The sequence below is a fragment of the Nonomuraea sp. LPB2021202275-12-8 genome, from assembly GCF_037044575.1.
GTDB lineage: Bacteria > Actinomycetota > Actinomycetes > Streptosporangiales > Streptosporangiaceae > Nonomuraea.
Map to the genome: position 1 here is coordinate 111,634 of NZ_JBAHWD010000017.1, position 55,247 is coordinate 166,880.

57 protein-coding genes and 3 pseudogenes (1 of these 60 running past the window's edge) are annotated in these 55,247 nt (G+C 69.3%); 32 read left to right on the forward strand and 28 right to left on the reverse strand.

Translation table 11 applies throughout. The features are described 5' to 3' along the window. Positions 1-222: 222 nt before the first annotated feature. The 3 genes from V5E28_RS28130 to V5E28_RS28140 all read left to right on the forward strand — a co-directional run bounded on the left by V5E28_RS28130 (position 223) and on the right by V5E28_RS28140 (position 2,387). Positions 223-519 (forward strand): hypothetical protein, encoded by a 297-nt coding sequence (locus V5E28_RS28130; protein WP_336210938.1) that lies wholly within the window; start codon positions 223-225, stop codon positions 517-519. A 328-nt stretch (positions 520-847) separates the two neighbouring features. Beyond that, a complete protein-coding gene (locus tag V5E28_RS28135) occupies positions 848-1,351 on the forward strand; it encodes a SigE family RNA polymerase sigma factor (protein ID WP_336210940.1) in 504 nt (167 codons plus the stop codon). Positions 1,352-1,355: 4 nt separating this feature from the next. Further along, positions 1,356-2,387, forward strand: a complete 1,032-nt coding sequence (locus V5E28_RS28140; protein ID WP_336210942.1) for a hypothetical protein — start codon at positions 1,356-1,358, stop codon at positions 2,385-2,387. Positions 2,388-2,390: 3 nt separating this feature from the next. Here V5E28_RS28140 and V5E28_RS28145 read toward each other — a convergent pair whose 3' ends face one another. Further along, positions 2,391-2,924, reverse strand: a complete 534-nt coding sequence (locus V5E28_RS28145) for a hypothetical protein (RefSeq protein WP_336210944.1) — start codon at positions 2,922-2,924, stop codon at positions 2,391-2,393. Between the two features lie 89 nt (positions 2,925-3,013). Between V5E28_RS28145 and V5E28_RS28150 the strand changes: the two genes are divergently transcribed. The 5 genes from V5E28_RS28150 (at position 3,014) to V5E28_RS28170 (ending at position 9,353) form a co-directional block, all read left to right on the forward strand. Next, a complete protein-coding gene (locus tag V5E28_RS28150; protein ID WP_336210946.1) occupies positions 3,014-4,336 on the forward strand; it encodes an alpha/beta hydrolase family protein in 1,323 nt (440 codons plus the stop codon). Positions 4,337-4,391: 55 nt separating this feature from the next. Further along, a complete protein-coding gene (locus tag V5E28_RS28155) occupies positions 4,392-4,892 on the forward strand; it encodes a CHAT domain-containing protein (RefSeq protein WP_336210947.1) in 501 nt (166 codons plus the stop codon). A 127-nt stretch (positions 4,893-5,019) separates the two neighbouring features. Further along, a complete protein-coding gene (locus V5E28_RS28160; protein ID WP_336210950.1) occupies positions 5,020-6,831 on the forward strand; it encodes an ABC transporter ATP-binding protein in 1,812 nt (603 codons plus the stop codon). Beyond that, positions 6,831-8,654: an ABC transporter ATP-binding protein gene (locus V5E28_RS28165; protein WP_336210952.1), complete on the forward strand. Its 1,824-nt coding sequence runs from the start codon at positions 6,831-6,833 to the stop codon at positions 8,652-8,654. The genes V5E28_RS28160 and V5E28_RS28165 overlap by 1 nt, the downstream gene beginning before the upstream one ends. 108 nt (positions 8,655-8,762) lie before the next feature. Next, positions 8,763-9,353: a hypothetical protein gene (locus V5E28_RS28170; protein ID WP_336210954.1), complete on the forward strand. Its 591-nt coding sequence runs from the start codon at positions 8,763-8,765 to the stop codon at positions 9,351-9,353. A gap of 4 nt (positions 9,354-9,357) precedes the next feature. Here the strand turns inward: V5E28_RS28170 and V5E28_RS28175 are convergent, their stop codons facing one another. From V5E28_RS28175 to V5E28_RS28190, 4 genes are all read right to left on the reverse strand, one after another. Beyond that, positions 9,358-9,621, reverse strand: coding sequence for a GH12 family glycosyl hydrolase domain-containing protein (locus V5E28_RS28175; protein WP_336210958.1), 264 nt, complete (start codon positions 9,619-9,621; stop codon positions 9,358-9,360). Between the two features lie 171 nt (positions 9,622-9,792). Continuing rightward, positions 9,793-10,155 (reverse strand): hypothetical protein, encoded by a 363-nt coding sequence (locus V5E28_RS28180; protein ID WP_336210961.1) that lies wholly within the window; start codon positions 10,153-10,155, stop codon positions 9,793-9,795. 12 nt (positions 10,156-10,167) lie between these two features. Then, positions 10,168-11,073, reverse strand: a complete 906-nt coding sequence (locus tag V5E28_RS28185) for a WXG100-like domain-containing protein (protein ID WP_336210964.1) — start codon at positions 11,071-11,073, stop codon at positions 10,168-10,170. Next, on the reverse strand, positions 11,070-11,471 hold the full coding sequence (locus V5E28_RS28190) for a YbaB/EbfC family nucleoid-associated protein (protein ID WP_336210966.1): 402 nt from the start codon (positions 11,469-11,471) through the stop codon (positions 11,070-11,072). Before V5E28_RS28190 ends, V5E28_RS28185 begins: the two co-directional genes overlap by 4 nt. Positions 11,472-11,610: 139 nt before the next feature. Between V5E28_RS28190 and V5E28_RS28195 the strand changes: the two genes are divergently transcribed. Next, the gene (locus V5E28_RS28195) at positions 11,611-12,951 is read left to right on the forward strand and encodes an MFS transporter (RefSeq protein ID WP_336210970.1); all 1,341 of its coding nucleotides are present in this window, start codon (positions 11,611-11,613) and stop codon (positions 12,949-12,951) included. Positions 12,952-12,967: 16 nt separating this feature from the next. Here the strand turns inward: V5E28_RS28195 and V5E28_RS28200 are convergent, their stop codons facing one another. The 3 genes from V5E28_RS28200 to V5E28_RS28210 all read right to left on the reverse strand — a co-directional run bounded on the left by V5E28_RS28200 (position 12,968) and on the right by V5E28_RS28210 (position 15,779). Further along, positions 12,968-13,507 carry an LGFP repeat-containing protein gene (locus tag V5E28_RS28200; RefSeq protein WP_336210972.1) on the reverse strand — a complete coding sequence of 180 codons (540 nt, stop codon included), beginning with the start codon at positions 13,505-13,507 and terminating at the stop codon, positions 12,968-12,970. A 329-nt stretch (positions 13,508-13,836) separates the two neighbouring features. After that, complete coding sequence (locus tag V5E28_RS28205; RefSeq protein WP_336210975.1) at positions 13,837-15,126, reverse strand: sensor histidine kinase; 1,290 nt, start codon at positions 15,124-15,126, stop codon at positions 13,837-13,839. Next, positions 15,123-15,779: a response regulator transcription factor gene (locus V5E28_RS28210; protein WP_336210977.1), complete on the reverse strand. Its 657-nt coding sequence runs from the start codon at positions 15,777-15,779 to the stop codon at positions 15,123-15,125. Before V5E28_RS28210 ends, V5E28_RS28205 begins: the two co-directional genes overlap by 4 nt. A 235-nt stretch (positions 15,780-16,014) precedes the next feature. Here V5E28_RS28210 and V5E28_RS28215 point away from each other — a divergent pair. Continuing rightward, positions 16,015-16,995, forward strand: a pseudogene (locus V5E28_RS28215) (serine hydrolase domain-containing protein). 177 nt (positions 16,996-17,172) lie between these two features. Here V5E28_RS28215 and V5E28_RS49640 read toward each other — a convergent pair. The 3 genes and pseudogenes from V5E28_RS49640 to V5E28_RS28235 form a co-directional block, all read right to left on the reverse strand. Then, a pseudogene (locus tag V5E28_RS49640) lies at positions 17,173-17,435 on the reverse strand (DUF4158 domain-containing protein); the annotation flags it as partial. Between the two features lie 211 nt (positions 17,436-17,646). Beyond that, complete coding sequence (locus V5E28_RS28230) at positions 17,647-17,955, reverse strand: MiAMP1 family antimicrobial peptide (protein ID WP_336210979.1); 309 nt, start codon at positions 17,953-17,955, stop codon at positions 17,647-17,649. A 228-nt stretch (positions 17,956-18,183) separates the two neighbouring features. Next, complete coding sequence (locus V5E28_RS28235; protein WP_336210981.1) at positions 18,184-18,867, reverse strand: hypothetical protein; 684 nt, start codon at positions 18,865-18,867, stop codon at positions 18,184-18,186. A gap of 48 nt (positions 18,868-18,915) precedes the next feature. On the opposite strand from V5E28_RS28235, the gene V5E28_RS28240 reads away from it, so the two are divergent. After that, positions 18,916-19,338, forward strand: a complete 423-nt coding sequence (locus tag V5E28_RS28240) for a hypothetical protein (protein ID WP_336210983.1) — start codon at positions 18,916-18,918, stop codon at positions 19,336-19,338. A gap of 59 nt (positions 19,339-19,397) precedes the next feature. Here V5E28_RS28240 and V5E28_RS28245 read toward each other — a convergent pair whose 3' ends face one another. The 4 genes from V5E28_RS28245 to V5E28_RS28260 all read right to left on the reverse strand — a co-directional run bounded on the left by V5E28_RS28245 (position 19,398) and on the right by V5E28_RS28260 (position 21,496). Further along, complete coding sequence (locus tag V5E28_RS28245) at positions 19,398-19,604, reverse strand: cold-shock protein (protein WP_336210987.1); 207 nt, start codon at positions 19,602-19,604, stop codon at positions 19,398-19,400. Positions 19,605-19,889: 285 nt separating this feature from the next. After that, positions 19,890-20,555: a pectate lyase family protein gene (locus V5E28_RS28250; protein WP_336210990.1), complete on the reverse strand. Its 666-nt coding sequence runs from the start codon at positions 20,553-20,555 to the stop codon at positions 19,890-19,892. 62 nt (positions 20,556-20,617) lie between these two features. Further along, entirely contained in the window at positions 20,618-21,061 is a 444-nt protein-coding gene (locus V5E28_RS28255; protein WP_336210992.1) for an anthrone oxygenase family protein, read from the reverse strand. Between the two features lie 111 nt (positions 21,062-21,172). Further along, positions 21,173-21,496 (reverse strand): ArsR/SmtB family transcription factor, encoded by a 324-nt coding sequence (locus V5E28_RS28260; RefSeq protein WP_336210995.1) that lies wholly within the window; start codon positions 21,494-21,496, stop codon positions 21,173-21,175. Between the two features lie 108 nt (positions 21,497-21,604). Here V5E28_RS28260 and V5E28_RS28265 point away from each other — a divergent pair, with 108 nt between their 5' ends. From V5E28_RS28265 to V5E28_RS28275, 3 genes are read left to right on the forward strand one after another with little or no spacing between them, the layout of a single operon-like run. After that, positions 21,605-23,017: an MFS transporter gene (locus tag V5E28_RS28265; RefSeq protein ID WP_336210998.1), complete on the forward strand. Its 1,413-nt coding sequence runs from the start codon at positions 21,605-21,607 to the stop codon at positions 23,015-23,017. A gap of 10 nt (positions 23,018-23,027) precedes the next feature. Then, entirely contained in the window at positions 23,028-24,464 is a 1,437-nt protein-coding gene (locus V5E28_RS28270; RefSeq protein ID WP_336211000.1) for an FAD-dependent monooxygenase, read from the forward strand. Between the two features lie 36 nt (positions 24,465-24,500). Continuing rightward, on the forward strand, positions 24,501-25,034 hold the full coding sequence (locus tag V5E28_RS28275) for a hypothetical protein (RefSeq protein ID WP_336211002.1): 534 nt from the start codon (positions 24,501-24,503) through the stop codon (positions 25,032-25,034). Between the two features lie 12 nt (positions 25,035-25,046). On the opposite strand, the gene V5E28_RS28280 is transcribed toward V5E28_RS28275, so the two are convergent. Then, positions 25,047-26,057 carry a class I SAM-dependent methyltransferase gene (locus V5E28_RS28280; protein ID WP_336211007.1) on the reverse strand — a complete coding sequence of 337 codons (1,011 nt, stop codon included), beginning with the start codon at positions 26,055-26,057 and terminating at the stop codon, positions 25,047-25,049. On the opposite strand from V5E28_RS28280, the gene V5E28_RS28285 reads away from it, so the two are divergent. Continuing rightward, positions 26,052-26,492 (forward strand): hypothetical protein, encoded by a 441-nt coding sequence (locus V5E28_RS28285; protein ID WP_336211010.1) that lies wholly within the window; start codon positions 26,052-26,054, stop codon positions 26,490-26,492. The two genes, V5E28_RS28280 and V5E28_RS28285, sit on opposite strands and share 6 nt — an antisense overlap. 18 nt (positions 26,493-26,510) lie before the next feature. Here V5E28_RS28285 and V5E28_RS28290 read toward each other — a convergent pair whose 3' ends face one another. The 4 genes from V5E28_RS28290 to V5E28_RS28305 form a co-directional block, all read right to left on the reverse strand. Further along, positions 26,511-26,693, reverse strand: coding sequence for a hypothetical protein (locus V5E28_RS28290; RefSeq protein WP_336211012.1), 183 nt, complete (start codon positions 26,691-26,693; stop codon positions 26,511-26,513). Positions 26,694-26,972: 279 nt separating this feature from the next. Then, positions 26,973-27,668, reverse strand: coding sequence for a lasso peptide biosynthesis B2 protein (locus V5E28_RS28295; RefSeq protein WP_336211015.1), 696 nt, complete (start codon positions 27,666-27,668; stop codon positions 26,973-26,975). A 5-nt stretch (positions 27,669-27,673) separates the two neighbouring features. Then, positions 27,674-29,434 carry an asparagine synthase-related protein gene (locus tag V5E28_RS28300; protein WP_336211018.1) on the reverse strand — a complete coding sequence of 587 codons (1,761 nt, stop codon included), beginning with the start codon at positions 29,432-29,434 and terminating at the stop codon, positions 27,674-27,676. Beyond that, complete coding sequence (locus V5E28_RS28305; RefSeq protein ID WP_336211020.1) at positions 29,394-30,791, reverse strand: ROK family protein; 1,398 nt, start codon at positions 30,789-30,791, stop codon at positions 29,394-29,396. The genes V5E28_RS28300 and V5E28_RS28305 overlap by 41 nt, the downstream gene beginning before the upstream one ends. 398 nt (positions 30,792-31,189) lie before the next feature. Here V5E28_RS28305 and V5E28_RS28310 point away from each other — a divergent pair, with 398 nt between their 5' ends. The 4 genes from V5E28_RS28310 (at position 31,190) to V5E28_RS28325 (ending at position 34,321) form a co-directional block, all read left to right on the forward strand. Then, the gene (locus V5E28_RS28310) at positions 31,190-32,344 is read left to right on the forward strand and encodes an SMI1/KNR4 family protein (RefSeq protein ID WP_336211024.1); all 1,155 of its coding nucleotides are present in this window, start codon (positions 31,190-31,192) and stop codon (positions 32,342-32,344) included. A gap of 93 nt (positions 32,345-32,437) precedes the next feature. Further along, entirely contained in the window at positions 32,438-32,818 is a 381-nt protein-coding gene (locus V5E28_RS28315; RefSeq protein ID WP_336211026.1) for a VOC family protein, read from the forward strand. Positions 32,819-33,128: 310 nt separating this feature from the next. After that, positions 33,129-33,701 (forward strand): RNA polymerase sigma factor, encoded by a 573-nt coding sequence (locus V5E28_RS28320; protein ID WP_336211028.1) that lies wholly within the window; start codon positions 33,129-33,131, stop codon positions 33,699-33,701. Between the two features lie 2 nt (positions 33,702-33,703). Further along, complete coding sequence (locus V5E28_RS28325) at positions 33,704-34,321, forward strand: hypothetical protein (RefSeq protein WP_336211030.1); 618 nt, start codon at positions 33,704-33,706, stop codon at positions 34,319-34,321. Between the two features lie 33 nt (positions 34,322-34,354). On the opposite strand, the gene V5E28_RS28330 is transcribed toward V5E28_RS28325, so the two are convergent. Then, positions 34,355-34,606 (reverse strand): hypothetical protein, encoded by a 252-nt coding sequence (locus V5E28_RS28330; RefSeq protein WP_336211032.1) that lies wholly within the window; start codon positions 34,604-34,606, stop codon positions 34,355-34,357. Then, a complete protein-coding gene (locus tag V5E28_RS28335; protein ID WP_336211034.1) occupies positions 34,603-35,058 on the reverse strand; it encodes a MerR family transcriptional regulator in 456 nt (151 codons plus the stop codon). Before V5E28_RS28335 ends, V5E28_RS28330 begins: the two co-directional genes overlap by 4 nt. 68 nt (positions 35,059-35,126) lie before the next feature. On the opposite strand from V5E28_RS28335, the gene V5E28_RS28340 reads away from it, so the two are divergent. The 6 genes and pseudogenes from V5E28_RS28340 to V5E28_RS49645 form a co-directional block, all read left to right on the forward strand. Beyond that, on the forward strand, positions 35,127-35,549 hold the full coding sequence (locus V5E28_RS28340; RefSeq protein WP_336211036.1) for a VOC family protein: 423 nt from the start codon (positions 35,127-35,129) through the stop codon (positions 35,547-35,549). A gap of 163 nt (positions 35,550-35,712) precedes the next feature. Continuing rightward, a complete protein-coding gene (locus V5E28_RS28345) occupies positions 35,713-36,591 on the forward strand; it encodes a DUF4429 domain-containing protein (RefSeq protein ID WP_336211038.1) in 879 nt (292 codons plus the stop codon). Between the two features lie 886 nt (positions 36,592-37,477). Beyond that, positions 37,478-39,292, forward strand: coding sequence for a hypothetical protein (locus V5E28_RS28350; RefSeq protein ID WP_336211041.1), 1,815 nt, complete (start codon positions 37,478-37,480; stop codon positions 39,290-39,292). Between the two features lie 137 nt (positions 39,293-39,429). Continuing rightward, complete coding sequence (locus V5E28_RS28355; RefSeq protein ID WP_336211043.1) at positions 39,430-39,855, forward strand: hypothetical protein; 426 nt, start codon at positions 39,430-39,432, stop codon at positions 39,853-39,855. 2 nt (positions 39,856-39,857) lie between these two features. After that, the gene (locus V5E28_RS28360) at positions 39,858-40,160 is read left to right on the forward strand and encodes a hypothetical protein (protein WP_336211047.1); all 303 of its coding nucleotides are present in this window, start codon (positions 39,858-39,860) and stop codon (positions 40,158-40,160) included. Positions 40,161-40,268: 108 nt separating this feature from the next. Further along, positions 40,269-40,430: pseudogene (locus V5E28_RS49645) on the forward strand (hypothetical protein); the annotation flags it as partial. Positions 40,431-40,546: 116 nt separating this feature from the next. Here the strand turns inward: V5E28_RS49645 and V5E28_RS28365 are convergent. From V5E28_RS28365 to V5E28_RS28375, 3 genes are read right to left on the reverse strand one after another with little or no spacing between them, the layout of a single operon-like run. After that, positions 40,547-42,052, reverse strand: coding sequence for a tripartite tricarboxylate transporter permease (locus tag V5E28_RS28365; RefSeq protein WP_336211049.1), 1,506 nt, complete (start codon positions 42,050-42,052; stop codon positions 40,547-40,549). A 20-nt stretch (positions 42,053-42,072) separates the two neighbouring features. Beyond that, the gene (locus V5E28_RS28370; RefSeq protein ID WP_336211052.1) at positions 42,073-42,534 is read right to left on the reverse strand and encodes a tripartite tricarboxylate transporter TctB family protein; all 462 of its coding nucleotides are present in this window, start codon (positions 42,532-42,534) and stop codon (positions 42,073-42,075) included. 1 nt (position 42,535) lies between these two features. Next, positions 42,536-43,564 (reverse strand): tripartite tricarboxylate transporter substrate-binding protein, encoded by a 1,029-nt coding sequence (locus tag V5E28_RS28375; RefSeq protein WP_336211054.1) that lies wholly within the window; start codon positions 43,562-43,564, stop codon positions 42,536-42,538. Between the two features lie 147 nt (positions 43,565-43,711). Between V5E28_RS28375 and V5E28_RS28380 the strand changes: the two genes are divergently transcribed. Continuing rightward, positions 43,712-44,395, forward strand: coding sequence for a response regulator transcription factor (locus V5E28_RS28380; RefSeq protein ID WP_336211057.1), 684 nt, complete (start codon positions 43,712-43,714; stop codon positions 44,393-44,395). Positions 44,396-44,401: 6 nt separating this feature from the next. Continuing rightward, positions 44,402-45,871 (forward strand): sensor histidine kinase, encoded by a 1,470-nt coding sequence (locus V5E28_RS28385; RefSeq protein ID WP_336211059.1) that lies wholly within the window; start codon positions 44,402-44,404, stop codon positions 45,869-45,871. Between the two features lie 10 nt (positions 45,872-45,881). On the opposite strand, the gene V5E28_RS28390 is transcribed toward V5E28_RS28385, so the two are convergent. Continuing rightward, positions 45,882-46,841, reverse strand: coding sequence for a TAXI family TRAP transporter solute-binding subunit (locus tag V5E28_RS28390; RefSeq protein WP_336211061.1), 960 nt, complete (start codon positions 46,839-46,841; stop codon positions 45,882-45,884). A 115-nt stretch (positions 46,842-46,956) separates the two neighbouring features. Between V5E28_RS28390 and V5E28_RS28395 the strand changes: the two genes are divergently transcribed. Continuing rightward, positions 46,957-47,496 (forward strand): hypothetical protein, encoded by a 540-nt coding sequence (locus tag V5E28_RS28395; protein WP_336211063.1) that lies wholly within the window; start codon positions 46,957-46,959, stop codon positions 47,494-47,496. 145 nt (positions 47,497-47,641) lie between these two features. On the opposite strand, the gene V5E28_RS28400 is transcribed toward V5E28_RS28395, so the two are convergent. After that, positions 47,642-48,367, reverse strand: coding sequence for a hypothetical protein (locus V5E28_RS28400; protein WP_336211065.1), 726 nt, complete (start codon positions 48,365-48,367; stop codon positions 47,642-47,644). 413 nt (positions 48,368-48,780) lie between these two features. Here V5E28_RS28400 and V5E28_RS28405 point away from each other — a divergent pair, with 413 nt between their 5' ends. The 4 genes from V5E28_RS28405 to V5E28_RS28420 all read left to right on the forward strand — a co-directional run bounded on the left by V5E28_RS28405 (position 48,781) and on the right by V5E28_RS28420 (position 53,694). After that, positions 48,781-49,902: a sensor histidine kinase gene (locus V5E28_RS28405; RefSeq protein ID WP_336211068.1), complete on the forward strand. Its 1,122-nt coding sequence runs from the start codon at positions 48,781-48,783 to the stop codon at positions 49,900-49,902. Continuing rightward, complete coding sequence (locus tag V5E28_RS28410; RefSeq protein ID WP_336211071.1) at positions 49,895-50,992, forward strand: hypothetical protein; 1,098 nt, start codon at positions 49,895-49,897, stop codon at positions 50,990-50,992. The genes V5E28_RS28405 and V5E28_RS28410 overlap by 8 nt, the downstream gene beginning before the upstream one ends. Beyond that, a complete protein-coding gene (locus tag V5E28_RS28415; protein WP_336211074.1) occupies positions 50,974-51,648 on the forward strand; it encodes a response regulator transcription factor in 675 nt (224 codons plus the stop codon). The genes V5E28_RS28410 and V5E28_RS28415 overlap by 19 nt, the downstream gene beginning before the upstream one ends. A gap of 216 nt (positions 51,649-51,864) precedes the next feature. After that, positions 51,865-53,694 carry an AfsR/SARP family transcriptional regulator gene (locus tag V5E28_RS28420; RefSeq protein ID WP_336211076.1) on the forward strand — a complete coding sequence of 610 codons (1,830 nt, stop codon included), beginning with the start codon at positions 51,865-51,867 and terminating at the stop codon, positions 53,692-53,694. On the opposite strand, the gene V5E28_RS28425 is transcribed toward V5E28_RS28420, so the two are convergent. Further along, positions 53,666-55,247, reverse strand: partial view of an FG-GAP-like repeat-containing protein gene (locus V5E28_RS28425; RefSeq protein ID WP_336211079.1) — the 3' portion only. The gene runs 344 nt beyond the window's last position; the window shows 1,582 of its 1,926 coding nt (coding positions 345-1,926); its start codon lies off the right edge, out of view; it ends in the stop codon at positions 53,666-53,668. The two genes, V5E28_RS28420 and V5E28_RS28425, sit on opposite strands and share 29 nt — an antisense overlap.

Here is a 55,247-nt window from a genome sequence, read left to right on the forward strand (position 1 = left end):
TACCTGATGCCGACCGGGGAAATGGTGTCGAAGCCCTTGATTCCGAACATGGTGCCTGCAAGGGACATGGGAGTGAATCATGGGGCAACTCACTGGCAAGGTCAACCAGGTCTGAACCATGATCGCCTGCTTGGTACGCTCGGGCATGGCGGAGAACGCGACCGCGCCACCACGCCTGCCCGAGCTCACCCGAGCACTGATCGGGCCACGCCCGTCATGGGGATGGTGGTGATCGGGCTGATGCACTTCGACGTGCCCTACACCGCCCGGTTCGCGCTCTCGGAGGCCAGCCTGGAGAGCTTCGCGCGGACGGTCGCGGCGCGGGGCGGGCCGGAGAGCGACAGCCAGTGGGTGGGGCTCTACCCACTGACGTCGATCGAGCGGATCGAGGGCGGAGCGCGGTTTCTGGTGAGCCACACCGGCTTTCTGGACCAGTACGGCTTCGCGTGGATCCCCCAGGGCGCGCCGCCGCCATCAGATGAGTACCAGGCCTACGAGCAGCCATGTTCGCCGCGGTGATCACGGCCTACCAGGACGCGGAACGGATCCGGGCCGATCACGAGCCCGAGCCTGACGGCGGGGCGGGCGGATCATAGGAGTGGCCCGGCCACCCTCCGGCCCTCCACAAGCCTTCTACCAGGGCTAACCAGGAGGCGATGCGCCTACCGGGCGGCGTCCATCCCGCCCGACGCCATCGCCCAGGCCATCTCGTCCGCCATCGGGCAGCCCGCCGGCGTGGACGTCGACGAGATCATCGTCAGGCCCGCAAGCCGGCGCTGAGCGAGGCAACCTTCCGTTACCTCGGCGGCGTAGAACGGGTGACTGTCGCAAGAGGAAGGCCCCGTTGATGGCGGATCGATCGGAGTACGACGCGTTCGTCGCGGCGGCGTGGCAACGGCTGCTCCGCACCGCCTACCTGCTCACCCGGGACTGGGCCGCCGCTGAGGACCTGGTGCAGACGGCCTTGCTCAAGGCCTGGGTGGCCTGGCCGAGGATCGGGGACGAGCGCGAGGCGTACGTGCGAAAGATCATCTTCAACGTGCACGTGTCCTGGTGGCGGCGACGCTGGAGACAGGCGGAGGTCACGAGCGGATCGCCGCCCGACCGCACGCAGGCGACCGACCACATGGGGCAGGCCGACGAGCGCGAGCTCGTCTGGCAGGCGCTCGGCCGCCTGCCCGCGCGGCAGCGGGCGGTCGTGGTGCTGCGCTTCTTCGAGGACATGACCGAGGTACAGGCGGCCGAGACGCTGGGCTGCAGCGTGGGGACGATCAAGAGCCAGACCAGCAAGGCGCTGGCCAAGCTGCGGGTGGACGACTCGTTCGCGGCCTCGTTCGCGAAGGGGAGGTAGGCGCATGGCCATCGACCGGAGTGAGCTGCACGACCTGCTGGACGAGCGCAGCCGTCCAGCCGCCGACCGTCCGATCCCCTGGGAGTCGCTGCGGCGCCGGACGGGCCGCGCCCGCCACCGTCGCCTCACCGCGGCCGTCGCGAGTGCCGCCGCGCTGGTCGTCGTGGTGGTCGTCGGGGTGTCGGGTGGCCTGCTGGGGTTGGGCGAGCCTGACCGGGACGACCCGACGGTCGCGTCGGTCGCCGACCCGATCCCGGCCCGGTACGTGGAGCCGGACGGGACCGTCTATCGCAGGATCGCCACGGCGACGCTCGACGCACAGCGCCAGAAGTCGGTGTCGTTCGACGTCGAGGTGGGCGACAGGCCGCTCGCCATCCTGGCGAGCTGCCCGACCGGGGCCACGTCCGAGACGCCGAACTTCTTCGTACGGGTGCCGGGCGTGGCCAAGCTGTTCACCACGTCACCCATCCCCGGGATGATGAGCACCTGCGACGACAACCGGGCGATGGACGTGATGCCGCTCCCGGAGGGGACGCGCCGGGCGACCTTCACCGTCGAGACGCCCCGGCGCGGCACCGCGCGTGAGCGTCCGCAGAGGTGGCGGTTCGGCGTGTACGAGTGGACGCCTCCCGCCACGCTCAAGGCCGCGCCCACGCCGGTCGAGCCACCCGCGAAGTTCAGCAGGCAGCCCGAGTTCAGGCTGGTGACCAAGAAGACCGTCACCTGGCCTGCCGCGCGCGAGGTCGAGGTCACCGTGCCGTACACCGGGCGCCAGCTGGCCCTCATGGCGTACTGCGGAGGCGGCATCGCCGGACGCCTCGACCGGGAGGACAGGGTGAACGGGCGGCCGACGAAAACCGCCGTCATCTGCGAATCCCCGCCTGACGGCCGGGGATTCGGCTACGCCGTGCTCGGGACGCGGACGCTGCCGGCCAAGGGGCCGGTGACGATCCAGGTCCGGGTGAAGGCGCGGATCCCCGAGTATCTGCGCCGCCCGGGGACGCTGACGGTGGCCGTGTACGAAGCCGCCGAATGACCGCTACAGCCAGCTGGCCCGGACGCTGACAGCCGCATCGTCGGCGGGCGCCCTGCCGAGCTCGCCCGCCCGGACCCTGGCGAGCAGGCGCTCGACGCAGTCGATGATCTCGGGGACGCAGGCGCGGAGCGCGTCGGCGTCCCCGGCGACGTCATGGTCACCGCCCGCCTGCTCAAGCACGCCGTCGAGGTCCGACAGTCTGCCGTCGAGCCATTTGATCGGATCGGCGGACAGCTCCCTGGCGAACACACGGGGGCCGGGGTCCCAGCCGGTGAAGGTGGGGTGGTGGTGTGTCCGGTCGAAGCTTCCGGGCCGGCCGTCGACGGATTCGAGCAGGTCCACCCGCCAGATGGGCTGGTCGACGTTGATCGGGCGCGCCGAGTAGACGGAGCCCTTCAGCTCGCCCTGGTCGAGCAGCCGCACTTCGAGCCGCACGCCCCGCTCGGCCCCCTCCTGACCCTTGCTCGGATTCGGGTCGAGGAAGTAGATGTCGCTCACGGCCACGCCGATCCGCTCGAAACCGAAGACGTACAGCACGGGGAGTCCCCCTTCTCTACAGGTGTCTCTCGGAGTATGAACAACTGAGCAGCCGCCTTCAAACAGGTCTCCCCCGGAGGTGACGGCAGATGCGCCGTCGGAACATGGTCCTTTCCGCCATCGCGTTATCGGCCGTTCTGCTGGTGCCCAGCGCCGCGGACGCCACCGACCGGATCCCGGATGACCAGCCGTTGCCCGGCTACACGGTCGACAACCCGCCGCTGGAGCCGGCGATCGTCCACGGGCTGCCGAGCCGGGTCCTTCAGGGAGTCCAGGGGCACGCCGCCTACGAGATCGAGGTGCCGCCCCGCTGGAACGGCGGACTGCTGATGTGGGCCCACGGCTATCGCGGCGAGTCCCGGGTGCTCACCGTGGACCCGCCCGGCTACGGGCTCCGCCAGCGGGTGCTGGAGCAGGGATACGCGTGGGCGGCCTCTTCCTACTACGGCAACGACTACGACGTGCGGGCCGGCGTGCTGAGCACCCGCGGTCTCGCGGACCACTTCAGGCGGCTGGTCGGCAAGCCGAAGCGGACGTTCATCGGCGGGGTGTCCATGGGCGGGCACGTGACGGCCCGCTCCGTCGAGGAGTACCCGGGCTTCTACGACGCGGCGATGCCGATGTGCGGAGTGCTCGGCGATCACGAGCTGTTCGACTTCTTCCTCGACTATCACCTGGTCGCGCAGGATCTCGCCGACGTGCCCGCGTACCCGATCCCGGCCGACTACGGCACCTCGGTCGTGCCGAAGCTCAAGGAACGGCTCGGGCTGACCGGTTCGGGCCCGGGCAACGAGCTCGGCGGGCAGTTCAGGTCCATCGTCGTCAACCTCGGCGGCGGCGAGCGTCCCGGGGCGCAGGCCGCGTTCGCGTACTGGAAGGACTTCCTCTTCGACCTGGTCGGGGCCGACACGGGAGGCACCCTGGCGCAGAATCCGGGCAGGGTGGCGACGAACCTGGCCACCCGTTACAGCCCGAGCGCGCCCGTCGACGTGAACGCGAGCGTGCTGCGGGTGGCTCCGGAGGACCGGGCGGCCCGGCGCACGCACCGGCTGACCGCCGTGCCCGGCGTCTCCGGCAGGATCGGCGTGCCCGTCCTCTCGCTGCACAACCTGGGTGACAACTTCGTGCCGTTCTCGATGGAGCAGTATTACCGGGACGACGTGGCCCGCCACGGGCGGACGAAGCTGCTGGTCCAGCGGGCGATCCGGGCGGCCGGGCACTGCGAGTTCAGCGACGCCGAGGCCGGGACCGCGTGGGACGACCTCGTCCGCTGGGAGCGCGGCGGCCGACGGCCGGCCGGGGACGACGTGGCGAACCCCGCCGTGGTGGCGGACCCGGCCTACGGGTGCCGCTTCACCGACCCGACCGTCCAGTCCACCGGCACCCGGCCGCTCTACCCCGCCTGCTCGTAGTGCAGCCTGGTCAGGCGCCCGGCTTCCTGGGCTGTCCGCGTCGACGTCGTACCGGGTGGTCGGGGCCGCCCTTGTGCAGCCGCTGGAGGAGGCCACTGCCACCCGGCAGGCCGTGCTCGACGCCATCCCGGCGCGTCCGTGGGTTCACTTCGCCTGCCACGGTGACCAGAATCCCCGTGAGCCGTCTGCCAGCCATTTGGCGCTGCACGACGCCGACCTGACCGTGCTCGACCTGGTCAAGGCGGGCGTGCTGGACGGTGACCTGGCCTTCCTGTCTGCCTGCGAGACCGCCCAGGGCGACATCGCGCTCACCGACGAGGCCATCCACCTGGCGGCCGCCTTCCACCTGGCCGGTTATCGGCACGTCATCGGCACGCTCTGGTCACTGAACGACGCATCCGCCGCCAAGGTGGCTGCGGACGTGTACGGACAACTGACCGGTGACAGCGGCACCGAACCGGCGGTGGCGCTGCACCTGGCCGTCACGCGACTGCGCGCCCTGCCTTCCTTCAGCAGTCCGCTGGCCTGGGCGCCGTACGTGCACATCGGAGCATGAGCCCCTGCGACCTGTTCAAACGTGGCCGAGCGCGGCGGCCCGCCATGGAAAAGCATTGGGAAAGTGTCGGAGGTGGGTGATACAAACAGGCTCCACCTACGTCCAACTCCGGCCAGGGGGCCTTACCGTGACCACCAGCAGTTCGGAGTTCGCCGTCTCCGGCCGGCCCTACGACCGGCGTGGTCCGGTGCGCTGGCTCTGGTCGCACCTGCGCCGTCACTGGTGGCACCTGACCGGGTTCCTCGGCGGGTCCCTGGTCATGGTGGTGCTCAACGCCATGGTGCCGCAGTTCACCGGCGCGGCGTTCGACGCCGTGCTGGGGGAGCGAGGAGAGCCGCTGGCCGCGCTGGGGCTGATCTCGCTGGCCCTGCTGGCGATCGTGCTGGCCCGCGGCGTGTTCGACCTCGTGGCCCGGCTGTCGAGCGAGGTCCTGGCCAAGCGGCTGGAGCGCGACGCCCGCGACGAGCTCTACGTGAGCCTGCTCGGCAAGAGCCAGACCTACCACAACCGGCAGCGGGTCGGCGATCTCATGGCACGCGCGGCCAACGACATCCGGCAGCTCTCCATCATGATCACTCCGGGGATCGACCTGATCATCGACTCCGGGTTGACCGGCCTGGTGCCGCTGTTCTTCATCGGCGCGATCGACCCGCGCCTGCTGCTGGTGCCCGGAATCTTCGCGGTCGCCTTCGTGACCGCGCTCTGGCACTACATGCGCCAGCTCAACCCGGTGGCTACCCGCATGCGCGAGGAGTTCGGCGACCTCAACGCCGGGCTGAGCCAGGCCGTGCGCGGCATCGAGGTCATCAAGGTGACCGCGCAAGAGGGGCAGGAGCGGCGGCTGTTCCGCTCCCGCGCGCGCCTCTACCGCGACTCCTTCGTCCGCAACGGCCTGGTCCAGGCCCGCTACCTGCCCACCCTGCTCTTCGCGGGCGCGATGGCCGGGGCGCTGTGGCACGGCCTCGCCCTGCACGGCGCGGGCGCGATCAGCATCGGCGAGCTGGTGGCGTTCATGGGCCTGATGAGCATGCTGGGCTTCCCCACGCAGATATCCATCTTCACCTTCTCGCTGGTCCAGATCGGCATCGTGTCCTCGCGCAGGATCCTGAGCGTCATCAACGCCGAGACCGAGCTGGAGCAGCGGGCCGACGGCCACACCGCGTCCATCACCGGCGAGATCGTCTTCGACGACGTGACGTTCGGCTACGAGGAGGGCGAACCGGTGATGCGCGGGGTGTCGTTCACCGTGCGGCCGGGCGAGACGGTGGCGATCGTCGGCGAGACCGGGTCGGGCAAGAGCACGCTGACCAAGCTGGTCCCGCGGATCTACGACGTCACCTCGGGCCGGATCCTGGTCGACGGCGTCGACGTGCGCGACTGGGACCTCGACTCGCTGCGCTCCCAGATCTCCACCATCGAGCAGGACATCGTGCTGTTCTCCCGGTCGGTGGCCGAGAACATCGCCTTCAGCCTCGGCCAGCGCGCCGACCGCGAGGACGTGATCAGGGCGGCCGAGGACGCCCAGGCCGCCGAGTTCGTCGCCGAGCTCGACGACGGCTATGACACGGTCATCGGCGAGCGCGGCGTGACGCTGTCGGGCGGCCAGCGCCAGCGCCTGGCCATCGCGCGGGCGCTGCTGACCGACCCGGCGATCCTCGTGCTCGACGACTCGACCAGCGCCATCGACTCCGCGACCGAGGACAAGATCCAGCAGGCGATCGGCCGCATCCTCGACGGGCGCACCACGCTCCTGATCACCCATCGGCTCTCCCAGATCCGGTGGGCCGACAAGGTCCTCCTGCTCAGGCGTGGCGAGCTGGTCGACTACGGCACCCACGACGAGCTGATCACGCGCAGCCGCCTCTACCGGCGGATCTTCGCCCACTACGACGAGGTCGCCGAGTCGGCCATGGCCGCAGAGCAGGGAGGGGCGCGCTGATGGGCTTCATCATGGACGGCCTGGACGCCGAAGACTACGACCGCACCTACAGCGACCGCGATCTGCTGCGCCGGATCCTGTCCTACTTCCGGCCCAAGCTCGGCGCGATGCTCCTGGTGGCGGCCATGATCGTGCTGCTGTCGATGAGCCAGGCGGCCGTGCCGCTGCTGGTCAGCCTGGGCGTGGACGCGATCGAGGGCGGCACGATCGGCGACCTGGGCTGGCAGCTCACGGGCGCGCTGCTGCTCGCCGGCGTGCTCTCCTGGGCGTTCAACTTCGTCCGCCAGTGGCACAGCTCCAGAGTCACCGGCGACGTCGTCCTGCGGCTGCGCGAGGACGCCTTCGACGCGGTGCTCGCGCGGGACCTGTCGTTCTACGACGAGACCCCTTCGGGCAGGATCGTCAGCCGGGTGACGTCCGACACCGACGACTTCGCCACCGTGTCCACGCTGACCATGGACCTGATCAGCCAGGTGCTGATGGTGGGGTTCGTCACCGTCCTGCTGTTCCTGCGCAGTGTCGAGCTCGCCCTGCTGACGCTCCTGGTTGTACCGGTCGTGATGGGCCTCGCGCTGCTCTTCCGCCGGCTCGCCCGCAGCAGCACCCGCAAGGCGCAGCGCTCGCTGAGCCGGGTCAACGGCAACCTGCAGGAGACCATGGGCGGCATCGCCGTGGCCAAGAACTTCCGCCAGGAGCAGCAGGTCTACGACGAGTTCCGGCCGATCAACCAGCAGAGCTACCGGGTGACGCTCAGGCAGGGGTACGTCTTCTCCACCATCTTCCCGGTGCTCTTCCTGGTGGCCGGGCTGGCGACGGTGGGGCTCGTCCATCTGGGCGGCACGGCGGTGCTCGGTGGCGGCCTGTCGGCCGGCGACTGGTATCTGTTCCTGCAGGGGGTGGCGCTCTTCTGGTTCCCGCTGACGTCCATCGCCGCCTTCTGGTCCCAGTTCCAGCAGGGCCTGTCCGCCTCCGAGCGGGTCTTCGCGCTGATCGACGCCGAGCCCCGGGTGGTGCAGACCGCCGCGGAGCCGGCGGGCAAGCTGGCCGGCCGGATCGAGTTCGAGGGCGTCACCTTCGGCTACGACCCGGCCAACCCCGTCCTGCGGGACTTCGGCCTGCTCATCGAGGCCGGTGAGACCGTCGCGCTCGTCGGCCACACCGGTGCGGGCAAGTCGACGCTCAGCAAGCTGATCACCCGGTTCTACGAGTTCCAGGAAGGCCGCCTGCTCATCGACGGCCGGGACATCCGCACCCTGGAGCTGGGCGGCTACCGCAGGCAGATCGGCGCGGTCCCGCAGGCGCCGTTCCTGTTCAGCGGCACCGTCGCCGACAACATCCGCTACCCGCGGCCGGAGGCGAGCGACGACGAGGTGCTCGCGGCGGCGACGGCGGTCGGCGGCGGCGACTGGATCGACGCCCTGCCGCACGGGTTACGTACCGACGTGGGGGAGCACGGCCGTGCCCTGTCCATGGGACAGCGCCAGCTCGTCGCGCTGGCTCGGCTGCTCATCCAGGATCCGGCGATCGTGGTCCTGGACGAGGCCACGGCCAGCGTCGACCCGCTGACCGAGGCGCAGATCCAGGAGGGCCTCGACACGGTGCTGGCCGGCCGGACCTCGATCGTCATCGCGCACCGCCTGTCCACGATCGAGCACGTCGACCGCATCATCGTGCTGGACCACGGGCGCATCGTCGAGGAGGGCGACCACGCGACGCTGCTCGCCCGCGGCGGTCGCTACTGCCAGGTCTACAACACCTATTTCCGGCACCAGTCGCCGAACTACCGTCCCGGCTCGGGATTCGTCACCGTCGGGAGCGACTGACACATTCGAATTAAGAGCGATATGCAGGAATAAAGGGCTATTTCGACGGCGGGAATTCCTTATCCTTTCGTGAGATTGGCGCGGTGCCCGCCGCAGAAAGAAACAGGCATGAGAACAATCGCAGCGATGCTGCTCGCTTCCGCCTGCGCGGGATCACTCTTCCTCGGCGCCCTGCCCGCCGCGACGGCGCACACCGAGGCCACGAAGGCGAGCAGCCACGCCCCTGTCAGTCAGCCCGAATGGCTTGACCAGCTGCGCGGGGCGATGGAAAGGTTCCGCGATCCCAGAGTCGCGGAGCGCCACGGCTACAAGCGGACCAATGCCTGCTCCGAAAGCCCGTTCACGTTGGCGAACGGCACGCGGGTCGGCGGGATGGGCTACCACTACGTCAACGCGCGGCTCGTAGAAGACCCGGCGATCAGCCTCCTTCGCCCCGAGATCCTGGTCTACGTGCCGGACGGCAGGGGCGGCCGCAAGCTGGGCGCGGTCGAATACCTGAAGAACGACGACGACCAGCTCATCTCCACCGCCAACGACCGCCCCGAGCTTTTCGGCCAGCAGTTCCAGGGCCCGTCGGAGCCGCACGAGAACGGCAAGCCCATCCACTACGACCTGCACGTCTGGCTGTTCAAGCACAACCCCAGGGGCCTGTTCGAGCCGTGGAACGTGCGCGTCACCTGCCCGCGCCAGGCCGCCTGACCATTCAGCTCACGTTGGTCGAGTAGGACGTGGTGTCGAGCCGGCCGGTGCCGACGAAGACCTCGGTGCCGGCCTGCACGCTCGTCAGATACTTCGAGTTCGCCAGCCAGCCGCGTGACGTCAGATCGTTGAGGAAGTCCCGCAGGTTGAGGTTCACGCTGCCGGTGTTGCTCGTCCGGACGAACGAGTAGACCTCCCAACCGATGTTGCCCCGGTAGAGGTCCCAGGTCGCGCCGCCGATGGTGACCGTAGTCTGGCGGGTGCCCACCCGGGCCCGCGCCGCCTGTCCGGTAGGTCCAGATCATGACCTCGTCGGTGGGGTTGTTCTTACGCGGCGATGTGCCCCCTCTAGTTGGGCGTGTCGCCAAACCAACTGCAAGAGGCAGGCCCGAGGAGCACGGGAAGTAGCAGCGTGTGGGGGCTGCCGCGGGTGAAACTTTCAGCCGTCTTCGCCCCAGATCGGCTCGTCGGGGTCGGCAGGCGGCAGCTTCGACAGGAGGTCGGCCATCGTCATCCAGTCGGTCACGCGGATGTTGTCGGCCATGAGGCGCATCCGCTTCGGGATCTCCAGGTGCGCTTCCTGCAGCACCTCGACACCCTCGATGATCTGACCGGTGACCGCCTCGTACCCCTTGGCGGCGCCCTCGCCCTTGTAGAACGTCACGCCCTCCTTGCCGTCGCCCCAGAAGTTCCCGATGGAGTTCAGGTCCTGCACGACTCCGGTGACGAACCTGGCGAGGTTCTCCTTCTCCTCGTCGAACGCCTCCGCCGCCGAGCGGATCTGAGATCGATGGATTTCCACGTCGTCCTCACGTCAGCCTGCGGGTTTGTGGGCCATGGTGAAATACAGCAGCACTCTGCCGAGGGTCTCCTTCGCGGTGGGAACGAGCTCGGCGCCCTCCTGGCCGTTCAGGAGGTCGTACGTGGGACCGTAGCCGAGCGATCCGCCGGCCAGCCGGTTCAGGAAGTACTGCACGTCCAGGTTCTTGGTCGCCTTCGCGGTCAGCGGCGCGGCGGCGTCGAACACGCCGTAGAAGGCCACCGAGGCGGCGAACTCCTTGAACGCCTGCGTCGCGTTGTCCCTGAACGTGCCGACGTCGTCGCCCCGCAACGCCTTGACCCCGGCCACCACCGACACGTCCCCGACAGCGAAGAACGCGCTGCCGATCGTGTATTCCGTCAGCTTGCTCAGCACGATTCTGGCGATGTTGTGTTCGAGCAGCTTCGCCAGCATGCCCGCCTGCGCCCGGCGCATGAGGAACTGAGTGATCTGGTAGGCGGTGCCGGCCTGCCAGGGGAAGGTGGTGATGTAGAGGAAACTGGCCAGGTTCGCCAGGGCGAGCGTCCAGTAGGCGTGCCGCGCCGCCTCGATCAGGTCGGCGAACGCAGTGCAGGCCTCGCTGTTCTGCCGGCAGCGGTGGGCGAGCCTGGCGGTGTAAGCGGCTTCGGGAGGCTGCGTGTAGAGCCCGGCGGTCACGGCCGACTTGAAGCCGTCCACTCCGTCGCCGGCGTTCTTCTTCCACACCGACTGGGCGGCGGGGAAGGTCTCGTCCGGGCTCTGCTCGATGCGTTCGGCGAGCCGGGCCCAGACGGCGGCGGCCTCCCGGGCCTTCGCCGGGTCGCCTTCCGGGTAGTCGACGGCGAGCATCTGGAACACGAAGCCGGTGATGCCGACCACGCCGAAGCCGTAGATGCTCGCCCGCGTGGGGTTGACGTTCACCGGCGGCGCGCCTCCGGCGGTGGCGGCTCGTCCGGGGCGCGCACGCCGTCCAGCGGGGTGCCCTCGATGAACGGCGCCACCAGATCGCTCGCAGCCTGTGCGGCGTCGCGCTCCGCCTCGGCGGCCGCCTCGAGAATCGTCGTGGCCAACTCCTCGGAACCGAGTCGCATGGCGCGCGGATCGATGGTGAGCCCGGCGAGCGCTCCGGTCTGCGTCGTCTCGACCACGACCCGCCCGTCCGCCGCCTCGCCTCGCCCGCGGACCTCGGCGATACGCTCGTGTAACCGCTGCAGCTGGACCGTCTCCCGTTGAAAGCCCTCCAGCAGGCTCTTGAGCTCCTGGTCGCGGGCGCTGCTGAACGGATCGGCCGGTGATGTCATGCCGCCCCCCTGAGTCATCGTGCGATTTTAGATTACACAAGTAAACAGGGGGGGAATGCGGGTTTTATCGCCCCTCACGCGTACCGACCTTCCCTGGTGACCATCGGTTGCACTTCATGTAGCGTCGCTAGTGAGCGTGCCTCCCCAGGAGCGGCAGATGGCTGAGCAGCAGCGACTCGACGCGACCGACGACCAGAAGAGACCGCAGCTGGTGCGGGCGGTGATCGCCTCCGCTGTGGGGACCTCGGTCGAGTGGTATGACTTCTTCCTCTACGGCTTCGCGGCCAGCACCATCTTCGCGGAGCTGTTCTTCCCGACGAGCGACGCCACCACCGGACTCCTGCTCGCCCTCGGCACCTACTTCGGCGGCTTCGCCGCCCGACCGATCGGCGCGGCGATCTTCGGCCACTACGGCGATCGCATCGGCCGCAAGGCCACCCTGATCATCACGCTGATGACGATGGGCATCGCCACCGCGCTCGTCGGCCTGGTCCCCACCTACGAGCAGATCGGCATCTGGGGCGGCATCCTGCTCACCCTCCTGCGCCTGCTCCAGGGCATCAGCGTCGGCGGCGAATGGGGCGGATCCGTCCTGCTCGCCACCGAGTGGGGCAAGTCCCGCGGCGGCCGGCGCGGCTTCCTCGGCAGCTGGCCGCAGTTCGGCGTCCCCGTCGGCCTCGTGCTCGGCTATCTGGCCCTGCAGGTGTTCCAGCCGCTCGACCCCTACTGGGGCTGGCGCATCCCGTTCCTGCTCAGCATCGTGATGGCCGCCATCGGCCTCTACATCAGGCTCGGCATCCTGGAGACGCCGGTCTTCACCAAGCTCCTCGCGGAGAACAAGGTCGAGCGCGTCCCCGTACGCGAGGTCATCGTCAGGAACTGGCGCGAGATAGTCCTGAGCGCCCTGCTCCGCACCGGCCAGCAGGCACCGTTCTACATCTTCACCGTCTTCATCCTGACTTATGCCACCAAGACCCTGGGCTTCGAGCCGAGCGACGTCTACACGTACGTCATCGCCGCCGGCGTCGTCTCCCTGTTCACCGTCCCCTTCTGGGGCTACATGTCCGACCTGGTGGGCCGCCGACGGCTCTACATCGTGGGTGCCGCGGCCATGGTGGTCTGGTCCTTCATCTACTGGCCGCTGCTGGACACCCGCGTTCCGGCGCTGGTCTTCCTCGCCATCGTGCTGGCGGCGCCGATCCACGACATCCAGTACGGCCCGCAGGCGACGTTCATCGCCGAGAGCTTCACCGGCCGGCTCCGCTACAGCGGCGCCTCGCTCGGCTACCAGCTGGCCTCGGTGACGGCGGGCGGTCCGGCGCCGCTGATCGCCGTCTGGCTGTACGCCACCTACCAGAGCTCGTTCGCCATCGCCGTCTACATGGCGATCTGCGGGCTGATCAGCGTGGCCGCGGCGTTCGCCTTGAAGGACCGCTCGGGGAACGACTACGCCGTGGAGTACGACGAGGTGCAACCGAGGGAAAGTTCGCCGCCGTAAAGAGATGTCGCGCCGGTCAGCCGGTTACCGAGATCGTCCAGCCCTGCTTGCAACTGGAGCCGAAGACTCCGGTGTCGCAGCCTTCGACGTTCCACCGGTAGCCGCTGCTGGTGCGCACCCGGGTCCAGGCCCGGCCGCGGGTGCCGCCGACGAAGTCCTCCTGGGCGCCGTGCGGGTCCGCCGCGCTGGTCCAGCGGACGATGAACTTGTCGTACGAGCGGGGAGCGGTCGTCTTCCAGTCGAAGTAGGCGTACCCCTTGCTCGACCAGGCGGCCACCACCATGTTCGGGCCCTGCTTGGGTGACCAGGCCATCTGCCCGCGCGCGAACGTCTGCCTGCGTCCCGCCCAGCCGACGTTGTTGACGTAGATGTCGCGCTCGCCGGTGGTGGGGCAGCCGAGCTTGCCGGTCTCGCCGCCGAGCTCGGCCCATCGCGCGCCGATCAGGCCGTACGGCTGGATGGCGCAGCCCGTGGCCGCCTGGGCGGGGGACCCTGCGGCCAGGGGGGCGGCGCATGCGAGCGCGGCGGTCATCGCGAGGATCAGGCGACGGTTCATCGAACGCTCCCGGGGGGTGAGACCCGCCGGTCTGTTCGCCGCGGGTGCCGTGCCTCAGTGGTACGGCGCACCGCTTGCCGGCGGCTTGACCACCGCCTGCGCGGGCTTGCACGGCCTGGCGCGAGGTCCGTACGACGGGGGTGAGGAACCGCCGGACGGCCGTTAGCGCTGAGAAGGATCTTGATCGCAGTGAGCGAAGACTGTTCATTGATTACGAAGATTCATAGGCGTGTTGCCCGGTCCCGGCGTCGGCGACTCTGTCGTTGAGCTATGCGCAGGCCCTTAAGCGGCAACCGCGCCAGCAGCGTTAGCGAGCCGTCGGGGCTGGGTCACCGGTGCAAGTGCGGAACCGGTAGAGCAGCAGCGGGAGGTCCAGCGGGACGGCTCCTCGGTGGTGCCGCAGGCATCACGGACGCCGGCTGTGCGGTGACCGCAGCGGGTCGTCGTGCCGGCCGCTCTGCGGCCCGTGAGTGATGCGGGAGCTCGATGGTGATGTCGAGGCCGCCGCCTGGGCGGACTGTGATCGCGATGTGTCCATGGTGGGCATGGGTGATCGCGCGCACGATGGACAGTCCCAGGCCCAGGCCCGGGCCGTCGGTGCGGACGCGGGTGCCCTGCCCGTGCACGAACGGTTCCAGCAGCGTCTGAGCTTCCTCGGGCGCGATCTCGCGGCCGGTGTTGCAGATCCGCAGCACGGCGCGTGCGCCCGCTGTGCGCGTCTCGACGATGAGGTGCCCGTCGGCGTGGTTGTAGCGGAGCGCGTTGTCGACCAGGTTACCGACCAGGCGTTCCAGCAGGACGGGCTCGCCGGTGACCAGCGCGGGCCGCAGCCTTGCGTGTACGGCTATGCCGGCGGCTGCCGCTTGCTCCTCGGCCGTGCCCAGGGCGGCTGCCGTGATGGCGGCCAGATCGGCCGCCTCCCGCGTGCCGGCTTCGGCCTGGCTGCGGGCCAGCAGCAGCAGCCCGTTCAGGACGAGCTGCATGTGGGCGACGGCGTCGCGCACGTCGCCGGCCATCGCGAGCAGCTCGTTGCGGCTGGGGTGGCCGTCCAGGGTGACGTCGATCGCGGTGCGGGCGGTGGTCAGCGGGGTGCGCAGCTCGTGGGCGGCGTTGGCGGTGAACAGCCGCTGGCCGTCCAGGATCCGGTCGCGCTCGGCGACGCCGCACTGGATGCGGTCCAGCATGTCGTTGACCGTGCCCGCCAGCGCCGACAGTTCGTCGGCCGGGGTGGTGACCGGGACCCGCTCGGTGAGGTTCTCGGCCGACAGCCGGCGGGCGGCGGCGGAGATGACGCGGATCGGCCGCAGCACCCGGCCCGCGACCAGCCAGGCCAGTACGGCGGCCAGGACGGTCACCATGATGAGCGCCAGACCGGCCTGGGGCAGGAGCGCGGCCAGGGTGTCGGCCTGTACCTGGTCGGCGAGATCGCGCAGGTCCTGCGGCTGCGGCGGCACCGACTGGAGCGTGCCCTGCGGGTCGGGGCCGTCCGGGTCCAGGCGGGTGACGAGCGCCGGGCGCCGCTTCATCAGCAGGTAGGTCAGCCCGGTCAGCGCGGCCCCCGCGGCCAGTACGAGGGCGGTCTGCAAGATGGCGAGCCGGGCGCGGGCGGTCAGCCTCACGGGCCGATCCGGTAGCCGGCGCCGACGACGGTCTCGATCAGCGGCGGGTCGCCGAGCTTGCGGCGCAGCGTGCCGACGGTGATCCGGACCGCGTTGGTGAACGGGTCGGCGTGCTCGTCCCACACCTTCTCCAGCAGCGTCTCCGCGCTGATGACGTCACCGCCGGCGGCCAGCAGCTGCTCCAGCACGCCGAACTCCTTGGGGGTCAGGCGCAGCAGCCTGCCGTCCCGCTCGGCGCTGCGCCGGGCCGGATCCAGGCTCACCCCGCCGGTGCGCAGCACCGGCGGACGGGCCGGTGCGCTACGCCGCACCAGCGCGTGGACCCGCGCGACCAGCTCGGAGAAGGCGAACGGCTTGCCAAGATAGTCGTCGGCGCCCAGCATCAGCCCACCGACCCGGTCCTCCACCGCGTCGGACGCGGTCAGCATCAGCACCCGCGACACGCCCCGCTGGACGAGCCTGCGGCAGACCTGGTCGCCGTGCACCTCCGGCAGGTCCCGGTCCAGGACCACCACCTCGTACGGGGTGAGCTCGCATTTGTCCAGCGCGCTGCGGCCGTCGAGAGCGAGGTCCACGGTGAAACGGTGCTTGCGCAGCCCGGCCTCGATGTAGCCGGCGAGGGGCTGCTCGTCTTCGACCAGGAGCACACGCATCCGGGCAGTATCGCAACGTCCACATATGGACCACATATGGTTCGCCGATCGCCCGCCGATAGGCGCCGGCCGGTAGATGTGATCACCTCGAAATCCCCATAGAAAGGATCATGACGAGATGAGCCGTGCACGAGCGGCCGGCATGACCGGGTTGGCATCGGCCATGCTGGCGTTGAGTCTCCACACATCCGCCACCGCCGCCGTCGAGGTCAAGCCGGGAGACGTCCAGCAGGCAATGAAGGACCTGGCGAAGACGGACGGCGTAGTGGGGGCCATCGGCGAGCTGTACGTCGACGGCCGGCGCAAGGGGCAGGGGAGCGCGGGGACGCGCCTGCTCGGCGGTAAGGGTGGGCACATTCCTGCGGCTTCCCGTTACCGGGTGGGGTTCCAGACCAAGCTGATGACGGCCACGGTGGTCCTGCAACTGGTCAAGGAGGGCAAGCTCGGCCTGGGGGACACGCTGGCCGCCGTTCTGCCGCAGGTGGCGCAGCAGGATCTGGTCGAGCGGGCCGGCGAGATCACCGTCCAGCAGCTGCTCCGCCACAGCTCCGGCATCCCAGACTTCTTCGCTTCGGGGAAGTTCGGCGACGCCTTCGACTTCACGACCTACTACTCCCCGATCGACCTGGTGAAGGCATCCCGCGAGGTCCCCCGCACCGGGGAGCCGGGCGCGGGGTTCGCCTACTCCAACACCAACTAGGTTCTCCTCGGCCTGATCGTCGAGAAGGTAACCGGCCGCAGCCTGTCCGCCGAGCTCGACCGGCGTCTCTTCGTACCTCTGGGGATGAAGCACACCTATTTGACCACCAGGCCTCCTCAGGGGATCAAGGGCCCGCACGGGCACGGCTACTACCCCGACGCCAAGGGCAGGCCGCGCGACGTCGACCAGCAGAACGCGAGCTTCGGCGGCGCGGCCGGAGGAGTGGTCTCCACCTCCGGCGATCTCAGCGCCTTCTACCGCGCGCTCAACCAGGGCCGGCTACTGCCGGCGGACCTGCAGAAGGCGGTAGGACGGCCGCGGCCCGATCTGTGTGGCGGGACGGTCGCGGCGGCCGCGGGCAGTGGCCCCGGCTTCCTGGCGGTGACCTACACCTCCTCCGACGGCCGCCGCCAGTTCGCGGTATCCACCACGCTGAAGATCGACAACCAACAGGCCATGCCCGTCAATGACGCCCTGAACAAGGCCGCCGCAACCGTGCTCTGCCCCAGCCGATGACCGGAGGTGTCCATCCACCGCGACCTGCGTCCACGAGCCTCCGGACCCCGCGAACCGATCAACGGCATCGACGTGGCGCCCGGTAGCCGGGGCCTCGGCGGCAACAGCGTGATGCAGCCTCCTGTCCATGCACTCTTGAAAAGGAATATCTCCATGGTTGTCAGCCGTAGGGCCTTTGTCGCCGATCCCCAACTGCTCGGCCAGGTAGTCCACCACCGGCCAGGGCACCGCCAGCGGATCCTCCAGGAACAACCCCTTGTACCGGACGGTCCCGATCTGGACGCAACGCCCAGCCGGTGAGAATCGGCCCTCGACTGCGCGATCACATTCCGGTCGAAGCTGTCCAGGAAGAAGAACTTCTCCAGGTCTGACAGCGATGGCACCTCGATGAACGAGGCGTAGGCGGCCCTCTGCTCGGCAGACAGGAATTCCGCAGGCATAGCCCGCACGGTAGGGCCATATTGGTCGCGATCAACTCATAGTGATCGATGCGTTACAAGTGAGGATGTTTCAGCCTTGCGCTTCTTGATCGTTCTCAGCGCCAACGGCTGTCCGCCGGTTCCTCGACCCCGTACGACGCGGGGGGCGTCCCGCCGAAACGGACGCCCCCCGCGATCGCCGGTTAGGCGGGGTCGCCCCCGCGAGCCCGGATCAGCACTCGATGAAGATGCTCTTCCAGCCGACAGGCGTCCTCTGCTCGGCGCCATCGCGAGCGGGGAGCCTGAAATGCATCAGGCCCTGCGCGTTGGGCTGGTTGAACATGCGCCCCGCCTGGCCGTCGCCGTACCACTTGTAGGACCCGTGGAAGGGGATGTTGGACGGTCCGCACGCGTCGATGACGACGGACCGGCCGGTGAACCCGGGGCCCTCGTAGGCGATGTACTGCGAGGCGTAGGCGGCACCGGCGGTCATCACGATGACCCCGGCCGTCATGGCGGGGACGAGGAGGAATCTCTTCACTGTGCTCCTTGGATGCGGAATCCGTCCCGCTCGCCGCGGGACCCACCCATCATGTGCGTACAGTCACTGATCCACTACTTACCGTAACGGAAGGCTGTGCTCGCCCTTGGGTACCCGAATGCCGGGTGCCGCAGCGATTTCGCCAGTTTCGTTCCGGCCCATGACGGATGTTCTCCGCTGATCTAATGTGGACGGCACATCAGATGCCGGTCATACCGGATCGATGGCTCAGACCTGCCAATCTGGGGAGAACGGAGGACCATCGCGGTGGCAGGCAGTCGTAGCGAGTGGAAAACGCGGGAAAAGGCGCAGCGGAAAGCAGTCGAAAGGCGAACACGCGAGATAGCGAAGCTCGCCAAGGAGAAAGCGCGCGAGCACCAGCGGTCGCATCAGGAAAGACAGCAGGCGGAAGCCGAGCAGAAGAGCGCGAGGATCACCGGTCGCGTCCAGGACCTGGATCAGATCCTGCTCGCCGCCGTCCGAGCCCGTCCCCTGACCTTCGACCAGCTCAATGCCGTCGACCCCGGCAAGCGGTTCGACCCGGGCCGCCTGGGGGTCGCCGAGCCGGCTCCCGACTGGGAGACGTTCACCCCGGCTCCGCCGTCCGGTTTCAGGAGGGTCCTCGGTGGCCGGTCCCGGCACGAGCGCGCGCTGCGGGAGGCGCGCGGGCGATTCGACAGCGCCAAGGCCCGGCACCAGAAACGCGAGAAGCAACGCCTCCGCGATCTGAATGCCGCGCGGATCGCCCACGATCGCCGGGCCGCTTCCGCCGGTATTCAGGCCGCGACGGACAACGCCGAACTCGATCGCCTGCGCGCCGACTTCGACAGTGGCCGGCCGGAAGCCGTCGAGTGGTTCATCGGAAAGGTCCTCGAAAGATCCGCCTTCCCGAAAGGCTTTCCCCGGCTTCACAGAACCGCCTACCGGCCGGAGCAACGTGAGCTGGTCGTCGAATTCGCATTGCCGCCGCCGAGCGTCGTTCCCGACGTCCGCGCGTACAAGTACGTCAAGGCACGCGATTCGATCGACCCGGTTCCCCGGCCGCGGAACGAGGTCAGGCAGAGATATGCCAAGCTGCTGGCCTGCGTGGCGCTGCGCACGGTGCACGAGATCTTCGCCGCGACTCCGGGCGACCTCGTCGAGGCCGTCGTCTTCAACGGACGTCTCGACGCCACAGATCCGGCCACCGGCAAGAAGGTGCGCCCCCATCTGGTCAGCGTGCGGGCCGGACGCGCGGCGTTCGAGAGGCTCGACCTGGCCGACGCCCAGCCGGTGACCTGCCTGAAGCGCCTCGACGCCGCCGTTTCCCCCAACCCGTACGACCTGGAGGCCGTCGAGCCGATCGTCGGCCTCGACCTCGAACAGAGTTCGAGCGGCGGCTAGAAAGCGGTCGGGGCCCGCACCTTCACAGGTGCGGGCCCCGACGCGTGGCTGGTGCCGTGTCAGGCGGGAACGATGTTCTCCGCCTGCGGGCCCTTCTGGCCCTGAACGATGTCGAAGGCCACCTTCTGGCCCTCGGTCAGCTCACGGTAGCCGCCGTTGGCGACGATGTTCGAGTAGTGGGCGAAGACGTCGGCGCCGCCGCCGTCCTGCGCGATGAAGCCGAAGCCCTTTTCGGAGTTGAACCACTTCACGGTTCCGCTGGCCATATCGATCTCCTTCTGATGGGGTGCAGAGACGAAATCCGCCTTGTGCGAATCCCGTTTTCACTGGTAGAGCCCATCCGGAGATGACCGGCAAACAGAAAACGCACCTGAAGCGTTCTGTCAGGTGCGCACAAGTCCTTATGGGTACCACAACTGCAACTCGCACAAGCTAGCACGTGCCTGCCGCGGAGTGCAAACCACGAGCGCGGGACGTGCCTTCGCCGACGCCGGGGAAGGCACGTCCGGATGGGGCGGGGGCCGGTCGACCCCCGCCTCACCCGTGCGAGATCACTGCGGGACGGTGTCCGCGCCGCTGACTCCGGCGCCCGCGGCCGGCGGGGTGGAGGAGGCGGATCCGGCGGAGTAGCCGTACGACGGCGGCGCGACGCTGCCGTCGGCGCGCAGCCAGTCGCTCATGGTGCTGCCGCTGCTGTTCGCCCGCGTGATCGTGGCCACGTCGTAGAAGTTGCTGCCCGTCCACGTCAGCTTCGTGTCGCCGAAGTCCTGCGTGATCGTCTTGGCACCCTTCACGTGGTTGCTCTCGGCATAGATCCTGCCGCCCACGCCGAGGCCGAGGAAGTAGTCCTCGACGTCCACGTAGTTGGCGAACACGTGGGCGTACCCGAACCGCACCCGCGGATGACGGGTGTTGGAGCCGTCGAACCAGTTGTGGTGGTAGGTGGCGCGCAGGTAGCCCGTGTCCTGGGCGCCGTTGCTGTCGCTGTGGCCCAGCAGCATCGACTTGTCCGTGCCGACGTAGCGGTTGTACGAGACGGTCACCAGGTCCGACCCGCGTTTGACGTCCACGGACCCGTCGTTGGACGAGCGGAACGTGTTGTGGTCGATCCACACGTGGTGCGAGTAGCACTGCACGTTGACCGAGTCGTCCGCGGAGTCGGTGAACGTCAGATTGCGGATGGAGACATCTTCATGACACGAGAAAGCGTCCGCCATAGTGGCTAAGGTCACAGTAGGAAAGCGCTTTCCGAATGTCAAGACGTGGTGTGGGTTCCGTTTTACAGCCCGGTCAACCCGATCCCGACCAGAACGAGCCCGGCGGCGCACGCCACCGCGCGCAGCGTGTTCCAGGCCGTCCATCGTGAGGAAAACGCCTTCCATGGCATGGTGCCCGCGTTGAGGGCGTTGTTCATGGGCACGTTGATCGCCACGGTGACCAGGAACGATCCGACGAAGTTCACCGCGGCGCCGGCGAAGAACCAGAGCGCCGCCGGGCCGTCCGCGAGGATCCCGGCGATCAGCGCGGTGAGCGGGGAGCCGATGAACGCGATGTAGAGCCAGGGATTGAGGATCTTCTTGTTGACGCTCCGCATCGCCGCCTCCGCCTGGGCGGGATCGATGGCGTTCAGCGCCGGCATGACGGACATGGAGAACGCGTAGAAGAGGCCCATAAGGGCGCCGTGCAGGACGAGTGTGACAAGAGCCAGAATCAACATGGTCATATGGTGATCCCTGCCGGATGAGACCGTCCATGCATCATGCGCTCAACCGCATACGCGGCCGTCCAGCGCTGACGGAGGATCACCGGTCGAAGCCCTGCCGGAAATCCTCGTTCAGGCTGACGTTTCGGCGCCGAGGCCGGGGGTGCCGTCCTCGGCGAGGATCAGGCCGACCAGGCCGGGGAAGCGCGCGTCGAGGTCGTCGAGCCGGAGCCTGATGTACAGCTTGCGCCCCTCGGGCCGCTGGCAGATGACGCCCGCCTCGCGCAGCACCCGCCAGTGGCCGGTCAGCGTTGATTTGGGCACGTCGGGGATGATCTCGCCGCAGAATCGTTCCTCGCCTGACGCCAGTTCGCGCACGATCTGGGCCCGCACCGGATGACCGAGCGCGGTGAACACGTCCAGTAGCTGGATCTGGTCCCGTGATGGGTGCAGCATGCAGCCCATAGTACGTAACTTCCGAACAATTATTTGACCGCAGTCCCATCGATGTACGAGGATCCCGTACTGTTCGTAAGTACCGTACTAACATACAAGGGATCGCAGATGGCACCCCGACCCGGCTGGACGCTGGCGCTGCTCGCGCTCTCCCAGCTCATCACCTCGCTCGACTTCTTCATCGTCTACGTCGCGCTGCCCGACATCGGCAGCGACCTCGGCTTCTCCGCGCAGACCCTGCAATGGGTGGCCAGCGCGTACGCGGTCGCCTACGGCGGCTTCCTGCTGCTCGGCGGGCGCGCGGCCGACCTGCTCGGGCACCGCAGGATGTTCGTCTCCGCCCTGGTGCTGTTCGCGGTGTCGTCGCTGGCCGGTGGGCTGGCCGAGCACCAGGCACTGCTGGTCGCGGCGCGCGCGGTGCAGGGACTGGGCGGGGCGTTGCTCTTCCCCGCCACGCTGGCGCTGGTCAACACCCGCTTCGCGGAGGGGCCGGCGCGTAACAGGGCGCTCGGCGTCTGGAGTGGCGCGGGGGCCAGCGGCCTGGCGCTCGGCTCTCTGCTCGGCGGGCTGCTGACGGCCGCCTGGGGGTGGGAGGCCGTCTTCTACGTCAACGTGCCGCTCGCCGTCGTCGCCGTGGCCGGCGCGTACGCGCTGATCCCGCCGGACGGCGGCCGCGGGCCCCGGCGCCGCTTCGACCTGCCCGGCGCCGTGCTGGCCACCGGCGGCGTCAGCCTGCTCGCGTTCGTGCTCATCCAGGGGCCCGAGTCCGGCTGGGGCTCGCCGCCGATCCTCGGTGGCGCGTTGCTGGCCGCCGTGCTGCTGGTGGCGTTCGTCTCGGTGGAGAGGCGGGGCGCCGATCCGCTGATGCCGCTGCGGATGTTCGGCAACCGCAGCCTCAGCTCGGCCATCGCGGTCATCCTCGTCTTCGGCGCCACGTTCAACGCGCTGCCCTACTTCCTGACCGTCTACTTCCAGAACGTTCTCGGCTACGGCGCGGTGGCGACCGGGCTGGCGTTCCTGGTGCCGTCACTGCTGATCGCGTTCGGCACGCAGCTCGGCGGGCGGCTCGCCGGCCGCATCGGGATGCGGGCCACCCTGCTCATCGGCACGATCGGCGGAGCCGCGGGGACGGGACTGCTGGCGTTCGGAGTGAGCGCGGGCGGCTCCTACTGGGAAGTCCTGCCCGGCATCGTCGTCATGGGCGTCAGCCAGGGACTCACCTGGACCGGTATGTGGATCGCCGCGGCCGCCGGCGTACCGGCAGGGGAGCAGGGCGTCGCCTCCGGGCTCGCCTCCAGCGCGCTGCAGGTCGGCTCCGCGCTCGGCCTCGCCGTGCTGGTCGTCGTCGCCGGTCTGGCCGAGGCGTCCGGCGCGGCCGTCGCCTCCGGGCTCCGCACGGCCGTGTTCGTCGCGGCCGCGGGCATGGTGGCGGGCGCCGCCGTCGCGCTCACCTTCGCCAAGAAGCGGGCGGCCGAGCCTGAATCCGCCGAGGCCGCGCCGGTGTTCCCTTCGACGATCTGAGGAGGATCCCATGATGTTCGAGGTGGCGATCGTAGGTGGCGGGCCGGTGGGGATGCTCCTGGCCGCCGAACTGGCCCTGCAGGGCGTACGTCCACTGGTCCTGGAGCGGAACGCCGTACCGGACGGGGAGTCCAAGGCGGGCACCTTGCACACGCGTACGGCGCAGAGCCTGGAGCGGCGCGGCCTGCTGGAGGCGGTGGGCCGGTCGAGCCACGGCCCGCTCAGCTTCCACTTCTCCGGGATTTTCGGGCTCGATCTCGGCGCCGTCGCGGGCGACGGGCCGAGCATCGTGGGCAGCCCGCAGGCTTGGGCGGAGCAGGTGTTCGCGCGCCGGGCCGCCGCCTTGGGCGCGGAGATCAGGCGCGGCCAGGAGGTCACCGGCCTGGTCCAGCACGACGACCACGTGGTGCTGACCGCCGGCGGGCGCGAGCTGGGCGCCCGCTACGTGGTCGGCGCCGACGGCGCGCGCAGCGTGGTGCGCCGGGCGGCCGGCATACCCTTCACCGGGACGGCCGCCCGCGTCGCAGCCCTCATGGGAGACGTACGCCTGCTCGACCCGTCCGGCGTCCCGCCGGGCTACACGCGCACGCCCCGCGGCTGGATCATCGTCTGGCTCAACCCGGCCGGACACAGCCGCGTCACCACGTACGACTTCCGCGCCCCGCACGCGGACAGGGCGGCGCCCGTGACGCTTGACGAGCTCCAGGCCGCTGCCGAGCACATCGTGGGCCGCCCCGTCCCGATGGCCGAGCCCAGGAGCCTGTCCCGGTACGGCGACGCCGCCCTGCAGGCCGAGACCTACCGCGCGGGACGGGTGTTGCTGGCAGGAGACGCCGCGCACGTCCATTTCCCGTGGGGCGGCCAAGGGCTGAACACGGGCCTCGGCGACGCGTTCAACCTGGGCTGGAAGCTTGCTGCCCAGGTGCGCGGCGACGCACCGGCCGGACTGCTCGACAGCTACCACACCGAGCGGCACCCGGTGGGCGCCCGCGTGCTGTGGAACGTGCGGGCGCAGACCGCCCTGGCGGACCCCGACCCGGCCGTGGACCCGCTGCGCGAGCTGTTCGCCGAGCTGATGCGGCTCGACCAGGTCAACGAGCACCTCAGCGGCATGATCAGCGGGGTCGACACGGTGTACGACGTCGGCGTCCCCGGGGCCGGGCGGATGGCGCCCGATCTGGAGCTGAAGACGGAAGGCGGCGGCGTGCGGCTGGCGGAGCTGCTGCGGGCCGGCCGCCCGCTGCTGCTGGACCTCGCGGGGCGGGACGACCGCGCCGTCGCCGCGCGGTGGTCGAGCCGGGTCGACGTGGTGCGGGCGAGCGCGGAACACGAGGCGGAGGCCCTGCTCGTGCGGCCCGACGGGTACGTCGCGTGGACCTCTGCGGCGCGCGGGCATTCCCTCGCCGGGGCGCTCGAACGGTGGTTCGGCGCGGGTGACCCGGAGTGAGGCGGAATGTCGGTGATCATCTCTACGCTGCCCGCCATGAGCGAATCAGCCGGTACGGCACATGTCACGCGGATAGCCCTCCACGTCCACTACAGCCAGGCCTACCTGATCGACGAGAGCGACGAGGCGGAGGGCCCCGAGGACGTGCCGGACGACCACCCGACGCACCCGGTGGGGATCATCCGCGTCGAAGAAGGCTCCGCGTTCCTGGTCACCGGGCTGCACACGGGCACGGTCGACTTCACCGTCGTCGTGGCCGATCACGACCCCGGGGCGGATCGCGAGGGGTTCGAGGACATCGTGGAGATCAGCTTCGAGTCGGAGGCCGGCCAGGTGTCCTTGCACGAATGGGGCCAGGACGTCCACGAGCTGCCTCCCCTGCCGGCCGGGCCCGGCTGGTATCGGCTGCGCTATCACGCCCGCGGGATGGACGAGGCGACCGACGGCGCGGACCTGTCCAACGGGCCGATCGACCACTATCTGCTGCAGATCTGGCCGGCGGAGGAGTCCCTTCCGCACGTGCTGCAGAGCGTCAGCGGCACCCTCCGCTACTGGCGCAATCCCGGATGAGCGTCCGCCGGGCTAGGGCCTGGCGTCGAACACGAGGTTGAAGTCGGTGGCCAGGGGCATCCGCACCCGCGAGAAGCCCGCGTCGGTCAGCACCCGCGTGATGCGGCTCTCTCCCGCCTGCGCGCCCAGCGCCGCCCCCGAGTCCTGTGCCAGGGAGTTCGGCACGCAGCAGAATGTGGAGGCCGCGTAGTAGCTCATGGAGACCGGGTTGCCGATCCGGTCCTCGAAGCGGTCGGCGGCGTACGGCTCCACCACGAACAGCGTGCCGTCCGGCGCGAGCGCCTCGCGGGTGCGGGCGGCGGCGCCGACAGGGTCGCCCATGTCGTGCAGCGCGTCGAAGAAGCAGATCAGGTCCCATGGGCCGGCCAGGCCGGCGGTGGCGTCGGCGACGGAGAACCGCGCCCGGTCCTGCACGCCGGCTTTCGCCGCCGCCTGCGTGGCCGTCTCGACCGAGTCGGCGTGGGAGTCGACTCCCTCGAAACGGGACTTCGGGTACGCCTGCGCCATCAGGATCGTCGAGGTCCCGTGGCCGCAGCCCACGTCGAGCACCCGGGCGCCCGCGTCGAGCCTGTCGGTCACGCCGTCGAGAGCGGGCAGCCACTGCTGGGTGAGCGACTGGCGGTAGAGCGGCCCGAAGAACCGCGCGGTGCCCTCGAACAGGCGCGGGTCGTGCTGGTGCCAGCCGAAGCCGGCCCCCGTTCGGAACGCCTCGGCGATGTCGTCGGTGGCCAGCCACATGGCGGCGTTCGCCTCGATGCCGCCTATCTGCGCGACCGGCGACTCGTCGTCGGCCAGCACGGCGGCGTGCTCGGGCGGCAGCGTGTAGCGGCCGTCGGCGTACTCGACGTGCCCCGCCACCGCCTGGCCGCCCAGCCACTCCCGCAGGTAGCGCTCGGCCAAGCCGGTGCGCTCGGCCAGCTCCGCGCTGGTGAGCGGCCCGGCGCCGGCCATCGCCCGCCAGATGCCGAGCTGGTCGCCCAGGTTGTTGAGCAGGCTGAGCGCCGCGCCCACCCGTTCTTGCATGATCTGCTGCGTGAATTGCTCAAGTTTGTTGTCGTCCATGCTGTTTCCCCCGATTCCGGGCTACCCCTACCCAGTGCGACCTGCGGAGGCTCGGACAGCCCTCCTCACCGCCCCCTTCCAGGTTCAGAAGAGGTTGTCCCGCTGCGGAAGGTCGAACAGGCCGAAGGCGGCGAACAGCGCGAGCAGCGCCAGAGCGGCGAGGACGACCCAGGCGACGGGGTGGCCGAGATTGAGCGGGATTTATCCATATTTGCCGGCGGGGCAACTGCGGCACTGACCGGATTCACCTATGTGGCGGACGCAATCGCCGCTCAGACCGGCGCGGCGGCCGGCGCCCTGCTGCCTGCCTCACTGGCGGGTGTGGTCCTCGTCGGGTACGCCGCGCTGGCGGCGTTCGCCGCGGTCGCGGCTCCGCTTCGCAAGGACATCACATGAGGCAGGCGGCGGCGCGGGCTAGGGTCGCTTGAACTTGTCGACGAGCACGCTCACCAGCCCGAACGCCGTCGCGAACGCGGTCCCGCCGCTGGCGAGGACGCCGATGGGGGGAACGAGGAGCATCGCGGCGACGATGCCCACCATCAGGGCCACGTTCAGCGACACACTGATCGTGACGATGACCTCCGTCGCAGGAGACATGCCTATCACTTCCTCTACGAACTACGCCCGACACTGAAAAGCCCTAGGAAAAGGGTATGGCGCGGAAGGGCGGAATCGAGGCAGTGAAGAATTTGTACGATCTGCTCGGGAACGACGGCCCGGAATTCTTCAGCTTGAAGGCCGTCCGGTTACACGCATTTCGTCGGAGCGGTCAGGTTCGGTGCACCGCCTGCGGCATCGCGGGCCGGCAGTGAAATGCCATTTGATTTCTGCCCGCCGATCTTCACCGGCCCTGGTCGCCTGTTCAACTCGAAGCCGTCACAGCGATATCACCCGCAGATATCCGGCGTCCGGTTCGGCGTCCGGCACCACGGGCCGACCGCCCAGCTCGACCCAGGCGTGGAAGCGGTAGGGGTCGGCGATCGCGCCCAGGCACCAGTCGAGACGGCTGCGGGAGCAGGCGGCGAAGAGCACCGCGGCCAGCGACGCCTCCAGGCAGGCAGCACGGCCCGGATAGTGTTCGGCCGCGTAGTGGGCGGCGCTGACGGCCGCCTCCGCGGCGGCTCGGCTCGGTTCGCCGCGACACCAGTGACGGATCGCCGACAGCAGCCAGGTGGTGACCCGGAACGGGAGCTTGAGCAGGACGACCGCCAGCAGCAGGCTGGTGGCGGCGAGGAGCCGCGCCCGGCGCGGGGGCCGGGCGACGCTCCGCGCGGTGCCGAGGGCCATGACGGCCGCCACGGGGCGTCTGGTCACGATCAGCCCCCTGCTCATCAGGTCGCGCAGCAGCTCGTTGGCGTCCGCGCGGACGACCTCCAGCGGCACGGCGGGGTGACGGCAGGCGACGTCGGTCAGGCTCTGCTCGAAGTCGGCGCCGTTCGCCCAGCTCTCCCAGAGGATCCCCGCGGTGGCATTGAGCGCGTGCCACGTGCCGGTCGTCGCGTTGAGCAGGACGACGCCTCCGTGCGCCTGGCTCCGGTGGTGGACATGACCGGGGATCTGTAGTTCGAGCATCTGCCTTACCAATCGTGAGGGTCGTCCGAACCTCGTAACCAGCATTCGGTCGCGATGAACATGCTCATCCCCCCGAGGGGAGCGGCCGCTCCGACGAGCAGGCGATCCAGGGACTCGCGGACCGCCTTCGGTTCGACCACGCCCAGCTCCGCCAGGCGCGATCCGTCGATGAGGCGGTAGAGCCGGCGGGCGGACACCCTGGCTCCTTGGTACTCCTCGGCGCTGTAGTCGCCCTTGGTCCGCCGGGCGAAGACCGCGCGTGGCACCAGATCGTGGAGCGCGGCGCCCAGCAGCGGCTTGCTCACGGCAGGATGCGCGCGCCGCTCCGGCGGGACCGCCAGGCAGGCCCTGACCACGGCGTTGTCCAGGTAGGGCGCGTGGACTCGCGTCCCGGCCAGGACTCCCAGCTCGCGCAGGTGCCGCTGGGCGTCGGCGGAGTGCCGAAGTTCGGTCAGGCCGGCCTGGTGGGCGGCTCCGGCCCCGGCGTCGACCTGTCCGGCCAGGCCGGGATCGCTCAGCCGGTCCGCGATCTCCGCCCGCGCCGCGTGCGTCAGCCAGCTGAGCACCGCCCGGTCGACCGGCCACCAGGTGACCGCGCTCGCCCAGGTGAGCTCCGACGGCCTGGGTTCGCGCAGGTCGCGGCCTAAGACCAGCAGCGCGCGGCGGGGACCGGTCCCGGCCAGCTTGCCGGCGCGCACGGCCAGCCCCAGTGCCGAAGTCCGGCGGAGCCTGGCCTGCCCGGCGCAGTGCCGGGCCAGGCTGCGCCAGCGCCCCCGGCGGGCGAGCGCGCCGAGGTAGGAGGGCGCGGCGCCCAGGAGCGCGTCGCCGCCCTCCCCGGTGAGGTGGAGCGCCGCAGCCTGCTCCAACCTCAACAGGGAACGCCGCCACGCCAGGTTCGCCCGCGCCGGCTCGGTGCCGAGCAGCTCCGGGTACGGCAGAGCCGCATAGGGCAGGGTGCCCGCGTTGCCGGTGACCGTGGTCAGCCGGAGCCGTTCGTCGTGTCGTGCGAAGGCGACCGCCTCGGCCAGGTCGGCCGCCGGGTGTTGCGGGTGGTGATAGACGATCGCCTCCACCCTGACCTGGCGGGCGGCGAGGAAGGCCAGCGAGGTGGAGTCCAGTCCGCCGCTGAAATCGGCGGAGATCGGACCTGTCGCGCACCGGGCGGCGACCGCCTCGGTGAGTGCGGCCCGCAGGCTGGGCGCGGCGGCTGAGTAGGTGCTCAGCCGCACGCCGCCCCGCCCCGCCCGCAGCAGGACACCACCGGGCAGGCGGCTCACGCCCCGGAACGGCGAATGCTCCGCCCACAGCGGCAACACGCTGGGGCAGGCGATCCGCACGGCGGCATGGATGGGATCGACCGTGCGGGCGTGCAGAGCGGCGAGCACGCTGGCGTGGGAGGCAAGGGCGAACTGTCCCTGGTGATGGGAGTAGTGGAGCGGGAACTGACCTGCGAGGTCGGTGAAGGCCACCAGTTCTCCGGGGAGCGCGGCCACCCCCGCGTAGGCTCCCCGCCACCTGGTCAGCAGCACGGGGTCGTCGTGTTCGACGGCGGCGGCGAAGCCGGCCCGGATCGTCTCGTCGTCGGCGAGGCAGTGCCCGGCGATGACGAGCAGGCGGCCGGCCACCCGGAGCCGGCGCACCTCGTCCGGGAACCAGGCGCCGTAGACGCGCGCGTCCGCGACGCCGTCGGCGAGGGTGGCGACCAGACCCGGGGGGAGCGCGGGATCAGCTCCAGTAGTACTGGGAGTTTGCGTCCGCGGAACCACTTCCAGAGCTCCCCTTGGTGAGATCCCGCACCTGTCCGAAATCAGCGACCTTTGGTGGGATGTATGTGAATTGAAGTGATTCTTCGTTCAAATCGTGGAGAGAATCGCCTCGTGGGTGCTCGGCCGAGAGGGTGGACATAGCGCTGTTCTCCCACAATCCGGATAGACGCGGTGGCATGGAACACCAAGATAATAGTCCCCCTCTCGTTCGGCGGTTTGCCTCGGCAGTCAAATTGAAGGAACAGCGCCGGCCATGGCACGCCGGCATTTCAATTTGAGGCGTGTCCCGGCTGAAATGAAGACCTAGGACAGGCCCCTCTCCCTCGATTCCCATCAGGAGGGCGCCCTGCGCGGTCGCATATGGCAGCGTGCTGGCGGCCAGGTGGAGGTCGGCCCTCGCGGCGGCCATCGCGGTCCGGTCGATCCCGAGCCGGCAGGCCTCCAGCGCGATGCCGCCCGCCATGCCGAAGGCCCCGCCCAGGAGAACCACATTGGGATTGAGCAGATTGCACAGGTTGCCGATGCTGTAGCCCAGGTATCGGGCGGCTTCCTGGAGGATGCGGGTGCAGATGGGGTCCTCCTGCTCCACCCGGGTGAGGAACTGATCGATGTTCGTCGGCGGATTGAAGAGCTGGTCGCTCAGGCCGGTCCTGGCGTCCCGGAGCATGACGTCCGCTCCGACCAGGGTCTCCAGGCACCCACGCCCGCCGCACAGGCAGAACCGGCCGTTCGGCTGCACCATGGTGTGGCCGAGCTCGCCGGAACATCCGCCGGCTCCCCGCAGGAGCCTGCCGCCGATCACGATCCCGGCGCCCACGCCGGTGGAGGCCTTGATGTAGACCAGCGTCTCCCTGGTCGGATAGGTGTAGAGGCTCTCCGCGTACGCTCCCAGGTTGGCGTCGTTGTCCAGACGCACCCGCAACACGTTACGGGCGCCTCTGCCCCGGAGGTGGGCCAGCCTCTCCGTCAGCGCCACGGCGGGATTGCGAGCCCGTTGCCAGGGAGGGAGCAGGGGTCTGGTGAGAGCCTGGTCCCGCGGATTGATCATCCTGGGGATGCCCATGCCGACGGTGGCGATGTCGTCGGGGATCTCCCCGACCTCCCTCACCAGATCCCTGATCGCCTCGACCACGGGGTCCAGCCACACCTGCTCCCCGCGCACCGCGCCGACCTCGACCGTCCGGGACTTGATGGCGCCGTGAGGCTGATGGGCCTTCCGCGCGACGAGCACGGTGCTGCGGTAGCCGAGTTCGACGCCGATCGCGACGCCGTCAAGAGGGCTGAGCTGCACGGTGTTGATCGGGTCCCGCTGCCTGCCCCCGCCGGCGATCCCCTCGTCGTTCAGCTCGTTGACCACCGTGGAGATGGTCGCGCCGGACAGGCCGGTCCTGGTCGCGAGCTCCTTCTGAGTCGCAGGCCTGAGCATGAGGGCCTTGACGACCCGTTGCCGGTTCGCGGCCCTCGTGCCGTGAACCTGCTTCAGATGATCGAGCATGTGGGTCAATGGCACGCCGTTCACCATGCGAAGGCTTCGAATTTACCGACTTCACGGTAACCCGACGTCCATATGCTTCAGATTTGTTCACCGGCAACTTTAATCTGATCGCAATGAGATTGATTTGCGGTGAAAATTCATCCTTTATCCGGTTAGTCCGGAACGGTGAGCTCCTGGCTGGGGGCGGCGCCCGGGGCCGGATTGTCGGTCGCTCCTGCTGTGATGAGCAACGCCATGACCGATGCGCAAAGGAGTGCCGCGTGGACCGCACCGCTTGGGAGTCGTTCCTTCACCGCTGGAACGAGGAGCTGCTCGCGACAGGCGTGGAGCCGGACTCGATGCTGGACAAGCCGGTCACCGACGGCTGGCTGGGCTACTCGCCCGCCTCCGCCGAGCAGGTGAGGGCGGCGGAGGAGCGGCTGGGGTGCACGCTGCCGCCGTCGCTGCGGGAGTTCCTCCTGGTGACCGACGGCTGGCAGGCGGCGGGCGCCTTCGGCGGCGAGGTGCGTGGCGCCGGCGAGCTCGGGTGGCTGCGCGACCTGGATCCGATGTGGTCCGAGGCCTACGACGACATCGACGTCTTCGCCGACGAGGTGGCCGCCCTGCGGCGCGGGCTGATGATCTCCGAGGGGGCGGACGCGGGCGTGCTGTTCCTCGATCCGGGAGATGTGGACGACAAGGGCGAATGGGCCGCATACGAGCTGTTCTCCTGGTCGGGTAGCGGCCCGGAGCGGCACGGCTCCTTCCACGAGTTGATGTACGACCTCTGTGCGGGCTTCCACACCCTGGATCGCCCGCAGTGCCAGACCCAGCGCGAATGGGACGCCAAGATCGAGCAAGCCCGTCTGGCGATCCTCTCCGGTGAGATCGACGAACCGCTGGCGGTGCTGGAGGAGGCCCAGCGCTTCGGCCGCGATCGCGCGAGCGTGCTGTCGTTCCAGGTGAAGACCGTGCTCGGCCACGCGGACGTCGGACGGCTGATCGACTCCCCGCTCTCTCGTGGCGAGGGGAAGAAGGCCACGTGGACACTCGACGCCGCGCTGCTGAGCGCCGAGATGCTCCCCGTCCTGTTCGCCGAGCACCATCGCAATGATCGCTACCTGCACCAGTCCGCCCTCGACAGCCTGCGCCAGTACGGCACCGAGCCGGTCAAGCAACTGATCGCCGACTACCGGGCCCGGATGGGCGCACCCGGATTCCGGATGTCGTACGGCCCCCCCGAGTTCGACGCCGCGGTCCGGGCCATCGACCCCGCTGGCGGCGACGCGTGGCCGCGACTGCGAGAGGCACTGGCCCTGTGGCGACCGTTGAGCGAGGACCACGTCGCCCCCGCCTGCCTGATGGCAGACCCCCGGATCGCACCCCTGATCACGCCGGACCGAGGACGGGAGATCCTCGCCATGCGGCGCGGCTGACCGCTGACGGGATGAGCACCCTCGATCCCGGCACATCCGGTTGCCCCCGCGGCTCTGGGGCATCGCCAGGCTCTGCTCGCCTAGGGTCAGTACATGCGTATCGACCGGCTCGACCACCTGGTGCTGACCGTCGCCGACGTCGACGCCACGGTGGATTTCTACACCCGTGTCCTCGGTATGAGGGCGGAGACGTTCGACGCGGGCCGTACCGCCCTCGTCTTCGGCCACAGCAAGATCAATGTGCATCCGGCCGGTCACGAGTTCGAGCCGAATGCCCACCGGCCGACGCCTGGCAGCGCCGATCTGTGCCTCATCACCACCGACCCGCTTGACCAGGTGATCGCGGAGCTCTCCGCGCACGACCTGCCCATCGAGGAGGGGCCGGTCGAACGTATCGGCGCGACCGGGCCCATCCTCAGCGTCTACTTCCGCGACCCGGACCGGAACCTGATCGAGGTCAGCGCCTACCTCTGAGGCAGGCGCCGGCGGGGAGGAACGCTGTGTCCGCGAACGGTGTCACGTGTGACGATGATCATCAGTCAGTCATCCGGCACCATGGGAGACAGTCCATGCAGATCGTTCCTACCGGCGGCACGCTCATCAAGGCCGACGTCAACCGGCGGGCGAGCCGGCGCGCGGCGACTTCACCTCGTAGGGGGTAGGCCGCCTCGCAGGTGGTCACAGCCACCCGTAGCGGCCGGCGAGCTTGTCATGGGTGCGTGAAGCATTTCGGCCCGGCGCGGTAAGTACAGGTGACCGCATACGCCAAGAAAGGCCGACATGCATGACAATCCCCCGCGAAGTCGTCGAGGTCGATGACGCGACCCTCATCGAGAGGTCGCTGAACGAGCCGGAGATCTTCGCTGCCCTGTTCGACCGGCACGCACCCCTCCTGCACCGCTACGTGATCAGACGCCTGGGGCCCAGCGAGGCGGAGGACGTCGTGGCCGACACCTTTCTGGCCGCCTTCCAACGCCGGGGCGATTATGACAGGGGCCGCCCCGACGCCAGGCCGTGGCTGTACGGCATCGCCTCCAACGTGATCGGCAAGCGACGGCGCACCGAGGCGAATCTCTACCGGGCATACATCCGCAGCGGCGTGCACCCGGCGGAGATACCGGGCCGCCAGGTCGAGGACGGGGTCAACACCCTGGCCGTCAACCAGCCGCTGGCGCGGGCGCTCCTGAGGCTCACGCAGGCCGATCGCGACGTGTTGCTGCTCGTCGCCTGGGCCGAGCTGAGCTATCAGGAGGTCGCCGACGCGCTCGCCATCCCGCTGGGCACCGTCGCCTCGCGACTCAACCGAGCCCGCGTCCAGATCCGTCAGGCCCTGGACCGAGGAGAGCAAGGAGAATGACGATGGACGTACTGAAGTCGATGTGGGAGACCATTCCGCCGGCCACGCCAGAGGATCTCGCCGGAGCCCGGCAGAGGCTCCTCGACGGGATGCACCCCCGGCGGCGGATCGTCACCGTGCCCCGGCTGCTGGTCGCGGCCGGGGTCGCGGCGGCGGCCGTCCTCACACCGCTGGTCATCGGCACCGGGCCTCCCGCGTATGCGGTGACCGAGAGCCCCGACGGGGCGCTCACGGTGACCGTCAACGAGCTGCGCGACCCCGCCGGGCTGGAGGCCGAGCTGGGCGCGGTCGGCATCAAGGCCGACGTGACGTTCCTGGCACCGGGTACGCGATGCGCGGATTCCCGGTTCGCCGGCGCGGACGCGGCCTACGGCGGGCCGCCCCCCTCCGGGCCGGACGGGCTGCGTGCGCTCGTGAACGGGGCGCGTTCGTTCAAGGCCACCAGGGTCGTCTCCGTCCGGGAGTTCCGGATCGACCCGCGGTACATCGAGCCGGACGAGACGCTCGTGCTGGAGTTCCGCGACAACCGGAACGCACAGGTGCCCTGGCGGCTCGGCGCCTGGCTGGCCCAGGCAGGCGCACCCGTGCAGCCGTGTACACGCGTCGCCGACTCCAACTGAGGGCATGTCTGTCGCCCAGGGCGGCGAAGTCCGTCAACCGCTGCCTTCGGGTGCCCAGTTCCGCACGGCCGGGGCGTAATCGGCGGGCTTGTCCCCGACCTTGACGCCAGGACTGACCAGCCACCCCTGATAGACGGGCGTGAACATCTGGCAGACCGACGGGGGCGGCACGGAGCTTGCCTCGTCGAGCTGGGCGCGCACGCCGGCAGGCAGTTCGAAGTCGAGCGCGGCCACGTTGGCGTCGAGCTGGTCCGTGCTGCTCGCCCCGATGATCGCCCGGCTCACGCTCGCGAGGCTGGGAATCCGGGGAACGCAGGTCGATCCAGATCAGCCTGTTCTCCGAGGGGGAGCGTGGATTCCACGGCGGTGTTCAGGTGGGGGCAGTCCGCCAGCCGGGGGTGACCACAGCCGGCCGCGTGGCGCAGGTTGTCGCGCATCAGGGTCAGGCGGGCGAGCGCGGCGTCGAGTTCGTCGGCCTTGGCGGCCAGGCGAGCGCGAAGGTCCGCGTCGGCCGGGGTGGCCTGCAGCAGTCCGGCGATCTCGTCCAGACCGAAGCCCGTCTGGCGCGCGAGCACGATCAGGGCGAGCTGCCTGAGCACGGAGGGTTCGTAGACCCGGCGCAGGCCGTGTCGCCCGGCAGGGCGGATCAGGCCCCTGTCCTCGTAGTAGCGCAACGTCGAGGTGGTGAGGCCGCTGTCGCGCGCGACCTGACCGATGTCCAGCAGCGCCCCGTCCATATCGGTCCTTCCTCGTCCGCCCTGCCCGGGCTTGACTTCAAGCCGACTTGAAGTTGCAGCCTAGCCGTATGACAGCGACCAGCGACACCACCGTCGCCACCCTGGGACTCAACCACGTCAACCTCGTCGTCGCCGACGTCGAGCGGTCGGTGCGCTTCTACCAGCAGGCGCTCGGCATGACTCTCGACAACCGCACCAACGAGATCACCTTCATGACCACCCCCGGCGTCTCCGACCTGCTGGCCTTGCAGCAGGCAGGCGGCGACCTGGACCGCGCCAGCGGCAAGCGACGCAGCCCCGGTGATTCGGGCGGCATCGACCACATCGGCTTCGACGTGGCCGACGCGGCGACCTTGAGCAACCTGGTCACCGCAGTGCGCGCTGCCGGGGGAGACCTGCTGATGATGCTGACCGACAGTGACGGGCACCCCATCGCTTTCGTCAGCGACCCCGACGGCTACGTCCTGCAACTCAGCGCCCTGGCCAGTTGATCCGACAGCCCGGAACGTCGCGAAAGGCTGACGCCGCCCGGATGCCCGGGTGGCGTCAGCCAATCCCCGCTGTTCGGGGGCAGCAGCCCTCGGTCACGGGCGGCACGATCGAGACCCGCCTGCCCCTCACCTCACGCCGGTCACCGCTTCTAAACTCGGCGGTATGGACGAGTTGCGGGGAAAAGCAGCGTCATGGCACTTCGACGATGAGAATGTAGTAATTCAATATAATTCCAGGTGGCGTACCCATGCGCTGCTGAAAGTGCTCGCCCGTTGCGAGATCCCCGTGCCTGCCATCGCGGCGGTGGATTTCACCTCCGCCGGGAAGAAGGGCTGGCAGTTGCAGTTGCGGCTGCGTGAGCGGGCCGACCCCTACGCCGCCGTCGGGGCGCTGCTCGCCCAGAAGGGGCAACCGTTCCTGCTCAGCGGCGGGCCTGACACCGAACTCCTCGCCGAATACCACGCCGACCAGCTCAGACTCGCGGTCGACGCCGCGCAGCGGAGCGACACCCTGCGCCCCGCGGAGGAGTTCGCCCTCGGGCTCGTCCCGCCCGTACCGCTGCACATCCAGACGTCGGAGGGCACGGCCATGTTCGACGGCGAGACGATCCGGCTGGAGTGGTCCGACGACGCGAGCTCCCGCAAGACCAAGAAACGCCGGGTGGCGTACGCACTGAAGGACATCGAGCGGGTCGACTGGGTCCCCGAGGGGCCGTCGACCGAGGGATACCTGCGGGTCGTGACCTGGGAGGCGGACGCCGACGCCAAATCCGCCAAACCGAGCAAGGACCTCGCCTGCCTGCTCACCGAGGACAGCGCCAAGCAGGACGCCTGGACGCTGGTGATGGCCGCGACCGTGACCGCGCACCTGTGGGCGAAGACGGACCGGCCGGCCGAGCGGGCGCAGCTCACCGCCACCCCGGACACCGGCCCCCAGATCGTCTACGACCGCATCCGCGAGCTCGGACGCCTGCACAAGGAGGGCCTGCTCACCGACGAGGAATTCGCGTCGAAGAAGGCGGAGCTGCTCGACCGCCTGTAAGCAGTGGCGACGTCCGCGCAGCATGGTGCATGAGAGGATCTTCAAAGGTCCTGTTTTTTGCAGGTCAACGGTAAGGTCCTGCCGACATTACGCCCGGATCTATTGCTATGCCTATTTAGGATCACCCACCAACACCGGAACGTGAGTCCGATTGTTTATAGGGAGGCGCAGGGCGTTTACCGGGATTGGCCGATGTGCTTGACTCCTGCCTGGTAACCCACCCTCGGGGAGGGGGCTATGGGGAGTTCGTTGGGTTCGGCTCCGGGGTGGACCGGTCACCGAGGCGTGACAGCCACGTACTGGTCCTCGACGTTCGTCGAGGACGCGCAGCGGGATCTTGGGTGGCACGAACAGATCGTCCCGAACTCGGGAAATGGCCTGTGGCGGGTGCTTCGCTTTCGGCGGCGAAACGGGAGGCCTCTAACGTGCGCATATGCCAACAGCGTGCTACCCGGGAAGAATATGGGGAACGATCAGGCTCTGAGACCTTTTCTTTCCGGAGAGCGAACCCCGAGAGGGTTTTTCCCGTACATCCTGGCGACGGCGCATCACCCAAGCCAGGAATGACCATGCCAATGCGTTATGAGCCCTCGTCGAGGCGTACGGGGATCGGAAACGAGCCGGCTGTTCGCGCACCGCGCCGTGCTGGAGATTCCCCATGAGTCACCCAGTGCCCGACTCCCTTCCCACCCCTCCGCCGCGGAGCAAGACCGACCAGGTTCCCGGGAATTCCGCCCAGCCGACCCCCACCCCGTTACCTACGCCGGACCGTCCCCCTGACCAGGCCACACCGCCGCCGGCAGAGACAGGCGACCTGGACACAGCAAAGCCATCCCTGACCCCCAAACCGCCCAACTGGGACTACTCCGGCATCACGCCCTCGGAAATGGACCGCTTCGAGCGCGACCTCGGCAGGGTCGAAACCACGCTCGGCTCCCACGAGCCCCGCATCCGCCAGGCCCTGAGCCGGCTTCAGATCGACCCCTCCGCCCTGACAGCTCTTCGCGAGATGGGCAACTGGATCGGCTCCAAACGCCCGGAGCTGCGCCGACGCAACGAGACCATCCAGTCGCTGACCACGACCTGGGGTGCCGACGCGCCCGATATGGTCCCCTTCGACGAAGGCCTCTACAACCGCGCCTCCAGCAACACGGACGTCTACGCCGCCGCGGCCCGGCTGGCCGAAACCGCGAAAACCGGCAAGATCGACGAGAAGACCGTCGCCGAGCTGGAAAAGCACATCGGTGATCCCGCCTTCGCCACGATGCTCATGCACGCGCTGGGCGCCACGACGTTCCGGAACGTCATGGCCAAGACGGTGAGGGGCGACAAGACGCTCAGTCGTCTCCAGGTGGCGCTCAGCAAAGCCCTCGGCACGGCCAGCCTTCGGATGGACGCCAGTTGGCGCAAGGAGTTCGTCTCCGGCCTCAGACCACAGGACCACCAGGCGCTCGCGAAAGCAATAGGACACGGCTCGTTCGACTCGGCATTCCTCCTTCAGGTCGCCAGGGCCATCGACGCCCACGACCGCAAACTCCCGGCTCAAGGCGGAACGGTCCTCCGCGACTTCCACCAGGACCCGATCGTGGACATGATGAAGGCGCTGGGTCGCAATCCCGCCGCCGCCCAGGACTTCTTCGCCAAAGACTCCACAGCGCTCAAACGATTCCTGACCGAACGTCCCACGATGAACGGCAAGGCGGCGGTGGGCGATGCTGTGCAGGCGGCCACCACAGTCTTCAGGGACCACAACGGCACAGAGGAGAATCCGTCCCGCGGTTTCATCTCCGCCAAACTGGCCTCGGATTTCGTCCAGTTGCAGCGCGAGCGGATCCGCCAGGGCGGCGAATCCGCCGTCCCAGCCGGCACGACCGCGCTCATTCTCGCTGTCTACATGCCTGATGTCGCCCGCGCCGCGGGACGGTCGGGGCTCAGCGATGCCAAGGTGCACAGCTCCGGTCCGCCGAACGAACCCTGGCCCGCGCAATTCCGCACCGAGGACTTACGCGAGGTCATGAAGGAGGCGTTCAACGAGGATCCCAAGACCGTCTCGACGCTGATGACAGCCCAGACCGTGTGGTCGAAGATGCTGCTCGACCACAATGCCGCAAACGGCGACTCCGAGCGCTTCATCGCTGCCTCAAAAGAGGTCGGGGCAGGGTTCGGCTTGATCACTGATGCGACTGGGCTCGCTCAAATAGCCAAGGGCCAGGCATTGGATGAGGCCCAGGAGCGCAAGATGAAGGAGATCATGGCGGTGGTCAACACCGGGCTGGCCATCCCGCAGAAGGCCGGTTGGCCCTTCACGGCTGACGTCGTGGGCGCCTGGACCAGCCTGATCGAGGACAGCGCCAAGACCGAGGTCAACAAGAACAACGCCGTATACGAAGCCAACATGACGAAGGCCCGGTCAGAGTTTCTGGCGACCCAACTCGTGGCCCAGGCCATGTTCAACCACGGGCTCTTCGGTGCGGACGCTCGTCGCCCCTTGAGCTTCCTCAAGCCCGACGGGACCCTGATGACACTGGGTGAAATGACACCGAAGAACGCCCTCCAGCATCCCCACTTCGACGCCTACGAGGAGTGGGTGACCGACAACCATGAAGGCACGATATGGAAGGAAACGAAAGAAGAGCTGGTCGGGGCCTACAACCGCGCCTTCGGCCAGTACCCAGGTGGCGTGAACAGCGAGGAAGAATGAGAACTGTCAGCGTTTTCGGCGTGGTTCTGATTCTGGCTATCGGTTGCACTACTACCCAGAAGGCTCCAGTCGACAGGACACCGCTACCGACGGTTGCCGCGCCACCCTACGTTTGCGACTACATTCCACTTCGTGCTGTGGAGTTGATGACGGGGGTACGCGCGCCGATCGCCAGCGGTGACTTCAACCTGAGCTTCGGCGATGGGATCGGAGTGGGTGGATGTGCCGTTTACCAGCGGACGGGTGAGCAGAAGAAACTGCTCGACATCGACCTGACGCCCAGGGGTGGAGAGGACTGGGTCAAAGCCCAGCTCGAAGCCGGCGACAAACCCTTGCCCGAGATCGTCCCCGGCGGAATCGGGTTCTACACGCAAGGCGGAACGGTGGATACAGACAGGACGATGGCCGGAGCGGTGCTGGTAAGAGGGAAGGCCCAGCTGTTCATCGGGATGTCGAGGGGCGTCGATGGTCGGGACAACGCGGCCGATGTGATCGCGTTGATGAAGTTGATAGCACCCAAGCTGATCACTGACGCCACCGCTCCGCGGAAGAAGAAGGGCTGACCATGGCGACGATGGTGGCCAATCCGCTGCACGAGGCTCTGCGCAACGCGATGCGGGTGGTCGGCCCGATGGTCGAGGAGATCGACAGGGACATCGAGACGCCCTTCCGGCAGTTCCAGAGCGGAACCGTTTGGACCGGGCCGACGGCGAAACTGTTCGGGGACCAGCTTGCCCAGTTCCGGTCGCGGGTGCGGGCGTCGGGGGAGGGAATCCTCGGTGAGTTGCGGGCGGTGCTGGGCCGTACACCCGCCGAGGTGACCGAGGAGGAGGCGGTGACGATCAAAAGGAGATACGGGTTGCCCTAGGTGCGTGTTCGAGATCGATGCATGGGCCCGTGCTGCCGCAGGGCGGGGTTTGACCATGGTTCGAGCTGTCAGATACGTTGATCCGCTGCCTATCGGGAGGCCGCGAAAATGTCTGATGCGCATGATGACGACAAGCTGTCCGCAGTGCTGGTCCACGGTCTACGTCCGGCGAAGGTGACCATCGTCGACCACGATCCCGCCTGGCCGGCGCACTTCGAACGGCGAGCCGCCGAGTTGCGGGCGATCCTCGGCGAGCGTGCGCGGTTGATCGAACATATCGGCTCCACCGCGGTGCCCGGCCTCGCCGCGAAACCCATCGTCGACATCGACGAGCCCGCCGACCGCTTGCCGCCGTGGCAACTGTCTCGAACCCGCGCGAAGAGTTCCTACTCCTCCTCGGTGAACACGGTCTCGCGCCGCTTGCGGATCGCCGGGAGGACGGCGAGGACGAGCGCCGCCACGGCCACGGCCAGGAGCACCGCGGAGATCGGCCGGGTCAGGAAGACCGAGGCGTCGCCGCGGGAGATGATGAGCGCCCGCCGCAGGTTCTCCTCGAGCAAGGGCCCGAGAACGAAGCCGAGCAGCAGTGGCGCCGGCTCGCAGCCGCACTTGATCAGGATGTAGCCCAGGATCCCGAAGAGCACGATCGCGTAGACGTCGTAGGCGTTGAACTCCAGGGAGAACGTGCCGATCGCGGCGAACAGGATGATCATCGGGAACAGCACCTGGTACGGGATGCGAAGCATGCGCACCCATAAGCCGATCAGCGGCAGGTTCAGCAGCACGAGCAGCACGTTGCCGATCCACATCGACGCGATCAGGCCCCAGAACAGCGCCGGTTCGTCGGTGATGACGTTCGGGCCGGGGGTTATGCCGTGCACGATGAACGCGCCGACCATCAGTGCCATGACCGGGTGGGCGGGCAGACCCAGGGTGAGCAGCGGGATGAACGACGTCTGTGCGGCGGCGTTGTTCGCCGACTCGGGGCCGGCGACTCCCTCGATCGCGCCGCGCCCGAACTCGTGCTGCCGCTTCGAGATCCGCTTCTCGACGGCGTACGAGGTGAACGAGGCCAGCACGTGGCCACCGCCTGGCAGGACGCCGAGCGCCGCGCCGAGACCGGTGCCCCGCAGGATCGGGCCGATCATCCGGCGCCGGTCCTCGCGGGTCGGCCAGAGGTTCGTCACCCTGGTGATGATCGCCGTGCGGGTCTGCTCGTTCTCCAGGTTGCGCAGGATCTCGGCCACGCCGAACATGCCGACGGCGACCGACACGAAGTCGATGCCGCCGTACAGCTCGCGCTGCTCGAACACGAACCGGGGCGTGCCGGTGTAGATGTCCTGGCCGACCGTGCCGAGCAGGACGCCGAGCGCGATCATCGCCAGCGCCTTGAGCGTCGAGCCACGCGCCAGCGCGATCGACACGATCAGGCCGAGCAGCACCAGCGAGAAGTATTCGGCCGGGCCGAACTTCAACGCGACGCGGGCCAGCGGTGGGGCCGCGACGGCCAGCGCGACGGTGGCCACCGTACCGGCGATGAAGGACCCGATCGCGGCGGCGGCCAGCGCCGCGCCGGCCCGGCCCTGCCGGGCCATCTCGTGCCCGTCCAGCGCGGTGACCGCCGCAGACGACTCACCGGGCAGGTTGATCAGGATGGCGGTCGTCGAGCCGCCGTACTGTGCGCCGTAATAGATGCCGGCCAGCATGATCAGCGCCGTCACCGGCTCGAAGCTGAACGTGATCGGCAGCAGCATCGCCACCGTCGCCGTCGGCCCGATGCCGGGCAGCACGCCGACCGCCGTCCCGAGCAGCACTCCCACGAAGCAGTAGAGGACGTTCTGGATCAGGAGGGCGGTCGAGAAGCCCAGCGCGAGGTTGTCGAGAAGTTCCATGCCTCAATCCGGATGCCGCGTCAGAACCCCAGCCATGGGCCCCATAGCGGGATCCGTAGCTGAAGACCGACGACGAAGATGAGCGTGCTGGCCACGGTCAGCCCGGCGGCCACGGCCACGGCCATGAGCGGGCGTACGCGCGAGCTGGCCAGGGCGGTCAGCAGGGCGGTCACCGCAGACGTCGGAACGAATCCGAGGCCCCGGACGGTGAATCCGAAGAACAGGAGCGCGAGCACGATGAGGCCGACAGCACGCCAGGGGATCGGCCCGAACGAGACCACCTCGCCGGCGATGAGTCCCTTGATGACGATCGCCAGGCCCAGGGCGGCCACGGTCGCGCCGACCAGCAGCGGGAAGGAGCCGGGGCCCATCCGCAGCGGGGTGCCCAGCTCGTAGCCGAGCGACCCCACCACGAATGCGCCACCGATCAGGACGAAGAGTCCCCCCGCGAGGACGTCCGGGAAGGACCGGCGGCGCTCCACCTCAGGAGGCCTTGATCCCGGCGTCGGCGATGACCTTCGCCCAGGTGCCGATCTGCTCTTCGAGCTTGGCCCGGTGCGCCTGCGGGGTCGCGTCCTCGGCCGGGACCGGCGCGGTGCCGAGCTTGGCCATCTGGTCGATGACCTTCTGGTCGGCCAGTGCCGTCTTCAGTGCCTCGGACAGCTTCTGGACGACGTCCTGCGGCGTGCCCTTCGGGACGTAGAGGCCGTGCCACACGCTGACCTGGAGCTTGGGCAGCCCGGCCTCGGTCGTGGTGGGCAGGTCGGGCAGGCTCTTCACCCGCTCCGGCGTGGTGACCGCGTACGCCTTCACCTCGCCCGCGGAGATCTGGCCGCTGGTGTTGGTCGTCTGGTCGCACATGAAGTCGACCTGGCCGCCGACGAGGTCCGTCAGCGCGGGCCCGGTGCCCTCGTACGGGACCTCCTGGAGCTTGACCCCGGCGGCCGTCTGGAACAGCAGGCCGCACAGGTGGGACGCGGCGCCGATGCCGGCGTTGGCCAGGGTGACCTTGTCGGCGTTGGCCTTCACGTAGGTCACGAGGTCCTGGAGTGTCTTGGGCGCGAAGTCCTTGCGGGCGACGATCGTCATCGGCACCTCGGTGACGAGCCCGACCATCTCGAAGTTCTCGAGCGGCTTGTAGCCCAGGTTCTGGTACAGGGCGGGCGCCGTCGACATGCCGATGTGGTGCATGAGCACGTTGTAGCCGTCGGGCTCGGCCCGCGAGACCTCGCCGGCGCCGACCGTGCCGCCCGCGCCCTCGACGTTCTGGACGACGATCTTGCCGCCCAGCTTGGCGGCCATCGGCTCGGCGATCATGCGGGTGACGGTGTCCGTCGGGCCGCCCGCGCTGAACGGCACGACGAACGTGATGTTCTGGTCCGGGTAGCCTCCGCTGCTGGCGCCTCCAGTGGCGGGGGTGCCTCCGCTGCCGGAACAGGCGGCGACGAGCGAAACGACGCCGATCGCGGTGATCACCCGCGTGGCAGCCAGGTACCTGCTTGTCGTTCTCATATCGCGGCCTCCTCGTCAGCGCATGCGCATTTTGTCGGTGAGTGCGCGGCCTCAGTCTCGGCCAGCAGGGGCGCGGATAGTGTCAGAGGAATCCCAAGAACTGAAGGGCTAACACGAGCGGCGATCCGGGCCGTACAATCCGCCGGTATGCGGATCACCATCATCGAGGATGACGACCGCGTGGCGCGGGCTCTGGTGACCGTCCTGGCCCAGGCGGGCTTCGAGGTCCACCGCATCGCCACCGCCGCGGAGGCCGTGCGTGCCGCTCCATCCGATGTGGTCCTCGTCGACCTGGGTCTGCCCGACGGCGACGGACTCGACGTGATCCGCAAACTGCGTGACCGCCCGGAGACCGCCGTCATCGCCGTGACAGCACGATCGGAGGAGCACGAGCGGGTCCGTGGCCTGCGCGCCGGCGCCGACGACTACATCGTCAAGCCGTTCGGCATCCCGGAGCTGCTGGCCCGGATCGACGCCGTCCTGCGGCGCACCCGGGTGGCTCGTGCCCTGAGCCACCCGGACGAGCCGCTCGTCCTCGGCCCGATGCGGATCGGCGTCGGCACCCGCGAGGTCATCGTCGACGGCACGGCCGTGACGCTGACCCGCAAGGAGTTCGAGCTGCTCCTGCTGCTGGCCCGGCGGGCGCCGAACGTGGTGAGCCGCGACGTCATCCTCGACCAAATCTGGGGCGCGACCTGGGAGTCCTCGAGTCGCACCCTGGACACCCACATCGCGGCGTTACGGCACAAGATCGGGCCGGCCGTGCTCATCCGCACGATCCACGGGGTCGGCTATCGGCTCCTGGCCGACCAGCCGGAGCTGATCGGCTGACGCGCCGTGCACCGCCGCCTGCTCGTCGTCCTGGTGCCCCTCGCGGTGCTGCTCGTCGCGGCGCTCGGGGTGCCGCTCAGCGTCACCGTGGCCGAGCGGGAGATGCAGGAGACCTACGTCGACCGGCTCAACGACGTCGGCCGGTTCGCGCCGCTGGCCGAGACCGCGCTGTCGACCGGGCGGACCGAGGCGCTCCACCAGGAGCTGGCGCACTACTACGAGCTGTACGGCATCCCGGTGGCGGTGATCGACGCGTCGGGCACGGTGCTGCTCGGACCAGCGGGCGCCTACCAGGAGGCGGCGCGGGCCGAGCCGGCGTTGCCCCGGGTCGTGACCGCGGCGCTGGCCGGGGCGAGGTCCGAACCGTCCGGGGAGTGGGCGCCTTGGGACGACTCCGCACTCGTGGTCGCGGAGCCGGTGGGCCGGGACAGCGAGGTCGTCGGCGCCGTCGTGACGATTTCCGACCTGTCGAAGACACGCCATCGCATCCTCGTGCGATGGGCCCAGCTCGCCGGGCTCGGGCTGCTGCCGTTGATCGCGCTGGTGGCCGTCGCCTGGCCGGTATCGGCGTGGGTGCTCCGGCCGGTGCGGGAGCTGGACGCGGCGAGCTCGCGGATCTCACAGGGCGACCTCACGATCCGGGCGGACGCCGAGGCCGGCCCGGTCGAGCTGCGGCGGCTGGCGGAGTCGTTCAACACCATGATGGACGCGGTCGAGAACGCCGTGCAGCGGCAGCGGGCGTTCGTGTCCGACGCGTCGCATCAGCTGCGCAATCCGCTGACCAGCCTCCGGCTCGCCGTGGAGAGTCTCGAACCGCATCTGGGCGCGGCCGGCGACGGGCGGCAGGTGTACGACATCGCCGTCGACGAGCTGAAGGCGATGCAGCGGATGCTGAACTCGCTGCAGGCCAGCGCCCGGATGGAGAGCATGCGGACGGCGTCGCCGGTGGATCTCGACGCGGTGCTGGCGACCCGGGTGGACCGGTGGCGGGCGCTGACGGCGACGGCGGGGCAGACACTGGCGGTCGACGTGCTGCCGGGGCTGCGGTTGCTGGAGCCGCCGGGCGGGCTGGGCAGCATCCTGGACGAGCTGATCAGCAACGCGTTACGGCTGTCGGACGCGCAGAGGGTGGAGGTGACCGCCCGAGTCGTCCCCGGAGGCGCGGGCGACGCCTCGGCGGCCGGAGGCGTGGTCACGATCGCTGTCCGTGACGACGGCCAGGGGATCGACGTGTCCGAGCGGGCCCAGGCACTGCGGCGGTTCTGGCGGTCGCCGCGGCACCAGAACGTGACCGGGACCGGCCTGGGACTGGCGATCTGCGCCGACCTGGTGGGGGCGGCCGGGGGCGAGCTGCGGCTGGAGGAGGGCCTGCCGCGTCCGGACGGATCCGGGCACGGATTCGCCGCGGTGGTCGCGTTGCCGGTCGCTCCCGGGGTGGCGTCGTCGTCCGACGCCCCGGCTCCGTCGCCGGTCTGAGGTCCCGGCGTCAGTGCTTGCGGTCGCGGAACCAGGCAGCCGCGCCCGGATGGAGCGGGATCGAGGCGGTGGAGATCCCGGTGCGCACGTTGATCTGCCAGGCCTCGGGAACGGCTTCGGCGTCGTCGCGGCCGGCTGAGGTGATCGTGCCGGTTTGCGTGAAGATCGTGTCGGTGATGGCGTGGACCAGGTCATCGGGCAGGTCGTTGCGCACGAGAAGCACGTTCGGCACAGCGACGGTGCGGGTGGCCGGGACGCCGGCGTAGGCGGTCGTGGGGATCATGGCCGGCGTGTAGGGACCTGGAAACGCCGTGAAGAGCGCGTCCGCCTGCGCGTCCAGCGGGATCAGCCGGATCGGGTGCCGCTGCGCCAGCTCCGTGATGGCGGGTGTCGGGACGCCGGTCAGGGAGAACATCGCGTCGATCTCGCCGTCACGCAGTGCCGCCGCCGATTCGGCCTGGCTGAGGTACCGGCCGTCGGTGTTCACCAGGCCGAGCTTCAGAACCCGCAGCGAGGTGAACTCCGTGCCCGAGTCGTGCGCACCGAGGGATATGCGCCTGCCCTTGAGATCCCGGAACTCCTCGATCGCCGAACCGGCCATGACCACGAGGTGCAGGTGACTGTCGTAGAGCCGGCATATCGCCGAGAGCCCCTCGGGCGCGCTGCCGTCGGCCGTGATCAGCGCGTCCAGGCTCGTCAGCCCGAGATGCACCTCGCCGGCCCGCAGCATCCGGATGTTGTCGGTGGACGCCCCGCTCGGCACGGTGTTCACCGTGGCACCCGGCACCTGCTCGGAGATGTGTTCGGCCAGCGCTCCGCCGATGCGCCGGTACACCGCCCCCGCCGGCCCGGTGGCCAGTCGCAGGTGAACCTTGTCGACCTCGGGCTGCCGGGCGCAACCGACGAGCAGCCCACCGGCGGCCAGGAGCACCGCGCGCCGGCTGAGCCGCAGCTCCTGGTTCAGCGCCATGCCGAGATGATACGGACGCCGGCCGCCTGCTGCTTGTGCAGCTCGCCACCATAAAACCCGGCTAGGCCACGATGAGGGCCGGAGTCCATGTGGTGAAATATGCCGGATGGAGCGGATGAGACAGTTGGTAGGCGAGATGCTCATCTACTGTTTCGTCGTGGTCCTGGCCTCAGGCGGCTTCCTTACCTTCTTCTATACGCCCGGCGGACAGATGGTGCCGTACGACGGCGGCTACGAGCCGCTACGAGGTGTGCCGATGAGCGCCGCGTACGACTCCATCCTGAAGCTCAGCTTCGACGTGCGCGGCGGGCTCTTCATGCGGCAACTACACCACGAATCCTCAGTCCTGCTGGTGGTCGGAACAGTCGTCTGGGCTCTGTTCGGCCGGTTCCGGTACGTGCTCGCGCTGCTCGGCCTGGGCCTGAGCCTGCTTGGCGCGCTCGCCGGCTACGGATCCGCCGACGATCTACTGTCCGGCACCTTCCTGGGCAAGATCCCCATTCTCCTGTGGTACGGCCTGCACCTCCTGGCGGCGCCGGCCCTGGCCATCGCGCTGGTGACCTCCTCCCGCAGGGAAGCCGCCCAGCAGGCCAGAACCCCGGCCTTCACGGCACTGGCCCTCGGCCTCACCGCGCTGGTGATCTTCTGGCTGTGACCTGCCACCGACCCGAGATGCAGGATCCGCCCGGCGTCGGCATCCCGTTCGAGGGCTTCGGCTGGTGCCGAAAGAGGAGTACGCACAGGTTGTGGACGCCTACGGCTTCGACATAACGCGGTGGCCCGGCAAGCGAGGGTGCGGGTCAATCTGCCCAGCGTTGGGGCGCGGGGATGCCCAGGAGTGACACCTGGTCAAGCAATCGTTCTGACGCCTTGGCGGCTCGTGGGCGCGCGGGGGCGTGGCGTACGAGCCAGGCAGTCAGTTCGACGCGCAGGTCTTCCTCGTCGAGCTGCGTGTGCCAAGGAAATGCGTCCCCCAGCAAGTTACGTTCCCAGCGGGTCACGGCTTCGGCCAGGCGCTGGTCGGCCACGGGGCCGGTTGTCGTCTCCCAGGCGGCGAGCCAGGGGGTGAGCGTGCCTGAGGCGTCGACACACAGCGCGAGCACTTCGTAAGCAGGCACGGCGGCGTCGGATGCGGTGAGGCTGTGCTCCCACCACGCGTCCAGAAACGTGCGGAGCGCAGCAGCTTGTTCGGCGGGCCACTGTTGCCAGTTGCCGCGAGCCAGCGTGTAGCCCACGTCCTCCAGGCCGCCGCACGGTTCCACGTACCCGTTGACCAGGTCGTAGGCGAGCTGGGGCAGGATACGGCGCAGCACGGAGGCGTGGTCGTTCCAGTCGGGGGCCTGCCAGGTGCGCCGCAGCAGGTCGAGGCTCAGCCAGGTGTTCGGCGTCTTCAGCAGGGCGAGTTCTTCGGCGCTGCCCCAGTGGCACTCGCAGTTGTGCTCGTCGGGGTGGGCGGTCATCCCGCGAAAGGTGGCGGCCAGTTCGGTCAGCGCGACCGGCAGGCGCGGCTGGGCGACAATCGGCATGGGCATCCGCCTCGAAACTCCGGCAGCCGACGCCAGCCGAAGATCACTACCTTACCGGCCCAAGGCACCATCGTCATGGAGGAATCCGGCCGGGTCGGCGGTGGCCACCACCAGCCGGGTGAGTCCGACCGGGCGCCGGCCAGCGGGTTGCGCTTGACCTGAGCGATGGTCGGTGACGAAGGCGTACTGGGCGGTGATCGCTTCGAGGGCCCTTTCCGAGTATGTGCTCCTCGGCGGCTGGAGTTCAGCGGGGCGGCGGCGGTGTTGGGATGATTCGCTGACAGGCAGAGGATCTTTGCGAGATAGGGTGCGGGAGCGCGGGCGTGTCAGGTGAAAGTCCTGCGTCGCGATTGCGGGTCCGTCAATCGTTGGGCTTCGTCCGAACCAGAGATCGGCGGGAGCGAGGTGGCGAGGTGACGCAGGCGGCGGGGCTGCTGGTCCACTTCGGACGCCGGTACGCGGCCGTCGTGCGACTGGTGACGCTGGTTCCGATCTGCGTGATCGCGTTGTTCCGCTCAGCTCCCGAGAATCTGGTGCCCACTGTCGTCGTCGTCGCCGTCGCGGCGGTCTGGACCTGCGGCTACGCGTGGTGGCTCGGCTGGGGCCGGGGGAACGTCCCGGTCGTGCTCGACGTCCTCGTCATGCTGGCGCTGTCCGCGGGCGTCTTGTGGACAGGCGCGGTCGAGGACACCAACACCGGCTGGCTGCGCCTGCTGATCCTGTTCATGTGCGTCACCTGCCAGTGGCATACGCCGGTGCTGGTGGGCGCCGCCGCGGCACTGGCGGCTGCGGGCGGGCTGGTGATCGCCGTCGCCGTCGCCGGGGTGGGCGAGGATGTCGGCTTGATCCGAGGGCTGCTGTGGACGCCGGCGGCGGCCGCGCTCTCCCGGGTGGCGTGGACACTCGTGCGGCGGGCCGCCCACCGGGCCGATCTGGCGGCCGCCGAGGCCGCGCGGGCGCGCGGCGAATCGCTCGTGGCCGCTGCCGTTCGCGGCGCGGAACGCGAGTTCGCGAACTCCCTGCACGACACGGCGGCGACGACCCTGCTGATGGTCGGCATCGGACAGGTGCGCTCCGACGCCGGCTGGCTGGCGGCTCAGGCCCGCCGGGATCTCGACAGACTCGGCTCGGGCGACAGCCCGGCCCACGCGCACGCCGACGTCGTGGCCCTGTTACGCGCCGGCCTCGACGGGGTGCCGCTGACCGTGGAGTTCGACGCTCCGGAGGAGTTGCGCCTGCCGTACGACGTCGCGCGCGCGATCGCCGATGTGGCCGGAGAGGCGCTCACCAACGTGCGCCGCCACGCGGATACGACCCGGGCGGCCATACGGCTGTCTGGCGACTCGCGAGCGCTGCGGCTCGACATCGCCGACCAGGGGAGAGGCTTCTCCCCGGCGGAGGTGCCGGCCACCAGGTACGGCTTGCGCGAGTCCGTACATGGCAGGATGACCCGCATCGGTGGCGCGGCCACGATCACCTCCACTCCCGGCGAGGGCACCCTGGTACGGCTGGAATGGCGCGCCGGTGATGGCTGACATGGTCGGGGCCGCGTTACGGCACGGCCTGCGGATCGCGACGCTGCTCGCCGCCTTGGCCATCGTGTTCGGGCTCGGCATGGCGAACCTGCTGCGCCACCTGGACAGCTATGAGACCGCGCTCGCACAGTTCGCCGCCATGGCGGCCCTCGGGGCCGTACTCGTGGGTGAGGTGGCCCTGCTCGTCCGGGGACGATCGTGGCACCGGTTCCGCCGGCTCGCCATCACCGTCGTCCTGGGTGCCTCGGCTCTGTCATACGCGGCCCTGCCGGACGGACGCACCTCGACCACGGTCGACTGGGTGTTCGGCGCCGCCAACTGGGTGGGCGTCGTCGTCCTGCTCGATCGGCCGCTGCGTGCCTGCGTGGCGTTCCTGCTGGCCCACGAGCTCACTGCCTTGCTGCACCTGCTCATGTTCGACGACCCCACCCAGCGCGCGCTGGCTCGGTTCGCCACCGGTTCGGTGAGCGTGGTGGGCTTTCCGCTGTGTGTGGCGGTGATGGTGGCGATCCTGCGCCACCTCGGCGAGGTGGCGGCGGCCGCGCACGTGGAGATCGAGCGGGTACGGGCTTCCGAGGCCGCCTCGGCCGAGGCGCACCGGCGCAGGCTGCAGCGGTACGACGAGCTGTCGGTCGCCACGATTCCGCTGCTGGAAGGGCTCGCCGACGGATCGCTCGACCCCGAGGACCCGCAGGTACAGCGGCGCTGCGCGATCGAGGCGGCCCGGATGCGGCGGCTGTTCGCCGAGGCGGACTCCGTCGCCGACCCCTTGCTGCACGAGCTGCGTCACTGCGCCGACGTGGCCGATCGCAAGGGTGTCGCGGTGGAACTGGACGCCCGGGGCCGATGGCCGGTGCCGCCCGTGGCCGTACGGCGTGATCTGACCGAGGCGGTTTTGACCGTGCTGGCCACGGCCGCCTCGCGCGCCCGGGTCACCGTCGTGGGCGGCGAGGACCTGGTGTCAGTCAGCGTCGTCGCCGACTGCGACGAAGTGACAGCATCGAACCCGGTCTCAGCCGGTGTTCAGGTAGACGCGTTGCGCCACGACGGCATGGTCTGGATGGAGGCCCGATGGCAGCCGACGAGTTGATCACTGCCGTGATCGTCGACGATCACGCGGCCATCGCCGCAGGAGTCGGCGTCTGGTGTGCCCACGCCGTACCGCCCATCCATCTCATCGATGCCGAAGACCGGCTCGCCGGCATCTGGACCGGACCGGGCGCCACCGCCGATGTCGTGATCTTCGACCTGGAGCTGGTGCCCGGCCTGCCGAACTTCGGGGAACTGCGCAGGCTGGTCGACAGCGGCAGGCGCGTGATCGTGTACTCACAGCACACAGAGGACGCCATCGCCATCAAGTGCGTCGATCTCGGCGCGCTCGCCTACCTGACCAAGAGGGAGGGGCCGGATCATCTGGTCCCGGCCATCCGAGCCGCCGCGCGGGGTGAGCCGTACACCGCGCCGGCGCTGTCCGGGGCGTTCATCGCCGACACCGCCCCCGGCCGGCCGCGGTTGTCGCAGCGGGAGGCCGAGGTGCTGCGGGCGTGGTTCGTCTCCTCCTCGAAGGAGCTCGTCGCGGCCAAGCTCAACATCGGCGTCAAGACCGTCGACACCTACATCACGCGTGTACGGGTGAAGTACGCCAACGTGGGGCGGGCTGCCCGTACCAAGAGCGAACTCGTCGGCCGTGCCCTCGACGACGGACTCATCACGCTCGCCGAGCTCAACCAGGAGACCTCGTTGTAGGGCATTCGCCGGACATCGCTATGCCCGATGCGTCCCTAATGTTGATCAGCAGCGGATACCCGCTGTATGGGGGAGCGGGTATCCCCTCTTGCCCGGGGGACGTACGCGATCTTCCTCGGCCCGCCGCCGAGATGGCCACCCGGGCCTGGCCTGTTCCCCCAAGCCTCCTGCTTCAAGCGCGGGATTCGGTCATCCGATAGGACACGGGGAGTTCTGATGGGACTGGAGATCAAGATTCTGGGGCCGTGGGAGATCACGGCGAACGGCAAGCCGGCCGTGCTGGCCGGTGAGCGGCGGGTCGGGGTGCTGACCAGGTTGGCGCTCAGTGCCGGGCAGCCGGTTCCCGCGGAACAACTGCTTGCCCAGGTATGGGGCGAGAGCATGGCGACGACGGCGGGTAAGCAACTGCACATCGTGGTGTCGAAACTCCGCGGCCTGCTCGCACCGCACCAGGACGACGACATCATCGCGACCGTCTCCGGCGGGTACCAACTGAACCTTCCCCGCGAGCGCATCGACGCCCACCTGTTCTCGCACTTGACCCGGCGGGCACGTGCCGCGCGGGCACAGGGCGAGATCGCGACCGCGGACGGGCTGTACCACCGGGCTCTGGCCCTGTGGCGGGGGGACGCGCTGGCCGGCATGACGGCCTCGTGGGCCCAGGCCGAGTCCGTTCGCCTGGAAGAGGAGCGCCTGGCCGCGCTGGAGGACCACGTCGACCTGCGTCTGGAAGCCGGCGATCATCACGCTGTCGTGCCGGTGCTCACCGCGCACGTCGAGGCCAATCCGCTGCGGGAACGTCCGCGCGCCCAGCTGATGCTGGCGCTGTACCGGGCCTCGCGCACCTCGGAAGCGCTCGACGTGTACCGGGAGACGCGCCGCGTCGTGGCGGAGGAGCTGGGTATCGAACCAGGTCTGACCCTGCGCCGGCTGCAGCAGGCGGTGCTGCGGCGAGATCCCGCACTCGACCTCCACGCCACGGCACCACGCGCCACGCTCACCAGGCCCGTCACCGAACTTCCCGCCGATGTCCGGGCGTTCACCGCGCGTGCCAGGGAGATCGCCTGGCTGAACAGGACCCTCATCGATACTCGATCCGGGCTGCCCACCGTCGCGGCGGTGCACGGTCCTGGCGGGGTGGGCAAATCCGCGCTGGCCGTCCATGCCGCGCACGCCGTCGCCGATCGCTTCGCCGACGGCGTTGCCTACGTCGACCTGCGCGGCGCCACCGCCGGACGCCAGCCACTGTCGCCGTTCGAGGCCCTCGGACGGCTGCTGCGCTCACTCGGTCTTGACGGCGCCGCCATACCGCCCACTCTGGACGAGGCCGCCGCCCGCTACCGCTCGCTGACCTCGACGCGCGAGCTGCTGGTCGTCCTCGATGACGCGCTCGACGCCGGCCAGGTCCGGCCTCTCATCCCGGCCGGGCCCGCATGCGCGGTCATCATCACCAGCCGCCAGATCATGGCCTCGCTCGACAGCACGAGCCATCTGCGGCTGACCCGCCTCGACCACGCCGACGCCACCGCGCTGTTCCTCCGCGTCGCGGATCCCGACCGAGTCCGGGACGAGCCGGACGCGGCGCAGCGGATCATCCAGCAGTGCGGCGGTCTCCCCCTCGCGCTCCGCATCTCGGCGGCACGCCTGGCCGCCCGGCCCGACCGGACGCTATCCCGCCTGGCTGACCAGCTCGCCGACCCCGACCACCGCCTCGACGCCCTTGAACATGCCGATCTGGCCGTCCGCGACAGCATCGCGGTCAGCCTCCAGCACCTCCAGAGAGAACGCGCGGGTCATGACGCCTCCCACGCGTTCCTCATGCTCGGGATGCTGGAAACCCCCATCCACACGACCGTCGGCACGTCCGCCCTCATCGGCTGGCCGGAAGGCAGAGCGGAAGTCGCGCTCAGCCACCTCCTGGACGCCGGCCTCCTCGAGTGCGCCGGACCGGGCCGCTACCGGATGCACGACCTGATCCGCCTGCACGCCCGCGAGCAGGCCATCCGCCAAGGAACCCTCAGAAGTACGGTGTCCAGCCAGTGCTGACGGCGGTGGCCGGGCCGAACCTGCCGCCGCCCTTGCCGTTCCAGACGGTCAGCGTCCCGGTGCCGGCGTGCACGGCGCCCATGTCGGTGTAACCGTCCCCGTTGACGTCTCCCAGCGACATCAACGTGCTCGCGTACGGCTCCCATCCGGGGCCGAGCTCGATCGCAGTGGTGAAGTCGTTGGCGCCCTCGCCGTTCCAGACGTGCAGCGTGTGGTTGTCCTTCTTGACGGCGAGCAGGTCGCCGATGCCGTCGCCGTTGAAGTCGCCGGCGATCGGCCGGGAGAAGGCGGTCCACCCGCCGCCGACCCTGGCGGCCGGGCCGAACGCGTTGGCCCCTTTGCCGTTCCAGATGGTCAGGACGCCGGTCTCGCTGTGTACGGCGCCTATGTCGGTACGGCCGTCCTCGTTGACGTCGCCCAGAGACATCAAAGAGCCGGCGTACGGTGCCCAGCCGGGTCCGAGCTCGGTGTCCGGACCGAACTCGTCGGCGCCCTCGCCGTTCCAGACGTGCAACCTGTTGTCGTCCTTCTTGACGGCGAGCAGGTCGCTGACGCCGTCGCCGTTGAAGTCGCCGGCGATCGGCCGGGAGAAGGCGGTCCACCCGCCGCCGACCCTGGCGGCCGGGCCGAACTTGTTGCCGCCTTCGCCGTTCCAGATGGTCAGCGTTCCGGTGGCGGCCGAGAACAGGTCGCCCACGCCGTCGGAGTCGAAGTCAGGTGCGGCCGAGGTGCCCATCCCGGCGTAGTTCGGGTTCTGCGCGTGGGTGAGGGTCTCCCAGCCCAGGAAGTGTGACACCCCCACGGGGCGGCTCTGCTCGACCCACTTCGTGGCGTACGGAACGTCGTCGTATCCGAGACGGTGGTGCAGCGCGTTGTAGCCGACCTCGAAGTGCGCCCCGAGATCGCGGGTGACCTTCCCGCCGCACAACCACGACGGCACCGTCCCGCCCAGTCGCAGGCGGGCGTGGAAGTCCATCGCGAACCGCAGCCGGTGCTTGGCCTGGGCGTACAGGTCCACCCCCTGGTGACTGGCCGTCTCCGCGACGTGCGAGATGGCCGCGAGCCCCCATCCGGTGTGCCAGAAGTCACGGCAGGTCTCCTGGGTCAGCCCGTCGACGAACGTGGTCTGGCCGTGCCAGTAGTCGATGATCTCGGCCTTGGTGTCGTGCTCGCTGCCTGGCGGCGCCTTGGGCAGCGCGCCGTCCGTCGTGAGGTAGATGTAGGCGGGCAGCCGGCCGCGCCAGGTCCTGATCGCCCGGTCGAAGGAGGCGCGGTCGTCCAGGTGCACGGCGATGCCGATGGCGGCATCGGTCATGATCAGTTCCCAGTTGCCGTTGTTGTTGGGCGCGCCGGCGATCACGGTCGGCAGGTACACGGTGCGGAGCTTGCCGGCGAGCCGGCCGGCCTGGGTCCAGCCGGAGTAGGTGTGCTTGATGAGCTCGGCGGCGCGGGACAAGTTGGCGCCCGCCCAGCCGGTCTGCAGCGGCGCGTTGCTGCCGGTGTGCTGGGTGATCACGGCTGACCAGGCGTCCATGATCTGGATCGCCTTCTTG

Excerpts from the sequence above, each read along its gene's own strand:
- V5E28_RS28130 (WP_336210938.1), top strand. The coding sequence starts at position 223 with ATGGTGGTGATCGGGCTGATGCACTTCGACGTGCCCTACACCGCCCGG.
- V5E28_RS28135 (WP_336210940.1), top strand. The coding sequence starts at position 848 with ATGGCGGATCGATCGGAGTACGACGCGTTCGTCGCGGCGGCGTGGCAA.
- V5E28_RS28140 (WP_336210942.1), top strand. The coding sequence starts at position 1,356 with ATGGCCATCGACCGGAGTGAGCTGCACGACCTGCTGGACGAGCGCAGC.
- V5E28_RS28150 (WP_336210946.1), top strand. The coding sequence starts at position 3,014 with ATGCGCCGTCGGAACATGGTCCTTTCCGCCATCGCGTTATCGGCCGTT.
- V5E28_RS28165 (WP_336210952.1), top strand. The coding sequence starts at position 6,831 with ATGGGCTTCATCATGGACGGCCTGGACGCCGAAGACTACGACCGCACC.
- V5E28_RS28170 (WP_336210954.1), top strand. The coding sequence starts at position 8,763 with ATGAGAACAATCGCAGCGATGCTGCTCGCTTCCGCCTGCGCGGGATCA.
- V5E28_RS28190 (WP_336210966.1), bottom strand. The coding sequence starts at position 11,471 with ATGACTCAGGGGGGCGGCATGACATCACCGGCCGATCCGTTCAGCAGC.
- V5E28_RS28195 (WP_336210970.1), top strand. The coding sequence starts at position 11,611 with ATGGCTGAGCAGCAGCGACTCGACGCGACCGACGACCAGAAGAGACCG.
- V5E28_RS28200 (WP_336210972.1), bottom strand. The coding sequence starts at position 13,507 with ATGAACCGTCGCCTGATCCTCGCGATGACCGCCGCGCTCGCATGCGCC.
- V5E28_RS28210 (WP_336210977.1), bottom strand. The coding sequence starts at position 15,779 with ATGCGTGTGCTCCTGGTCGAAGACGAGCAGCCCCTCGCCGGCTACATC.
- V5E28_RS28245 (WP_336210987.1), bottom strand. The coding sequence starts at position 19,604 with ATGGCCAGCGGAACCGTGAAGTGGTTCAACTCCGAAAAGGGCTTCGGC.
- V5E28_RS28250 (WP_336210990.1), bottom strand. The coding sequence starts at position 20,555 with ATGGCGGACGCTTTCTCGTGTCATGAAGATGTCTCCATCCGCAATCTG.
- V5E28_RS28255 (WP_336210992.1), bottom strand. The coding sequence starts at position 21,061 with ATGACCATGTTGATTCTGGCTCTTGTCACACTCGTCCTGCACGGCGCC.
- V5E28_RS28260 (WP_336210995.1), bottom strand. The coding sequence starts at position 21,496 with ATGCTGCACCCATCACGGGACCAGATCCAGCTACTGGACGTGTTCACC.
- V5E28_RS28265 (WP_336210998.1), top strand. The coding sequence starts at position 21,605 with ATGGCACCCCGACCCGGCTGGACGCTGGCGCTGCTCGCGCTCTCCCAG.
- V5E28_RS28270 (WP_336211000.1), top strand. The coding sequence starts at position 23,028 with ATGATGTTCGAGGTGGCGATCGTAGGTGGCGGGCCGGTGGGGATGCTC.
- V5E28_RS28275 (WP_336211002.1), top strand. The coding sequence starts at position 24,501 with ATGAGCGAATCAGCCGGTACGGCACATGTCACGCGGATAGCCCTCCAC.
- V5E28_RS28280 (WP_336211007.1), bottom strand. The coding sequence starts at position 26,057 with ATGCAAGAACGGGTGGGCGCGGCGCTCAGCCTGCTCAACAACCTGGGC.
- V5E28_RS28290 (WP_336211012.1), bottom strand. The coding sequence starts at position 26,693 with ATGTCTCCTGCGACGGAGGTCATCGTCACGATCAGTGTGTCGCTGAAC.
- V5E28_RS28295 (WP_336211015.1), bottom strand. The coding sequence starts at position 27,668 with ATGCTCGAACTACAGATCCCCGGTCATGTCCACCACCGGAGCCAGGCG.
- V5E28_RS28315 (WP_336211026.1), top strand. The coding sequence starts at position 32,438 with ATGCGTATCGACCGGCTCGACCACCTGGTGCTGACCGTCGCCGACGTC.
- V5E28_RS28320 (WP_336211028.1), top strand. The coding sequence starts at position 33,129 with ATGACAATCCCCCGCGAAGTCGTCGAGGTCGATGACGCGACCCTCATC.
- V5E28_RS28325 (WP_336211030.1), top strand. The coding sequence starts at position 33,704 with ATGGACGTACTGAAGTCGATGTGGGAGACCATTCCGCCGGCCACGCCA.
- V5E28_RS28335 (WP_336211034.1), bottom strand. The coding sequence starts at position 35,058 with ATGGACGGGGCGCTGCTGGACATCGGTCAGGTCGCGCGCGACAGCGGC.
- V5E28_RS28340 (WP_336211036.1), top strand. The coding sequence starts at position 35,127 with ATGACAGCGACCAGCGACACCACCGTCGCCACCCTGGGACTCAACCAC.
- V5E28_RS28345 (WP_336211038.1), top strand. The coding sequence starts at position 35,713 with ATGGACGAGTTGCGGGGAAAAGCAGCGTCATGGCACTTCGACGATGAG.
- V5E28_RS28350 (WP_336211041.1), top strand. The coding sequence starts at position 37,478 with ATGGACCGCTTCGAGCGCGACCTCGGCAGGGTCGAAACCACGCTCGGC.
- V5E28_RS28360 (WP_336211047.1), top strand. The coding sequence starts at position 39,858 with ATGGCGACGATGGTGGCCAATCCGCTGCACGAGGCTCTGCGCAACGCG.
- V5E28_RS28365 (WP_336211049.1), bottom strand. The coding sequence starts at position 42,052 with ATGGAACTTCTCGACAACCTCGCGCTGGGCTTCTCGACCGCCCTCCTG.
- V5E28_RS28375 (WP_336211054.1), bottom strand. The coding sequence starts at position 43,564 with ATGAGAACGACAAGCAGGTACCTGGCTGCCACGCGGGTGATCACCGCG.
- V5E28_RS28380 (WP_336211057.1), top strand. The coding sequence starts at position 43,712 with ATGCGGATCACCATCATCGAGGATGACGACCGCGTGGCGCGGGCTCTG.
- V5E28_RS28390 (WP_336211061.1), bottom strand. The coding sequence starts at position 46,841 with ATGGCGCTGAACCAGGAGCTGCGGCTCAGCCGGCGCGCGGTGCTCCTG.
- V5E28_RS28395 (WP_336211063.1), top strand. The coding sequence starts at position 46,957 with ATGAGACAGTTGGTAGGCGAGATGCTCATCTACTGTTTCGTCGTGGTC.
- V5E28_RS28400 (WP_336211065.1), bottom strand. The coding sequence starts at position 48,367 with ATGCCGATTGTCGCCCAGCCGCGCCTGCCGGTCGCGCTGACCGAACTG.
- V5E28_RS28410 (WP_336211071.1), top strand. The coding sequence starts at position 49,895 with ATGGCTGACATGGTCGGGGCCGCGTTACGGCACGGCCTGCGGATCGCG.
- V5E28_RS28415 (WP_336211074.1), top strand. The coding sequence starts at position 50,974 with ATGGCAGCCGACGAGTTGATCACTGCCGTGATCGTCGACGATCACGCG.
- V5E28_RS28420 (WP_336211076.1), top strand. The coding sequence starts at position 51,865 with ATGGGACTGGAGATCAAGATTCTGGGGCCGTGGGAGATCACGGCGAAC.